31 protein-coding genes and 1 pseudogene (2 of these 32 only partly in view) are annotated in these 57,671 nt (G+C 69.3%); 11 read left to right on the forward strand and 21 right to left on the reverse strand.

What is annotated here, in order from left to right:
• On the reverse strand, positions 1–191 hold the beginning of the coding sequence (locus ABZ470_RS21410) for a hypothetical protein (protein WP_362913202.1). The gene continues 490 nt to the left of window position 1, outside the view; only the first 191 of its 681 coding nucleotides appear in the window; the start codon lies at positions 189–191; the stop codon falls past the left edge of the window.
• Positions 192–727: 536 nt separating this feature from the next.
• On the opposite strand from ABZ470_RS21410, the gene ABZ470_RS21415 reads away from it, so the two are divergent.
• From ABZ470_RS21415 to ABZ470_RS21430, 4 genes are all read left to right on the forward strand, one after another.
• Positions 728–1,432, forward strand: coding sequence for a hypothetical protein (locus ABZ470_RS21415; RefSeq protein ID WP_362913204.1), 705 nt, complete (start codon positions 728–730; stop codon positions 1,430–1,432).
• 265 nt (positions 1,433–1,697) lie between these two features.
• Positions 1,698–1,916, forward strand: a complete 219-nt coding sequence (locus ABZ470_RS21420; RefSeq protein WP_362913206.1) for a hypothetical protein — start codon at positions 1,698–1,700, stop codon at positions 1,914–1,916.
• 633 nt (positions 1,917–2,549) lie between these two features.
• Positions 2,550–10,172: an RHS repeat-associated core domain-containing protein gene (locus ABZ470_RS21425; protein ID WP_362913208.1), complete on the forward strand. Its 7,623-nt coding sequence runs from the start codon at positions 2,550–2,552 to the stop codon at positions 10,170–10,172.
• Positions 10,166–10,657, forward strand: a complete 492-nt coding sequence (locus tag ABZ470_RS21430; RefSeq protein ID WP_362913210.1) for a hypothetical protein — start codon at positions 10,166–10,168, stop codon at positions 10,655–10,657. The genes ABZ470_RS21425 and ABZ470_RS21430 overlap by 7 nt, the downstream gene beginning before the upstream one ends.
• A gap of 31 nt (positions 10,658–10,688) precedes the next feature.
• Here ABZ470_RS21430 and ABZ470_RS21435 read toward each other — a convergent pair whose 3' ends face one another.
• Complete coding sequence (locus tag ABZ470_RS21435; RefSeq protein ID WP_362913212.1) at positions 10,689–10,895, reverse strand: hypothetical protein; 207 nt, start codon at positions 10,893–10,895, stop codon at positions 10,689–10,691.
• On the opposite strand from ABZ470_RS21435, the pseudogene ABZ470_RS21440 reads away from it, so the two are divergent.
• A pseudogene (locus ABZ470_RS21440) lies at positions 10,857–10,958 on the forward strand (IS5/IS1182 family transposase); the annotation flags it as partial. The gene ABZ470_RS21435 and the pseudogene ABZ470_RS21440 sit on opposite strands and share 39 nt — an antisense overlap.
• A gap of 1,106 nt (positions 10,959–12,064) precedes the next feature.
• Positions 12,065–12,367: a hypothetical protein gene (locus ABZ470_RS21445; RefSeq protein ID WP_362913214.1), complete on the forward strand. Its 303-nt coding sequence runs from the start codon at positions 12,065–12,067 to the stop codon at positions 12,365–12,367.
• 188 nt (positions 12,368–12,555) lie between these two features.
• Here ABZ470_RS21445 and ABZ470_RS21450 read toward each other — a convergent pair whose 3' ends face one another.
• Positions 12,556–13,662: a pentapeptide repeat-containing protein gene (locus ABZ470_RS21450; protein ID WP_362913216.1), complete on the reverse strand. Its 1,107-nt coding sequence runs from the start codon at positions 13,660–13,662 to the stop codon at positions 12,556–12,558.
• A 670-nt stretch (positions 13,663–14,332) separates the two neighbouring features.
• Here ABZ470_RS21450 and ABZ470_RS21455 point away from each other — a divergent pair.
• Positions 14,333–14,554 (forward strand): hypothetical protein, encoded by a 222-nt coding sequence (locus ABZ470_RS21455; protein WP_362913218.1) that lies wholly within the window; start codon positions 14,333–14,335, stop codon positions 14,552–14,554.
• A 122-nt stretch (positions 14,555–14,676) separates the two neighbouring features.
• Here ABZ470_RS21455 and ABZ470_RS21460 read toward each other — a convergent pair whose 3' ends face one another.
• The 4 genes from ABZ470_RS21460 to ABZ470_RS21475 all read right to left on the reverse strand — a co-directional run bounded on the left by ABZ470_RS21460 (position 14,677) and on the right by ABZ470_RS21475 (position 18,341).
• Positions 14,677–15,162, reverse strand: coding sequence for a nitroreductase family deazaflavin-dependent oxidoreductase (locus tag ABZ470_RS21460; protein WP_362913220.1), 486 nt, complete (start codon positions 15,160–15,162; stop codon positions 14,677–14,679).
• A gap of 3 nt (positions 15,163–15,165) precedes the next feature.
• Entirely contained in the window at positions 15,166–16,350 is a 1,185-nt protein-coding gene (locus tag ABZ470_RS21465) for an FAD-dependent monooxygenase (protein WP_362913222.1), read from the reverse strand.
• Positions 16,347–16,940, reverse strand: a complete 594-nt coding sequence (locus tag ABZ470_RS21470; RefSeq protein ID WP_362785303.1) for a TetR/AcrR family transcriptional regulator — start codon at positions 16,938–16,940, stop codon at positions 16,347–16,349. The genes ABZ470_RS21465 and ABZ470_RS21470 overlap by 4 nt, the downstream gene beginning before the upstream one ends.
• A gap of 474 nt (positions 16,941–17,414) precedes the next feature.
• The gene (locus tag ABZ470_RS21475) at positions 17,415–18,341 is read right to left on the reverse strand and encodes an AraC family transcriptional regulator (protein WP_362913224.1); all 927 of its coding nucleotides are present in this window, start codon (positions 18,339–18,341) and stop codon (positions 17,415–17,417) included.
• A gap of 140 nt (positions 18,342–18,481) precedes the next feature.
• Between ABZ470_RS21475 and ABZ470_RS21480 the strand changes: the two genes are divergently transcribed.
• Both ABZ470_RS21480 and ABZ470_RS21485 read left to right on the forward strand, forming a co-directional pair.
• A complete protein-coding gene (locus tag ABZ470_RS21480; RefSeq protein WP_352012406.1) occupies positions 18,482–19,534 on the forward strand; it encodes a saccharopine dehydrogenase NADP-binding domain-containing protein in 1,053 nt (350 codons plus the stop codon).
• A gap of 730 nt (positions 19,535–20,264) precedes the next feature.
• Positions 20,265–20,930, forward strand: a complete 666-nt coding sequence (locus ABZ470_RS21485; RefSeq protein WP_362913226.1) for a maleylpyruvate isomerase family mycothiol-dependent enzyme — start codon at positions 20,265–20,267, stop codon at positions 20,928–20,930.
• A 354-nt stretch (positions 20,931–21,284) separates the two neighbouring features.
• Here the strand turns inward: ABZ470_RS21485 and ABZ470_RS21490 are convergent, their stop codons facing one another.
• The 4 genes from ABZ470_RS21490 to ABZ470_RS21505 form a co-directional block, all read right to left on the reverse strand.
• Complete coding sequence (locus ABZ470_RS21490) at positions 21,285–22,166, reverse strand: PhzF family phenazine biosynthesis isomerase (protein ID WP_362913228.1); 882 nt, start codon at positions 22,164–22,166, stop codon at positions 21,285–21,287.
• Between the two features lie 111 nt (positions 22,167–22,277).
• Positions 22,278–22,586 carry an EthD family reductase gene (locus tag ABZ470_RS21495; RefSeq protein WP_362913230.1) on the reverse strand — a complete coding sequence of 103 codons (309 nt, stop codon included), beginning with the start codon at positions 22,584–22,586 and terminating at the stop codon, positions 22,278–22,280.
• A 621-nt stretch (positions 22,587–23,207) separates the two neighbouring features.
• Positions 23,208–24,398: a serine hydrolase domain-containing protein gene (locus tag ABZ470_RS21500; RefSeq protein WP_362913232.1), complete on the reverse strand. Its 1,191-nt coding sequence runs from the start codon at positions 24,396–24,398 to the stop codon at positions 23,208–23,210.
• Positions 24,399–25,008: 610 nt separating this feature from the next.
• Complete coding sequence (locus ABZ470_RS21505) at positions 25,009–25,281, reverse strand: carbohydrate-binding protein (protein WP_352012412.1); 273 nt, start codon at positions 25,279–25,281, stop codon at positions 25,009–25,011.
• A gap of 319 nt (positions 25,282–25,600) precedes the next feature.
• Between ABZ470_RS21505 and ABZ470_RS21510 the strand changes: the two genes are divergently transcribed.
• On the forward strand, positions 25,601–26,518 hold the full coding sequence (locus ABZ470_RS21510) for a S1 family peptidase (RefSeq protein WP_362913234.1): 918 nt from the start codon (positions 25,601–25,603) through the stop codon (positions 26,516–26,518).
• Positions 26,519–26,903: 385 nt separating this feature from the next.
• Here the strand turns inward: ABZ470_RS21510 and ABZ470_RS21515 are convergent, their stop codons facing one another.
• Positions 26,904–27,605, reverse strand: coding sequence for a TetR/AcrR family transcriptional regulator (locus tag ABZ470_RS21515; RefSeq protein WP_352012428.1), 702 nt, complete (start codon positions 27,603–27,605; stop codon positions 26,904–26,906).
• Positions 27,606–27,706: 101 nt separating this feature from the next.
• Here ABZ470_RS21515 and ABZ470_RS21520 point away from each other — a divergent pair, with 101 nt between their 5' ends.
• The gene (locus tag ABZ470_RS21520; protein ID WP_362913236.1) at positions 27,707–28,417 is read left to right on the forward strand and encodes an NAD(P)H-binding protein; all 711 of its coding nucleotides are present in this window, start codon (positions 27,707–27,709) and stop codon (positions 28,415–28,417) included.
• Positions 28,418–28,457: 40 nt separating this feature from the next.
• Here ABZ470_RS21520 and ABZ470_RS21525 read toward each other — a convergent pair whose 3' ends face one another.
• From ABZ470_RS21525 to ABZ470_RS21565, 9 genes are all read right to left on the reverse strand, one after another.
• Positions 28,458–28,916 (reverse strand): DUF5990 family protein, encoded by a 459-nt coding sequence (locus tag ABZ470_RS21525; protein WP_362913238.1) that lies wholly within the window; start codon positions 28,914–28,916, stop codon positions 28,458–28,460.
• An 89-nt stretch (positions 28,917–29,005) separates the two neighbouring features.
• Positions 29,006–30,298, reverse strand: coding sequence for a PLP-dependent aminotransferase family protein (locus ABZ470_RS21530; protein ID WP_362913240.1), 1,293 nt, complete (start codon positions 30,296–30,298; stop codon positions 29,006–29,008).
• Positions 30,295–31,407 (reverse strand): alpha-hydroxy acid oxidase, encoded by a 1,113-nt coding sequence (locus ABZ470_RS21535; RefSeq protein ID WP_362913242.1) that lies wholly within the window; start codon positions 31,405–31,407, stop codon positions 30,295–30,297. The genes ABZ470_RS21530 and ABZ470_RS21535 overlap by 4 nt, the downstream gene beginning before the upstream one ends.
• Positions 31,404–33,497 carry a 4-hydroxyphenylpyruvate dioxygenase gene (hppD, locus tag ABZ470_RS21540; RefSeq protein WP_362913244.1) on the reverse strand — a complete coding sequence of 698 codons (2,094 nt, stop codon included), beginning with the start codon at positions 33,495–33,497 and terminating at the stop codon, positions 31,404–31,406. Before hppD ends, ABZ470_RS21535 begins: the two co-directional genes overlap by 4 nt.
• A complete protein-coding gene (locus ABZ470_RS21545) occupies positions 33,497–34,522 on the reverse strand; it encodes a hypothetical protein (RefSeq protein ID WP_362913246.1) in 1,026 nt (341 codons plus the stop codon). Before ABZ470_RS21545 ends, hppD begins: the two co-directional genes overlap by 1 nt.
• Positions 34,523–34,550: 28 nt before the next feature.
• On the reverse strand, positions 34,551–47,717 hold the full coding sequence (locus ABZ470_RS21550; protein ID WP_362913248.1) for an amino acid adenylation domain-containing protein: 13,167 nt from the start codon (positions 47,715–47,717) through the stop codon (positions 34,551–34,553).
• Between the two features lie 30 nt (positions 47,718–47,747).
• The gene (locus ABZ470_RS21555; protein ID WP_362913250.1) at positions 47,748–57,080 is read right to left on the reverse strand and encodes an amino acid adenylation domain-containing protein; all 9,333 of its coding nucleotides are present in this window, start codon (positions 57,078–57,080) and stop codon (positions 47,748–47,750) included.
• Between the two features lie 37 nt (positions 57,081–57,117).
• The gene (locus ABZ470_RS21560) at positions 57,118–57,333 is read right to left on the reverse strand and encodes an MbtH family protein (RefSeq protein ID WP_352012432.1); all 216 of its coding nucleotides are present in this window, start codon (positions 57,331–57,333) and stop codon (positions 57,118–57,120) included.
• A gap of 34 nt (positions 57,334–57,367) precedes the next feature.
• Positions 57,368–57,671 carry the end of an alpha/beta fold hydrolase gene (locus tag ABZ470_RS21565; RefSeq protein ID WP_362784786.1) on the reverse strand. Its footprint extends 503 nt past the window's final position, so the window shows 304 of its 807 coding nt (coding positions 504–807); its start codon lies beyond the right edge, outside the window; it ends in the stop codon at positions 57,368–57,370.

Here is a 57,671-nt window from a genome sequence, read left to right on the forward strand (position 1 = left end):
CAGGTGAAGGTTCCTTCCGGACTTTCCCGCAACTCGAAGTCGATGACATAGAGCGGGGCGGTGGCCAAGGTGAAGCCTCCGAAGAACAGCAAGGGAAAGCGGAAGGCGTGCCGGTCCGTGCGGGCTCGGGCGCGCAGGACGTTTACTTCGTCGAGCAGGTTGCCGGCCTCATTGGCCGCGTTTTGCGTCATGACCTGACCTCCACTATGTCGGCTTCCCAGACATGTTTGCATCGCAGACATGATTGCCGCAAGCCGACCGATGAACCGGTGTGCTTACTTCAGACGACTTGCGGTATCGGAAGCGGACCCCTCGCGACTTCCGATACTTCGACGTGGCACGTCCAGGAGCCCAATGGCCCGGAGAGGGTCCGGCCTCTGTCAAACCAGCTTGGCGCCCGACACCAACCGGGCGCATGGTTACCGCTGCCAACGATCGGGTGCTCAACACCCGCCACATGCCACCTTCAGTGAGACGCCGGGTCTCGATCGTCCTTCTCGTGCCAACTGTGTGAGACGGAACGCCAGGACACGCCAATTTCACCGAGACAGGTGCCACCTTCGCTGAGACCGGACAACGCCATGCGGGAAGACATGCCGCTGATGGGCCCCTGGAACAGTTCATGATCATCTCGGAGTAGGTTCGGACATAAGTCCGACTTACCGCCCATCGTCGCCGGTCGCGATGCATGATCACCGAAAAGGATGCACCGCGACCGGACACGGGAATGGCCGCCCGCACCGCCGGCATGTACGGCTCGCGGCGCCTCGGTGGCGCGCGGGCGTTGTTCCTGTTCCGGAGCGAGCGTGAACTCGACCACCACCACCGTGACGTGCCACGGCAGAAGGAGCTGCTGCGCGACGCGTTCAAGGGCATGCACGCCGACGTGGACCGCTGGCTGGACGAGCTTGACCACACCCCGGCGTTCTACTTCGACTCGGTCACGCAGCTCCGCATGGACACCCGGACGCGGGGGAGGGTGACGCTCGTCGGCGACGCGGGTTACAGCCCCGGCCCGGCCGTAGGCGGCAGTACCAGCCTGGCCGTCGTCGGCGCGTACGTCCTCGCCGGGGAGCTGGCGCGAGCCGGCGGCGACCACGAACGCGCCTTTCCCGCCTACGAGCGGGCGATGGCCGAGCACGTGCGCGGCAGCCGCGCGGCCGCGCTGAGCGCGGCGAGGACCCTGGTCCCCGCATCCCACCTCGGCGCGCTGGGACTGGCCCAGGGCGCCCGCCTGATCTCCGCCCTGCCCGCAGGACCCCGCCGAGCCCTCCTGCGCCTCACCATCAGAAGCGCACGCCTCTACAACTCCATGGCCGTCGACGACCACCCGCCGTCTGCCACGTCAGCAGGCCGGATCCGCCTCACGGGGAGCCTCGGGAACGGGCTCAAGTGCTCGTCCTGCTGCCGGTCCGGCCTGCGGAACCGGTGAGCAGCAGCCCGGCCGACGTTCAGCGAGCTTTTCCGTTCCGCAAGAGCTCCGCTCCGCACGCAGGTCGCTCCGTGGTCGGCTCTCCGCTCGGATCGGCACCACATTGAGCAGCAGGCGTGAAGCCCACGGGGGCACCGCGCTGATCGTCGGCGCCGTTGTGGGCCGGGCCAGCCAGGATGCTGCGACCGTGGCAGGGCCCGGTGCGCCAGCGATGACGCATCTGTACGGAAGGCGGCAGGCCCGCGCTTCGTCTACGGCCCGGCTGGTGTCTCCGGCATCAATCAGGTCGTCCTGGCCGTCGACGACGGACTTCCGGGCCCACGCCCGCGCACCGGCTCAGCCACCCCGGCTGCGCGAGGGCGGCACCGAACCCGCTCAGGTCCAGGCCCTGCTCGGGCATTCCTCTGTCGAGACCAGCGCCCGCCACTTCCGCGCTGGCGCGTCCGAGCAGACCGCCGTCGTCGACCAGGTCTTCGAACTGTAGGAAACGTCCCTGCATGGAGACTCGCGGTGATTTCCCCGGATCACCCGCCGTGTTTCAAGCGCAGAGACGTCGGTCGGGGTGTGTAAGAGCAGCACGCGTCGTTTCGCGGGGGACGACGAAGCGCCTCTGGGTACACCAGCTCAACGATAAATCAAGCAGGAAAAAAGTGGTAAATGTCACTATGGTATTGCGTTTGGCTTATTTGTTACTTATGTAGTTCTTGTTCGCTACAAAAATCCATGTGTACCTTCTGATGGTCTAACGAGACGCATGCTCCGAACCGCCAACCTTGTCCCTTATGCGAGCTTGGGGCCTGGTGGGGCGGGTTGTTGGGCTGCCTATTGATGGTCCGGAGGGTGACGGCGTATGCGCCGTACTTTGTCATGGCCGAATTCGGTTCGCTTTGTCTCTCTTGTGCTGCTTGCTTCTTTTCCCGGCTTGATGCAGTTACCTGCTCAACCCGTATACGCGGGGCAGACGGCGCCTGTTGCGCGACGGGTGAAGACGCCGAAGCAGATGCAGGGGTCGGCCGCCGGGCTTTCGCACTTCGTGGAGACGAAGGCCACTCAGTCGCAAAGCGCCGCGGGTACGGCGAAGGCTTCAGCCTCGGAGCCGAAGCTCCCCAAGGGGACGTTGCCGCTTGACACCCGCAGCGAACCGAAGGCCACGTGGACGTCGCCCAAAAGGCCCGGTTCGGGGGTTCTCCTGCCCAAGGGCCGTAACACGCTGACGCTGTACAGCCCGTGGATCGCCTCCTACTTCCCCAAGAGCAATGAGCAGGTGGACACGCTGACGCCGTACCTGCGCGCCAACGCCGCGGGGTCCAACGCAGGAGGCGGCAATGACGAGTACCGCTACAAGGTCTGCCCGGCGGGCAGCAGCACCGGCTGCGCCGACTCCGGATGGCGCAGCTGGATCGAGGCGGGATGGAGGGTGCCCGCCGGAGTGCTGCAGTGGGGCAAGGCCTACACCTGGAGCGCCTCGGTACAAGACACCGTAACCGGCGAGGCGAACACGCTCAGCAACCTAGTCTTCGTCACCGGAGTCCGGCAGCCCGTCATCGGTTCACAGCTGGCGACCCGAGGCGTCAACGGCCAGGAGTTCCACCAGCTGGCCGGGAACTACACCACCGCCTTCACCGACGCCACCGTCGCCACCCCCGGGCCGCCGCTGTCGATCGTGCGTTCCTACAACAGCCTCGACGGACGCCTCGACGGAATCTTCGGCGCCGGGTGGTCGACCCGCTACGACATGAAGATCCAACCCCAGGGCGGCACCCCGCAGACCCTCATGGTGACCTATCCCGACGGCCGCAAACTGCGCTTCGCCGCCAAGGCAGCCGCCGCGGGAAGCCCCGTCTTCTTCCAGCCCCCTCCCGGAATCCACGCCACCCTGGCCACGGTCACCGCAGGCGGCTGGAAGCTGATGGACAAGTCCTCCACCTCCTACCTCTTCGACGCCCAAGGCCGTCTGACGAAGGTGACCGACCAGCGCGGCCGTACCCAGGACCTCACCTACGACACCGGCGGCAAACTGACGCAGGTCACCGCGACGGGCGGCCGCTCCCTGTCCTTCACCTGGAGCGGCGACCACGTCGCGTCGGTGGCCACCGACCCGGTGGACGGCCAGCCGCTCACCTGGACCTACACCTACGACGGACAGCGCCTCACCCAGGTATGCTCCCCGCTGGCCGCCCCCAACTGCACGACCTACGGTTACACGACCGGCTCCCGCTACAAGGACGTCGTGCTCGACGACCTGCCCGTCGGCTACTGGCGGATGGGCAACACCCTGTCCGGATCCGGCGGAGAAGGCGGGCCGTACACCTGCTTCCCCGACGAAGCCGACATGGTCGGCTGCGCCAACCTCCCCGCAGGCGTCCAGACCGGCAAACCCGGCGCCCTGAGCGGCACCTCCAACGCCTCGGCCAGCTTCCAGGGCAGCGGCACCTCCTCCGGGATGGAACAGCCCGAACTGCTGCCCCAACTGGGCACCAGCATGTCGGTCGAATCCTGGTTCAAGACCACCGACTCGGGATTCCTGTTCTGGGCCGGATCCAACTCCTGGAACCCATTTGATTCGGGAATCAACGTTCCTGGCCTGTATGTGGGTGTGGACGGCAAGCTGCGCGGACAACTGAACGCCTGGTTCGGGGGGACGCCGATCGCCTCCACGCAGACGGTCAACGACGGCCAGTGGCACCACGCCGTCATCACCGCCGCCGACGACACCACCAAGCTGTACGTGGACGGCGCGGTCGCGGGCACGCTCAACGACGGCGTGGACACCGGGACCTGGTTTCCCACCGCGATGATCGGAAGCGGCGCCGCGGACTCCTCCCTTCCCGGCTCCCCGGCCGGACGGCCCAACCCGGCCGAATTCGGCTTCAAAGGCCTCATCGACGAGTTCGCCGTCTACGACCACGCACTGACCCCTCAGCAGGTCAGCGCGCACTACAACGCCCGCGCCGAAGAGTCCTCCAAACTGAACAAGATCACGCTGCCCTCCGGCCGGGTGTGGATGTCGACCACCTACAGCACGACCACCGACCGGGTCGCCACACACACCGACCAGAACGGCGGCACCTGGACCCTGGGCGAGGTGGACCGCATCGACGGCGACGGCCTGTCCACGATCACCGTGACCGACCCCAAGAACAACACCCTCAACTACACCCACGACGCCTGGCGCGGTGACCGTCTGGTGAGCCGGAAGGATCAGCTCGGCAAGATCACCGCCTACGAATACGACACCGGCGGCTTCCTGGCCAAGGTCACCGACCCCAACGGCAACACCGTCAAACAGGTCAACGACGCCCGGGGTAACGTCACCGCGGTCACGACCTGCCGGGCGGCGGGGAACTGCCAGACCGCCTACCGTTCCTACTACCGCAACACGAGCGACGAGTTCGACCCGCGCAACGACCAGGTGGTCGCCGGTCGGGACGCCCGCTCGGCCAGCGGCAGTGACAACACCTACGCCACCACCACCGAGTACACCACCTACGGTGAGCTGGCCAAGGTGACCACCCCGGCCACCCCAGACTTCCCCAATGGTCGCTCGGTGACCTACACCTACACCGACGGCACCGAGTCCGCGGTCGGTGGTGGTGACACACCGGCCGGGCTGGTGAAGTCGGAGAAGGACGCCAGGAACAACGAGACGACCTACCGCTACACCGCGGCCGGGGACCTGGCCGAGCAGACCGACGCCTCGGGACTGGTCGTCAAATATCAGCGTGACGCGCTGGGCCGGATCACCTCGCGAACCGAGGTCTCCACGGCGAACCCGAACGGGGTGGCGACGACCTTCACCTACGACGCGGCGGGCCGCCTGGCCACCCACACCGGTCCGGGGGTCAAGAACGAGGTCACCGATGTCACCCACACCGCGCAGACGCGGTACACCTACGACGCCGACGGCAACAGCCTCAGCGACACGGTGGTGGACCTGACCGGCGGAGACCCCGAGCGTAAGACCACCTACACCTACGACGACCACGGCCGTGCCGCGTCGGTGACCGGCCCGGAGGGCGCGGTTGTCCGTTACACCTGGGACGAGGTCGGAGCACGGACCAGTGTGACCGACGAGGTCGGCAATCTCTTCCAGTACGGCTACACCGTCCGGGGTGAGCTGGCCTCCCGTACTTTGAAGAACTGGACGGGAAGCCCGGTCAGCCCGCAGGCGCCGCAGGACAAGGTGCTGGAGTCCTATGCCTACGACCCGGCGGGACGCTTGGCGGCCACGGTGGACTCGATGGGCCGCAAGCTGACCCAGACCTATTTCACCGACGACCTGCCCGCACAGGTCATCGCCGACGACGTCAAACTCAACGGTTCCACCACCCCGCGGGACGTGGTGCTGGAGTCCAACAGCTACGACGCGGCCGGAAACCTCGTCTCGGCCTTGGACTCGGGCGGCAGGGAACGCACCGACTACGTCTACGACGCCGCGGGCCGGGTGACGTCGGAGACCTTCGACCCGAGCGGGCTGGCCCGTAAGACGGCCTACGTCTACGACGCCAACGACAACGTCGTCAAGACCACCCTCACCGGGGCGGGAAGCACTCGGCAGGAGGCGACGGAGTTCTCCTACAACTCCGACGACATCCTCACCCACCGCACGGTGAAGAACGGCGCCGACGACATCATCACGACCCGGACGGTGGACGAGCGGGGCCTGGTCACGGCCGTGGTCGACCCGCGTGGACACGTGAGCGGAGCCGATCCGGCCGACTTCACCACCACCTACCGTTACGACCTGGCCGGACAGCTCATCGAGGCCCGCTATCCGCAGGTGAGGGTGGAGAAGAACGGGACGGTCACGACCGCCAGGCCCGCCACCAGGAGCGGTTACGACAGCGCGGGCCGCCAGACCCATTCCGTGGACCCCGAGGGCGGCACGGTGGTTACCGCCTTCGACAAGGTGGGCCGGGTCACATCGGTGACCGCGCCGTCCTACACCCAGCCCGGTGGGCAGACGCTGGTACCGAAAGTCAGCTACGCCTACGACGCGGCGGGCAGGCCGACCAGCGTCACCGATGAGCGTGGCACGGTCCGCACGGCCGAATACGACGCGTTCGGCAACCCCGTCCGGTTCACCGATCCGGCCCCCGGCGGGCAGCGGACCCTGGAGTATGACCTCCTCGGTGAGCAACTGGCCGAGACCGACCCCACGGGTGCCCGTACCGAGGCGACCTACGACGATCTGGGGCGCCAGATCACCCGCACGGTGATCGAACGCAGGCCCACCCCCGTGGCGCTGACCACCCGGATGGAGTACAACGACGCCGACGACCTGACCAAGGCTGTCGCACCCGGCGACAAGATCAGTCTGTACGGGCTCAACGCCGCGGGCGAGGTGACGTCGCAGACTGACCCGCTGGGCAACGTCACCACGACGGCCTACGACCTGGGGGGCCGTACGACCAAGAGCACCGATCCGCTCGGTAATGCCAGCGCCGTCGAATACGACCTGGCAGGCCGGCAGATCGAGGCCAAGGACCTGGGCGGCAACGGTTCCACCCTGCGCTCGACCACCTTCGGCTATGACGCGGCGGGCAACCAGGTGCGCACCACCTCCGGCGAGGGTCGTGTCACGACGATGCGCTATGACGCGCTCGGTGAGCTGGTCGAGCTGGTCGAGCCGGTCGCCGCGAACACGACGATCACCACGACCTACGGCTACGACGCCACCGGCGCGCTGACCCGCACCACCGACGGGCGCGGCAACACCGTGTGGACGACCTACAACAGCTGGGGTCTGGTCGAGTCGGTGATCGAACCGTCCACCCAGGCGCACCCGGCGGCGGCGGATCGAACCTGGACCAACGTCTACGACGTGGCGGGCGAGCTCGTCTCGGTCCAGCAGCCGGGAGGAATCCGGGTCGACCGGCAGTACGACGCGCTGGGCCGGCTGACCAAGCAGACCGGTACTGGTGCGGCGGTGACGACGCCGGATCGAACCTTCGGCTACGACGCCGCCGACCGTCAGACGGCCATCGGCGACTACACGCTGGAATACAACGACCGTGGCCTGCTCACCAAGGTCAGCAAGGCGTCGAACCAGATCGCGACATTCGGCTATGACGCGGCAGGCAACCCGGTGCAGCGCGCCGACGCCTCCGGCACGGCCACGTTCGGCTGGGACAAGGGCGAACGCCTGACCACGGCCGCCGACCCGGTCTCCGCCCGGTCGTTCACCTACGGCTACGACGGGGCCGACCGGCTGACCACGCTCACCTCGGCCACCCCCACCACCACCCAGGGGTTCGGCTACGACGCCATGGACCGGCTGACCTCGCACACGCTGAAGAACTCAGCGGGCACCCAGCTGGCGAAGATCGTCTATGAGTGGAACCGAGACGACAACCTCGTCTCCAAGACCACCGAAGGTACCGCCGGAGCGGGCACGAACACCTACGGCTATGACCAGCTTGGCCGACTCACCTCGTGGAAAGCGCCCAACGGCAACACCACCTCCTACACCTGGGACGCCTCGGGTAACCGCACTTCTGCGGGTGACAAGACCTTCACCTACGACGAACGCAACCGGCTGGTCTCCGGGGGCGGAACCGACTACACCTATACCCCGCGCGGCACGCTCGCCAGCGAGACGACCGCGGGCGCCACCAAGAACCTGACGTTTGACGCCTACGATCAGCTGATCTCCGACGGGGACGTCACCTACGGCTATGACGCGCTGGGCCGGGTGGTCTCCCGTAACCAGGCGAACGACGACCAGCGGTTCGTCTACTCGGGCATGGCCAACGACATCGTGGCCATCACCGACGGCGCCGGCACGGTCAAGTCGCGATACGGCCGCGGCCCGTCGGGAGACCTGCTGGGCATCGAGGAGGGCGGCCAGCGGCTGGGAGTGATGAGCGACCTGCACGACGACGTGGTCGCCACCTTCTCCGGCACCGGCCTGGTCGACTTGGCCTCCTACAGCCCGTTCGGCGAGGTGGTCGCGAGAACCGGAACCCAGCGTGCACTCGGCTATCAGGGCGAGTACACCGACCCGGCCACCGGCAAGGTCAACATGCACGCCCGCTGGTACATGCCGGGCACAGGCGGGTTCGCCTCCCGCGACGACTGGACGCTGTCGCCGTATCCGTCGATCAATCTCAACCGCTACACCTACGGCAACGCCAACCCGCTGGCCAACACCGACCCCAGCGGACACTGCCCGATCTGCATCCCCCTGTTGATCGTCGCGGTCCGGGTGCTGGCCCCGATCGTGATCCGGGCAACGGTCCGGGTGGCGGCCCGGGCGCTCCCGCGCGTGATAGGAGCGGCCGCCAAGGTCAAGCCGAAGCTCAAACCTCCGGCGATCAAACCCGCCTCTCCCAAGGTTCCAGCGGCCAAGGCGCCGGCGAAGCCGCAACCGGCAAGGCCGCAGGTATCCAAGCCACAGCCGAGCAAACCACAGGCGTCAGCGAAGGGTGGCGGAGGAAGAAAAGGCTCGTCCGGCACAGGCAAGACCGCCCGTCCAAGCACCAGCAAAACGGCACGCCCGGGCACCAGCAAAACGGCCCGTCCCAGCACGAGCAAGACAGCACGGCCCGGTACGGGCAAGACAACCCGCCCGGGCACCAGCAAGACGACGCGGCCCAGCTCAAGCAAGTCGACCCGTCCGGGTTCGGGCAAGACAACACGAGCCGGTTCCACCAAGACAACCCGATCGGGTTCGAGCAAGACGACCCGTTCAGGCACCGGCAAGACCGCGCGTCCGGGAACAGGAAAGGGGCCGGGGTCGGGTGCCAAGGGCCCGACGCACAACACCACCAAACTGGACCTCGCCACAGAGGCCTTCGAAGAGTCCGCACGCTTCACCGGTGTCGACCTCCCCGACCTCGGCGGCTTCGACGGCTGCTCCAGCGTGCGAAGCTGCGCCAAGGACGTCGTGGAGGAATTTGTCGACAACACGATCGACGAAGTCGTCGATAACGTCCTGGACCAGGTGACTCCGGACCTGCCGATGATGGACCCGCCGGGCACCGGGGGAGCGACCTGCGGACCAGGCGATAACAGTTTCGTGCCGGGCACCCGGGTGCTGATGGCCGACGGCTCGACGAAGCCGATCGAGGACGTCAAGGTCGCAGACCAGGTCGTGGCCACCGACCCCGTCTCTGGCATCACGGCCACCAGGCCGGTCGTCACCCTGATCACCGGTGACGGTGTCAAGAACCTCGTCGACATAATGGTCGACATCGACGGCGACCGCGGCAAGGCCACCGACCTCATCACCGCCACCGACGAACACCCCTTCTGGGTCCCGTCCTTGCGTATCTGGGTGAAGGCGGCCGACCTCCAGCTCGGGATGTGGCTGCAGACCTCAGCCGGCACCCACGTCCAGATCACCGCCCTGCAGAAACGGACCGCCATCCAACGCGTCCACAACCTGACCGTTGACGGCCTCCACACCTATCATGTGGTAGCAGGCGACCAGGCAGTTCTCGTTCATAACGACGGTCCTGAGAAGAAGAAGAGAGCAGCAGACCTTCCTTGGAATGAAAACGCTTCTGGCGATCACACTGTGTTTGAGTGGGACGACGAGAATGGGCGCATAAAGAGATATCAAACTTGGATCAAAGAGCCGAGGAGTCCAATTGGCTGGCGAAAAGGGCCCAGATTCAGGGGAACTGGCATGCCGCACAGCGGAATCAATCCTCCGCTTTACTATCCAAAGGGTGGGGGGTATGGCGAGCGAGCTAGTGGGGAAAATCTCCCGCGAGGATACGAGGATTCATGCTGAATCCTCGTGAGGGTATGCTGGAAATCCTCCGTGCGGCATATCCTGAAGTAGTTTTAAATGACGAGGTCGCCTATTTCGGAGAAGTGGCTTCGCTATATTCGGCCCTCGCGTGCAGTGCCCTTTTTTGGCCGAGATTGATAGAGATTGATGGCGCAGTTTTTGTTGCCCTGCACGGCGACGATGAATTTGAATTGGCCAATCGCTTTCGAAGTTTAGTCAACAAAGAGGGCATTCATCCTCACACTTCGATCTGGAGGGAATGGATAAGCACTTTTAACAAGTTTGAGATCGTTCACTTATTTAATCATTGGAGTGGGCCGCAAAATATAATGGGGCCGGCGGCTGAGGCCCTCGGAAAGGTTTTGGTGCAGACCTGGTCGGCTCGTCTCCGAGAATGCTACCCAACGCGCACCTTCGAGGTGGAGCTCATCCTTGATGATGGGGAGGAAAGCACTCGGATAGTAGTGCGCCAGTTGTCCGAGTAGCGTTTGAGGTGAAGGTTTGATCGAGGTGTTTTCACAAAAACACCTCGATCAAACCTGGGCTTATATTGCCGATCTTTACGGATATTTCAATAAAAATGGCAGGGCGGACGCAGCTCCGGAACGATCGGGCAGCGCCGAGCGCACTTTCATGATGTGGGGCCGAAAGTGCTTGGTGGACGGATGAAGTAGAGAGCGGTGCCGCCTGCGCATCCGCTGGGAGATCCGCGACGACATCCATGAGGCCTTCCTCAGCCTTGGTTGCGCCCTGAGCTGCTGGCGCCGTCTGAGCTCATTGCGTTAAGAGTTCTTAGCGATGATGAATGCTTTGCGATCGCCGACAGGGCGAGAGACGAAGCCCGTGAGGCTATGTCGAATAAGCAACGTAGAAAACGCGTCATGATGGTTGGGGTAGTCGACTGTCTCACAGGAGCGGTGGCAGTCGGAAAGAAACGGTCGGAGAAAGGAGGATCAACGCACTGTGCTGAGGATCTCGGCCGGGATGATCTTGTCAGCCGCGGGTCACTGCCCGAGTATCTTCGATACGGGCACCCAGCCCATCCAGACTCAATGAATGAGGCGAAATTCTGTGACAGGTGTCGTACTCGGATCAGTCCGTCGCAGGTTCCACTTGATCTAAGCCGGCCAGCCCGATAATGTAAAAGAGGTATGATTGTGTGGGATTGACGAGAGCTTGAAACATTGAGTGGTGATGCATCGGGCACCCCACCAATCATGCAGAAACTTCTGTGGGAGCATAATTGAGGATTATTGCCGGGGGCGCCTTTTGGCGGAGCTTCCGATTATCGACAGGGCGGTCAGGGATCTTTCAGGTGAAGGATTTGCTTATGCGGCGTTTCTCCTGGGCGATTTGGGCGAATACAGCGAACAGGCGATCTCAATACTCAGGCATGAGGTTTCACGGTCGGTCGGTTCGCGACTTGAGTCAGCCCGTGATCAGTTAAAGGTCGCAATAGAATTGGCTCGCGAGCGGGAGCTTGGCGAATGCTAGTACTGCAGTTGTTTTTCGTTATCTATAAATGGATCTTGTTGTGGCGGAGCCAGCGTTTCCAGCAGTGACTGCTGCGTGCGCGGGCTTGATGAGCGCGCCTTCTATGCTGAGCCATTGTGAGGGCTGGTCGACTCAGTGAAACTGACGCACACGGAACTCTCCCGTTGTGGAACACGATGACGCGACCTGGCGATGTGCCGCCTTCGCTGAGCCGCACCACGTTCACCGTCTTCTGCACCACTTCTTCTACTGGGTCAGCGCCAGTTCGGCTGAGTCAGGACGCGTCTGAGCGTGTCGGTTGGTGTCAGCCCGGTTGTCTGGCTCCTGATAACGGGCCTTCTCAAGAGCTAGGGTGATCTTTGTGATCTTCCTTCTGAGTTCAGCCGGAAACGACAGTCATGAGTGAGTCGCTCTCTCCGATCACCCTGCGGGTCACCGTTGCCGGAGACAGCCTGGAGGATCTGGCCCACGAGGCGCTCAGCCGCGGCTGGGAGTTCTTCGGAGACGACGCCGAAGTCTGCATCGTCAACGGCGAGGCCACGATGATCCAACGAGACCCGCACCTCTACACCGCCTGTGTCGTTGTGCGACAGGTTGGTACCCGCCCACCCGACGACACCCCCGATGACGGTTCACACACCTACGCCAGATCCTGGGACACCCGCGGATCAACCGAGCACAGTAGGCAGGAAGACCGGTGAACACCCTGCAGTCCCAGCTGCGTCCAGCCGGTTCCGCCACCGCAGTCACCGGTTTCCCGGTCTCCCACACCGCCGTCGACCACACCCTCAGCTGGCCGCGCGTCGCCGTCGAGGCCGGAGTGCCCGCCTCGACTACTCCGCCGACTGGTAAGGACTCACCACCTGATGCGCGAACGCAGGGAGGATTGTCAAGCTTTCTCGCTCGCGTCGTCTGCGACCAGGTAACCCTTACCGTCGGACGTCATCTCCAGGTGCCATCCATCCGGCCACACATGATCATCCATAGGAACAGCCGTCGCGTCGACGAAATCAACACCTTCAATGAAGGTCACTTCATCGAACCGGGCGTTCTCAGCGAAGGTCGTCTCATGGAACCCGATTCTCTTGGTGAAGGTAGCCCCAAAGAACAAGGCGGCCTGGGTGAAGGTCACCTGATGAAAGTCGGCACCCTTGGTGAAGGCCGCCCAGTGGAACGCGGCGTTCTTGGTGAAGGTCACCCTGGTGAACTCAGCGCTCCCGGTGAAAGTTGCTCCAACGAACCAGGCGACCTCGATGAAGGTCGCTCGGAAGAATGTTGCACGCCCGGCGAAGGTTACGTTGCTGAAGTCGGCCTCCGTGACGTGGCAGTTGCGGAAGTTCAGGTTAGTGAGGGTGGCGCCGGTCAAGTCGATGCGCATGCCCTCCCAGAACTGGGGGCCGGCCGGTTCGGCGGTGCGTTTATCCGGTGTGCGGTCGTCGCGTAAGTGCTCACTCAGAATGCGCTGGGCGGTGAGGCGGACCTGGAGTTCCTCGTGCGGGTTGCGCCCAGTGGCGGGGGTGGAGGCCCCGGCGATGGCCGCGCGCGGGACAGCCGGCGCCAAGTCCTGCTGGGCATCGTCGGGTGACACCCAGGGCATGCGCAGGTAGGCGCAGATGACGTTGACGATGGTCTGCCGGTGGCCGGGGTTGTCCTGCGCCAGGCGTTCCAGTGCGTACAGGCCACCCAGCCGTACCGCGGCCGCCTCATGACCGAGCTGCTCGACCGCCTTGGTGTACAGGTCGGTCACCCGGCGTTCGGTCGCGTCGTGGGTGGTGTGCGCGGCGGTGACCTCCTGGTGGTGCTGACGGCGAAAGGCCAGCATCAGCGTGACCGCCGCCCCGACGGCGGCCCCGGCGGCCAGTGCGGTGCGTAGCACCTCTCCTCGCGCGTTCCCCGCTCCACCGGTGCTGGGGTTCGAGATGGGAACGGTCGCGGCCGGGTCGGCCAGGAGCCACCACAACGTGGCGGCGACCGCGACGGCCACCAGCACGGTCACGCAGGCAATCCACCAGAGGGCCGACCGGGGCGTGCGCAGTGGCGGGAGTGTGACGGTCTGTCGGCGGGAAGGACGACGGCGCGGAAGGAACGGCATGCCTGCCATTCCCGCCATCCGGTACCGCCGTTACGGATGCCGAAGCCACCAGGTGGCCACCGGTCAGGAGACACCGGCTTTCGCAAACTTTGCGAGCCGCGTGGGAGGCGATCTCGGGGCGGGCTGCCCCTGCCCGGTCTGGAGGACAGCCGTCGTTTGCCCACTCGCTCCGCCGTACGGGCCGGACGCCGATTCCTCGGGGACTTGCGGGCGGGCGGCGCCGACAAAAGGATGCACCGCGATCCCAGGGAGGGCACCGCGACCGGATACAGGATGGCCGCCGCCCGCAGGAGGAAGGCCGGACCGGGGACGGCGATGGCGTTGCGGCGCGGGCCGTCTCGATCAGCGCCGCGGGCACGGTGAACACCCAGCCCGTCCCCGCCAGCGAGAGGCCGAAGAGGCCGGCGCCCCGGAGGCGGGCAGTCCCGCACGGCCAGACCGAGCGCACCGAGCAGGGCGACGGCGAGGTTCGCCGCACCGGCCACGAGTACGGCGGTCGCCGGAAGCGCGTGACGGCCGACCGTCCCGGCACCGATCGGCTCGCCGGACTCCTTCTCGGCGTGGGGTGTGCCAGGTGGCGAACAGACTGGCGAGGACGGCGGCGACGCCGGTCACCCGCCAGGAGGTCAGGCCTCCGGCGGAGGACGGATCGGAGATCGGCCCGGTGAGCGCCCGCAGAGCCGGGTTGGCGCCGACGGTGAGCCCCGGCGCGAGCCTCTCCTCCAGGTTCGGGTACAGCTCGACGATCGCCGAAGCGGTGGCCGTCACGGACCGGGCACTCCGACGTTGGCGGTAGCAGCGACAAAGCGCATCGACCAGAGGCATTTCGCGGGAGTTCGCCCGTTTTCAGGAAAGGTCGGTGAAGCGTTCGATCCGGCGGTAGCGCGCTGAGCGGCCCCCGGGGCGGTCACCGGTTGGTCAGCCGTCATAGGGTTGGCGCGGGGTGAAACAGACGAAGGGGATGTGTCTGCCCACCTCGCGGTAGTCCTCCTGGCTGCCGTCAACGGCGAAGCCCATGATCTTGCAGAGCCGACGGGCCGCGGCGGGGTGGCGGGGCGCGTACCGGGCCATGATCTCGGCCCCAGCCTCGGTCTCGACGGGGGTGGCCGTCACCTGGAGGACGCGGCCGCCGACCTGGATCGTCACTTCGGGAGTGGCCATGACGTTGCGGTACCAGTCGGCTTTGACTCCGAACCCGGAGGCGGCGAAGTAGCCGTGCTCGTCGTGATGGACGACCTCGATGACGGCTTGGCGACGACGTCCTGAGACCCGTCCGGTGTGGGTGAGCAGCATGACGCGGTGGCCCATCAGCGCCCCCAGACCCGCCCGGTACAGCAGGATGGGCAGCCGCCACAGCCTGCGGCGTATCCCGGTCGGCGGGGCGGGCCTGTTGACGATCTCCATGATTCAGCCTCTCTCGAATTCGACGGTGGCCGGGGGCAGGAAACTGTCCGCGCCGAACTGCCGGCGCAGGACGGGTGCGAACAGGTGACGTGTGATGAGCCGGTTGGCCAGGCTCTGGGCCGTCAGCCCGGCTCGGGTGACGGGCAGCAGCATCCGGGCGAACAGCAGCGCGTTGCGCTGGCGACGCCGTACCTGGGGACGCATCCGCGCCTGGTAGCGGGCGAAGGCTCTTTCGTGGCCGGGCTCGGACGCCAGCGCCTCGGCCAGCACGTACGCCCCGGCCATCGCCATGGACACGCCCTGGGCCGAGACCATGGTCATGCAGCCGCACGCGTCGCCGACCAGGGCGACCCGGCCACGATGCCAGGTGGGCATCACGACCTGGGCCATCGTGTCCATGAAGATGGACTCCCCTGCGGGGGCGTCGTCCAGCAACGACGGCGTGAGCCAGCCCGCGCCGTCGAACCGCGCCCGCAGCAGGTCCAGGCGCCGCTCACGCGGAACGCTCTCGCCGTACGACGAGCGGAACAACAGCAGGGTGACCAGGCGACCGGGCTCATCATCGGGATAGACGACGACCTGACGTCCCGGCTCGGTGTAGTGGGCGCGCACCCGGCCCCAGCCGTAGCGGTCGGTCACCGGGTAGGAGGCCAGGCGGCAGCCGAGGTGACGGACGAACCGCTTCTCATGGCCGAAGACGAGTTCCCGGGTCCGCGAGTGAACGCCGTCGGCCCCCACCAGCAGATCGAACCGTTCCCTGCCACCGCCCGTGAAGCCGACCTCGACGGCCGTGCCGGTGTCGCGGACATCGGCGAGGCTCTCCCCGAAGCGGATCTCCACCTCGGCGGCGACGGCGTCGAGCAGGGCGCCCTCCAGCGTGGAGTGCATCAGCGGCAGGTGTGGCCCCCGGATGATCCGCTCCAGCAGCTCCGGCGTCAGACTGGCCTGGGAACGCCCTGAGGCGTCGACGAAATCGACCGCGTCGACCGGCAGCCGGTGCGGGGTCAGCCGGTCGAGGACGCCCATGCGGGTGGCCACGTCGTATCCGGTGCCGAAGAAGTCGATCCCGTACCCGCCCAGGCGACCGTGTGGCGCGTGTTCCACCACGACGGGTTCGATGCCGCGGTGCCGCAACCAGTACGCCAGCGTGAGTCCGGCGATCCCGCCCCCGCTGATGAGGACCCTCATCCGTCCTCCCCGGGCAGCAGTTGCTCGGCCACGGCCAGCGCCTCGCCGATGGGAAGCTCGCTGTCGATCATGTAGTGCAGCATCAGCCCGTCGATCGCGGCGACGACCAGGGTGGTGATCCCGATCGACCGGCCGGGCGGCCAGTCGGGATGCGACCGGCTCAGGCGCTCGGCGATCCGCCCCCGGGCCTGGCGTAGCTCGTCGCGCAGCACCGCGCCCAGTGTGGGGTCGCGGGTCGCTCCGACGATCAGTTCCGCGGCCAGCCGGGTGGGCCCGTCACCCGCCGTACGGGGCAGCAGGGTCGCGATCGTGGTGAGGGCGGCCCGCTCGTCGTCGGCGCCGAGCAACTCCTCGACGAGCGGGTTGATGATGAGGTCGGTGGCTCGCCGGAAGATCGCCGCGTGCAGGCCGGGCAGTCCGCCGAAGTGGTAGTGGATCAGGCCGGGGTTGGTTCCGGCGCGCTCGGCCACCGCGCGCGTGGTGACGCCGGGCCACCCCTGCTCGTCCAGGAGCGCGATGCCGGTCTCCACCAGCTGCTCGCGACGCCGGTCGCCTCGCGCCGAGTTTGGTCGATCGGCCAAATTGGTCATGTGGCCAACTTAGCACGCGTCCCGCGGAAACGGTCAGGTCGCGTCGTCGGCGAAGTGTGACAGGGCCGTCTCAGCCAGGGCGGGGCGATCGAACGACTTCCCAATCACGCTCGGCGACGCCGCAGGCGCGGCAGCCGTGCGGTGGCCCCAACGACGACGGGGTGTGGCTGTCGCGGCGCCCGCGTTCCCACCCACCGGCCAAATCGGGGTGTTACCGATTCCTGGCGGCTGGGTGGAAAAACGCCTTCGGAGGAGGACGGTCGGCGAAGCCGAGGGTTCCCGGTTTCCATATTTCGGCTGCATGACGTGCCGCCCACGGGTCGTTCCGCCGGACCCGAGGACCGGGAAGCCCGCCCGTTCTCCTGTCTGGATTCGCCACGAACAGGCTTCCAGGACTCGCGCGGCCTCTTGGACGCCGTTAACCGACTGTCATAGGCCGCCGGACCTCGAAGATCCCGACGCGGGTGTCGTGCTTCAGCCGACGTGGCGCCGGTAACCGCCGGGCGGTGACCCGTACTGGCGTTTGAAGGCATGGGTGAAGGTGTACTGCGAGCTGTAGCCGACCTGTTGGGCGATCGTGTTGACGGGGGCGTCGGAGGTGCGCAGGAGCCGGGCGGCGGTGGTCATCCGCCACCATGTCAGGTAGGTGAGCGGTGGCTGGCCAACCAGGTGGGTGAATCGCCGGGCGAAGGCGGCACGGGACAGGCGTGCCTGCGCGCCCAACTCCTCGACGGTCCATTGTCGGCTGGGGTCTCCATGGATGGCGCGGAGGGCGGCGGCGACTGCGGGGTCGTGCAGGGCCGCGGCCCAGCCGGTGGCGGAGTGGCTGGAGAGGCGCCGTTGTTCGAACCACGCGCGCAGGATGTAGAGCAGGAGAAGATCCAGCAGGGTGAGCAGGATCGTGTCGGAGCCTGGGCGGGCGTCGTTGTCCAGTTCCACGCCGAGGAGTTCGATCGCGGCGCGGAGTTCCCTGTGGCGCCCTACCCGTGTCGGCAGGTGGATGACCTCGGGCAGGTCGTTCAGGAGCGGATGTGGCCCGGAGCCGTCCAGGAGGTAGGCGCCGCAGAGCATGACCACCGTGGGCGGCCGCTCGGCTGACGTCTCGTCGGCGCGGTCATCACGGACTCCGGTGAACGTTGCGGGCGGATCGCTCGCCGGGGTGGACGGGTCGTCGGCCAGACCGTGTGCGGATCCGCGCGGCAGGAACGCCACGTCACCCGGTCCGAGCGCGATCGGCTCACCCTGCGAAGGGAGAAGCCAGCACGTTCCCTGGAGAACGATGTGGAACCCGGCGGACGGCACCGGCGCAAACCACTCGGCGAAGGGAGCGGACTTGACCACCCGACTCGAATGAGGTCGACCGGTCCGCGCCGCACTCACCACGTCAGACAGGACATCCACGCAGCCAGTGTAACCAATGACGACCTCGGCGAAGACGATGACGCAAACTCTGAAGCGTATTACGTATTCAATCGTCTCGTATCAGCGCCTTACTGTGCTGATGGCCGAACAACCGCGCAGCTCCATCGTGAGGAGACGACATGAAGATCGCCGTTTATGGCGCGAATGGATACCAGGGAAAGCTCGTGCTCACCGAACTGGCACGCCGCGACATCGAGATGGTCCTGGCCGGACGTGATCTCGCACGTCTGGGGGAGGCCGCCTCGACGGTCGGTCTCCCCGACGCGGAACAACGCGTGGCCGACACCGGTGACCATGAGGCGCTGGTGCGCGCGTTCCGCGGCTGCGACGGCGTCATCAACTGCGCCGGACCCTTCACCTCCTCAGGTGAAGCCGTGGTCCGCGCCGCGATCACCACCGGCTGCCACTACGTCGACACCTCAGGTGAGCAGCTCTACATCAAGAAGATCTTCGACACCTTCACCACGGAAGCGGAGAACGCCGGGGTCACCGTCGTGCCCGCCGCCAACGACGGCTGCGTCCCGGTAGACCTCATGGCCCACATCCTGGCCGACCATCTTGAGTCGGTCGAAGAGATCATCACCACCCACGTGATCGTCGGGGGCGGCGGCATGTCGCGCGGCTCGCTGCGCTCACTGGTCGAAACGATCGACGCCATCAAAACGGGAGGCATGACCTACGACGACGGCGACTGGCGCCTCGGCATACCCGCCCGCCACACCACGATCAGGCTGCCTGGACAGTCGGACGCAACCCCGGTGACGGCCTTCCCGGTGCCGGAGGTGGTGACCATTCCCCGTCACGTCCGCCTCCGGCATGTCCAGGGCCTGACGGAGGCGGCGTTGGGCGACCAGCTGAACACCCCGCTCACACCGGAGCTCATCGAAAGCCTGCCAGAAGGACCCGATGAGGACCGCCGCCGCACCCAGCGCTTCACCTACGTGCTCGACGCCACCGGTACCGACGGCCGCCGTGCCCGCGGCATCGTCCAGGGCCCCGACACCTACGGCACGACCGCGGTGATCGCCGTCGAAAGCGCCCGCCGTCTCATCGCCGACCCCGCCAAGCCGGGAGTACTCGCACCCGCCCAGGCCTACCACCCGAACTCGTTCCTCGACTTCCTCATCCCACATGGGGTCCACCGGATCACCGAGGACGCGCCGGCAGTCTGACAATGAGCCTTCTCCGGTACCGATCAGTCACGGTCTGCGCTCGTCTGAACGGCTCGCCGGATTGAGCGCAGGTCCCAGAACGTCGGATCGAACCCCTGGGCGTGACTTCTCGTTCCGAGCTCCCCAGTGCCCGGCAGCCTGGTCATCGGTCAGGAACCCCACTGCCACGACATCCTCCGAAGGCCGGCAAACGCGACCCGCGAAGAATTCAGCGGACTATTCACCCCTGGTCAAACCCCCAGGAAGACTCGGAACGCTTGGCGCACGCTCCGGCACGGAGGTTCCTCGACCCCTAACCGACCGCCCCGGGGACGGTGGCGACGAGGTGGTCAAGGCAGGCGTCGAACCGCGCCCGGCCGAACTCCTCAAGGGTTCCCGAGGCGTCGTCCGGTCGTAGCTGAATGAACTATCTGGTCAGCCGCTTGAAGGTCGGTAGCCACGTCAGGCAAGTAGGGTGGCCGGATCTGCTCGGCGGCCGTCTGTTGGGCAGTGGGTTCGTCCCGGTCTGCCGCTGTCACGGTTCCGTCATCGACGCCCCTCGGATCAGAGGCGGGATCGCGGGCGTTGGGATCCCGCTGGGGACAGATCCAGAAGGGCCTGAATCGGCAAGCTGGCCGAAATTGTCGCTCATGAGCGACGATTTCGTCCCCTGGCGGAAGTCTTCACCTTCGACCGTCCTAACCAACCTGACGCGAGGGCTCCTGTGACTGACGAGAAAAGGCCGTCTGACATGACCGATCCGGCACCCAAAGCACGGGGCGGTCACGTGGCCGACCTCTGGCCGCTGGTGCATGCCGAGCGAGCGGCTCTGGCGGGCGACCTGGTGGACTTGGTCGACGAGCAGTGGACGACGCCGTCGTTGTGCGCCGGATTGACGGTGCGGGAGGTGCTGGCGCACCTCACCGCAGGGGCGAGCCTCAATGGTGTGCGGTGGCTGACGGGGGTGATCCGCTACCGGTTCGACTTCGACAAGCAGGTCGCCATGCGGCTGGCCGAGCAGTTGGGCGCGACCGCGGCCGAGACGCATGACAGGTTCCGCCGCGTCATCACGAGCACCACCAAGCCGCCTCTCCCGGTCATCGCGATGCTGGGTGAGACGATCGTGCACGCCGAGGACATCCGGCGGCCGCTGGGCATTCGCCATGACTACCCGATCGAGACCCTCACCCGGGTGGCCGACTACTACCGGAGCTCGGACCTGGTCGTCGCCGCCAAGAGACGGATCGCCGGCCTGCGGCTCGTCGCCACCGACGGCCCTTTCACCACGGGCTCCGGCCCGCTGGTGTCCGGCACCACCCTGGCGCTGGTGATGGCCACGACCGGACGCTCGGTGTTCTGCGATGAACTTAACGGCGACGGCGTCGAAATCCTGCGCGATCGGCGCGACATGACATGACCCGGGGGTTCGAAGCCCGCTCAGCCGTTGTCCTGTTGCCTTGGGACCGGCGACCTCTACGGACGCGACCGACGCGCCGCAGGTCATGGAGCGGACGCAACGGGCGTGCCGCAGGGCATCGATCAGACCGGGAGGCCCAGCGTTTCGGGGTTTCCCAGGCCGACAAGCGGCAGGGGTCGGGGTCGAACGCCAAAAGGTAGGTAGGGAGACGAAAGAAGCTTCCGGCCCGCGCCTTGGCTGACCTTGTGGGCGTCCTCCTCCCGAAGCTGGTCTTCTGCTTGTCGGTGCTGACACGGACCAGGCCGATGAGTGCCATCGCGAAAGCCCCATGCGCGGATCGCAGAAGAGGACGGTCTAGTCGTCGCCTCGGTGTCCGTCGCGGACCACCGCTAACCCACCGACCCGGGTCGTGATGCCCGCCGGTCCGCGTCGGGCCGAAGCGAGCACGCTGGCCGGTCGGCCGAGGGCGTCGCCCTGCTCCACCTCGATCGTGACCGTCTGCGCCCCTGTCGTGTCGAGCAGGTGGGCGGCCAGGCAGCCGGTGCTGTTGGCGTTGGCGACGTCCTCGTCGACGCCGATCGCCGGCGCGAACATCCGTGCCGCACCCGGTCGGTCGCCCACCGGCGGTACGTACACGAAACAGCCGAGAAGCCCGTACCGCCGACACGCCGCTGTCAGCCTGCCGAGGTGTGGGTGGACCCGGAGCAGCGCCGACCGGTCGTGGACCGGTACCAGCATGCGTGGTGCGCCGGGCGCGGCGATCCGTGGCGCGTCGGTCGGATGCGCGTCGTCCGCGGTGAGCCCGAGCGCGGCGACGATCGCGGCGCTCTCGTCCGGCGCCGGGTGACGCAGCGCGACGAGGCCCTGGTCGAACCACACCTCGATGCCGACGGGGCGGCGGATCGCCACGGTGTCGAACGTGCGCCCGCCGGTGTGTTGGCGGTCGTTCAGCTCGCCCAGCGCGGTGCGAGTCAACCGGACGGCCTGCGCGGCAACGGTGCCGTGGCCGCAGCCGGACAGTTCGGCGGTGGCGGTGAAGAACCGGACCGGCCGGCCACCGTCCGGCGTCCGCTCCGGGCCGAGGAACGCCGCGTGCGAGGTGCCGGCCGCAGCAGCGACCGCACGCCGGTCCGCGTCCGTCGCCGCCGGGTCGTCGTCGGTGACGGCCGTGGGGCTGCCGCCCCGGCCGTCACGCCGCACGCACGCATCGACCACCGTGACATCCGGCCAGGACATCGGCCCCCCCTTTGACGCTCAACGAACCGGCAACCGCGAACGGCGTCGCACCGACAGCCCGACCCGGCCGCGACGGCCGACCGAACGCGCACCGGAGCGTACCGTCCTGCCTCAGCCGGTGCCGTCCTGCACCGGATAGTGGATGATGACCGCACCGCCGGTGGCGTAGTTGGCGACATCGGCGGCCAGTCGCCGGCCTTGCGGCGACTCCCGCGCCGCAGTCATGGCGGCGGCGTCAGCGAAGTCGCCTTCGAAGACCGCGAAATACGGCGCTTCTCCCGTGGCCGCCACGTCGAAGCTGTAGCGCCACGCAAGCAGGCCGGGCCAATCCATGACCAGCGGAAGGTGGTTGGTCACGTAGTAGTCGCGGAAGTGGTCAGGGTCGGCGGGCTTGGAATACAGGACCACCAACTTATGCATGACGACCTCCGTCCAGAACGCTCCGGGTGACCTGGAAGCTCCCGCTGAGAACTGCCGCCGGCCTCGCTGGGTGCGGAGCATCGGAATCTGGGTGAGGACGGAGGTGGTTTCGAGAAGCGCGTGGGAGTCGGTGGCCGGCCGCAGCGGGAGGTCGCCGACGAAGGTCACGACATCGGGGAGGACCCGGATGGGTCGGGTCGCGCCGGAATCCGTCGTCGAGCACACCGGGCTCGGTGGCCGCGGCCTTCGCGAGACCCGTGAGAGCGGACTCGAAATCGGCGGTGTGCGTGAGGGCGATGTCCGGTGCTGCGGTCAGTTGAAGCGTCATATGCGCAGGTTAGGGCTCGATGTGCAGACGAGGGAAAGACCAATACGGGATAGACCCAGAACGGATCGTTATCAATCAGCAGGAAGGGCACATGGCGCCGGATACGGTGAGCCTGCGGTACTTCCTGGTGCCGGCGCAGGAGATGACCTCACCCGCGCGGCCGCACGGATCGATATCGCACAGCCCGCGCTCAGCACCCGGACGCGCCGATCGAAGACGGAACTCAGTACTGCTGTCTTTCCTGGTCGATCAGGCGCAGAGACCTCCGGAAACGGACGCCTTCGCTTTCAGCCTCAAGAGGGACCCGGAGCCGTCGCTGATGAGGATGGGCAGAAGACGGTCTCCACAGCCTTGAACATGCCTTCGGCCGGCCCGCTGATGTCCTTGACGCTCAGGGTGGTCGACATCGAGAGCTGACGGCTGCCGTCTTTCGTGTAGAAGGTCATGGCGAGGTATCCGGCGGTGCTCCCGCCCATGAAGAAGCCGTCGAGCTCGCCGTCGCAGAAGGCGGGGCCGCCCCCACCCGGGGGTGGGTCGTTGGGCAACCGGTCCGTCAGGACTCGCTGGAGTGCCGGCGGCAGTAGCTTGCCCTGGGAGAACGCTCTTTTGAAGGCGCTCACGTCGTGCGCGGTGGAGACCACCCCTCCGGCCGCTCCGCCGAAACCGGCGTTGAACCGGTCCACGTCGCGCAGTTCGCCGTCGGCGTCGGGGTAGTAGCCATGGCCGTGTGGCCCCTTGATGCCTTCCGGCGGCCTGACGGGAAGGTAGGTCCTGGTCATCCCGAGCGGGCCGAACAGGTGCCTGTGCAGTTCGGTGGCCAGGTCGTGGCCGGTCAGCCTCTCGATGATCATGCCGAGGAGGGTGTAGTTGGTGTTGGAGTAGGAGTATTTCTCACCCGGTTCCCCGGTACGGGGCCGACCGCGGCTCCACTTCACCAGATCGAGCGGCTGATAGGGGGTCGTGAAGTCGAACACGTCGAACGAGACGTCTCCCTCGCTCCCGTCCGGGTTCGGCTCCTTGGCGTACCAGTCGGGAATGCCGGAGGTGTGCCGGAGCATCTGCCGTACCGTGATCTCATCGGCGCGCGCCACCAGGTTCTCCTTCGCCACCACCGGCAGCAGGTCGCCGAGCTTGTCGTCCACGCCCAGCCTGCCCTCCTCGACCAGTTGCAGCACCACGGTGGCCACCATCTCCTTGGTCTGCGACCCGATCCGGAAGCGGGCGTTCGTGGGTATCCTCCCGCCCCTGCCGTTCAGCAACCGGGAGCCTGCGCTGCCCAGCCCGATGGATCTCCCATCGACGTAGGCCCCGCCGACGGCCCCCACGACCCCGGGGACCCTGGCCAGTTCCTCCATCGCCCTCTGCACGTTCCCGGCCCGCGCCGGAGCGGCGGCGGCGGGCCCGGCACAGGCCATCATCAACATGACGACACCGGCGGCGCCCCATACCGGCGAACGCCAACCCCGGTTCCTGTCATCAGTCACGCCTTCTCCTTTTCGTGATCATCTTCGCCGTGGCCTTCCGCCCGAAGGACGGTCACGGCCGGCTCATCTCGCCCTGCTTGACGGGGGAGACGCCCCCGGCCCGACGCAGGCACCGGGTCATGGCCTCACATCGGGCCGGGCCCCCTGGGCAGGCGACCCGTTCGGCTTCGACCCGTCGACCGGTACGGTCACCGTGCCGCAGACCGCCTCCGACCTGGCAGGCAGGGCTTCCAGCCCACGGAGAACGGTTCAGGTCAGGAGCGGTTCGAGGCCCTGCTCTCTCGCCGTCGACCTCGTCCACTGTCGATCGGCCGCGTCCCGGCCTCGTCCGCGCCGTGTCATGGTTGTGTCACGGCTGCGCTGACGGTGGTCGCTGTCGAGAAATCACGGTGTTCGACGGGCGGCGCGTACGCATTCGGTACCACTCATGGTTCGTGTCGAACGAGCCGTACGCGATCTCGTCCGGTCCTGGGACCGGCTGTACGCTGCGGCCCTGCGCGGACCGCCTACGCCAACGGCTCGAACCCGCGCCGACGGGGGCCCGTCGACCGTCCTGCTCGCTCTCCCCGGTGGGTGACGCCGCAGAAGTCCGCCAAGGAGAGGGGACAGGTCATATGCGCTGCCACAGGGCGGGGGTGTCCTCCGGTGCCCACTCGGGCATGGAGAAGTGGTCGACAAGGCACCTGTACATAGCGGAACGGTTGGTCAGGCCGTAGACGAGGTCGCCGACTTCGTAGTTCCAGTAGGGCATCCACACGATGCTCGTGACCGCACTGGCCTGGCGGCCGGTGGACGCGATCGCGGGGGCGGGCGCGAGTGCGGCCAGGATGCCGGTGCTCAACGCCGTCGCGAGGAGGACCGCGAGTAAGCGGCGAATTCTCATGGGTGGCTCCTCATGGCCAAGTGAGAGGGCACCTTCAGGTGAGCACCGATCGGCGGGACCGGGGACCTTCCTCTTTGCCATATTTCGGCCACATGGCCCCGCTTCGTGGCTCGCCGGATCGGACCCGAATCGGCTCGGCTCAGTTGACCGGCGGTCGCTCCGCCTTCCTGTTGGGGCGTTGGAGCGGGTTGCCTGACGGCTGGGGACGCGGTCGCAGGAAGACCGCCTGCTCGACGAACGTAGATCCCGAGTTTAGTAACTTTATGTAGTTGGTAGATATCTGTGTGTTACGAAACCCTTCTGGTTACAGGAGTCCCCTGTGCGATCGCGCTCCCCCCGACTCTTCTCCCGCGCCCTCGCGACGGTCCTCACAGTGATCGTCTCCGGATACGCGCTCCCCGCCTCCGCCTCTTCGAGCACCCCGCGGACGACAGTCCCGCTTCCCGAACTGACAGAGCTGAAGGCACAGCTCGACCGGCTCGCCGAACAGGGAAAAGCCGGCAACGCGCAGTACTGGTACATCAACGCCGCCGAAGGCAAGGTCCGCATCGCGGTACTGAAAGGCCCCCTCGATGTCACGACCAGATCCTTCCTGACGGCCGGCCCCTCCGATCTCACCAGCACGTTCACCGTGGATGAGCCCGTCAGGCCCTATGTCTCCACCGCGACGGCACCGCTCCGTCCGCCGATGACCGGCTCCGCCGCCCTGGCCGAGACCGTCTACGGGGGCCAGCAGATCGTGACCCAGAGCGGCGTCTACTGCACGACCGGCTTCAACGTCACCAGGAACGGGCAGCCGGCCGTCCTCACCGCAGGACACTGCCGCAGGGCCGGGATCACCTGGGGTCTGGCCGGCCAGCTCCTGGGTAGGATCACCGATTTCCACTATCCGGGCGGCGACATCTCCTACATCACCCCCACCACCGGCTGGCAGCTTCCCTCGGCTGTCCGTCAGGCCGACGGGAGCATCCAGCCGATCACCCGGTTCGGCAGGCCGTCGATCAACCAGGAGCTGTGCAAGACCGGCGCCACGACCGGCACCACCTGCGGCACGGTCGTCAGCCTTGACGTCACCACCAACTACGGTGACGGGCCGGTCTACGGCCTGGCCCTCACCACCGTTCAGGCGGCCGAAGGAGACAGCGGCGGCTCGGTCTACGAGGGCTCCACCGGGGTCGCCCTGATCAGCGGAGGCCCCGAGGGCGGAGGGGACGCCCTCGTATACCCGCTGCCTTGACGTCACCCATCGGCTTCCGGTTCGATCAACCACGCCGGGGGCCGGTGACCCGGTGGTTCCCATCGCACGATCACCGCGAACCCGGGCTTGTCCTGGCCCGCCCTCGGCGACCCGCCGCCTCGGCTCGCCTGTACCGGCCGCCGTAGGCCGTACTCGGCGGTTCCTTGTTCCCGCGTCGACGCTGGGTGAGTGATCCGGCGGCGCTCACAGGTGCGGTCCTCATCGGTCGACGTCGGCTCGGCTTTCCGGCCCCTGATGCCGACATCCCTCTGGGCGGCGGCCAAGCCCTCGTGCCTTGTCCGTCTACGGGCTTCAGGGGCGGGCGACGAGAAGACCACGTCGCGACGCGGACGTGCTTGGGCCCGGGGCAGGCCCGCGGTCGCTGTCATGTCTCGGGCGCAACGCCCAGTGATCGGACGAGCTGGGTCAGTTCTTCTTGGAAGAGCTTGTCGGGGTTGATCGTCTGGGTGTGCAGGTGTCCGTAGATCTCCAGTGACACCAGGCCGTGCAGATGGCCCCAGATGCGCAGTGCGAGTGCCACACCGGCCGGTGGCAGGTCGGGAAACGCCGGACGAACCTTGCCGAGCAGCCCGTCGTCGAAGTCGGACCACTGGAAGTCGCTGTGCGCGTAAAGAGATTCGGCGTACGGCCAGGCGGCGTCGGCGAGGGCGGCGATGCCGGTGCAGACCCGGTGTGCGGCGTCCGGGGCGGCACCGCCCTCGGGTGCCTGGTAACCGGGCACGGGGTCGCCGTAGATGAGGCGGAATCCCTCGGGGTTGGCCAGGGCCCAGTCCCGGAAGGCCCGCGCCCATGTCTGGATCCGACCGGCCGGATGAGCGGCGGCGGCTTCGGCCCATGCGGAGTCCACGGCGTCGGCCAGTGCGGTGTACACCTCGTTGATCAGTGTGGTGACCAGGTCGTCACGGGTGGCGAAGTAGCCGTAGATCGCGTTGGCGGTCATGCCCATCTCGCGGGCGATGGCCCGCAGGGTGATCGCGTCGGGTCCGCCCGTGGCCATCAGCTTGAGCGCGACCTGCTTGATCTCCGCTGTGGTCTCGGCCCGCAGCCGTTCGCGTCGTCCTCCCATGCTTCCCACAGCGATCACTCTACAGCGTCACTTGGATGACTGGCGTACGGAAACTTCACGCCGTATAGTTCCTTCACACCACTCAGTGAACGGGGAGACCCATGCGCATCGGAATCATCGGAGCCACCGGCGGCATCGGAAGCCGTGTCGTCACCGAAGCCCTCCTGCGAGGGCATCACGTCACGGCGCTCACCCGCGACGCCACCCGGATCGGCGAAGAGCGGAAGAACCGGGAGAACATCGTCTGGAAGACCGTTGACGTCCTCGACGCCGAAAGCATCGCCGCGGTCCTGCCCGGAATGGATGTCCTGATCAGCGGATACCAGCCCGGCAACGCCGCCCGAGACTTCGACGACACCGTGTCGCGTTCGATCGCCGACCCCACGGTCTACGCCGGCGCCGCCCGGGCGCTGCTCAAGGCGCTGGAGAGCCACCCCCGGACCCGGCTGATCGTGATCGGCGGCGCGGGCAGCCTGGAAATCGAGCCCGGCCTCACCCGGGCGGACTCCGACGAACTCCTGCACCGGAGCCTCGACCAGCTGGGATTGCCCAGAGAGTACGCGGCCGCCGTGCGCGGGCACCGGGACGCCCTGAACGTCCTGCGCACCTCCAACCGGCTGTGGACCTACTTCAGCCCGGCAGAGGAGATCGCCCCCGGCCCGCGCACCGGCCGATTCAGGATCGGCGGCGACCAGCCGGTCCTCGACGCGGACGGACGCAGCCGCATCTCCTCGGAGGACGCCGCCGTCGCCCTCGTCGACGAGGCGGAACTGCCTCGATTCGTCCAGCGGCGCTTCACCATCGGCTACTGAACCGCCGTCCCCTCGGCGCCTGTCCCGCCGGCGGCGGGTTTCAGCGAGCGGGGGCCGACCACTCCACCAGCGGCGGGCGGACGGCCGCGCACAACGGGTGACCGTGGGAGTCCGTCAGCCCCAGCCGCGCCATCAGCAGCCCGCCTTCCACCGCGGTGTCCAGCACGGCCGCGGGAACTCCGTCCAGCATGAGCTTCGCGCGGCGGAACATGGAGAACACCCCGGCGTCGTCGACCGCCCCCCACGACAGGTACACGAACCGGCCGCCCGGCCTGCCCTGCACATACGGGCCCCGCAGGTCCCGCCCGGTCTCCCTGCGGCTCGTGGTCGCCTCCAGCTCCCAGACCGCAGAGGGAACGTCCGCCGGACGCGGGTCGAGCAACTCGCCGGGGTGCTCCCTTCGTTGCACTCCCACGTGAATGTTCCGGTAGCCGGGGAAACCCGGTGCCCGCTCGCACTCCCGTCCCGGCAACTCGGACGCCTCAATACGGATCAGCATCCCTGCATCATCCTCCACCGGGCTGACGGTCACCGCGTCCCGGAGGCCGTGGGCGGAAGAGCGGGGACCCCGCACGCTGGAGGTCCCGCTCAGCGCAGCCGTTCCTCGATCAGGGCGGACAGCCGGTCCAGGCCCTGACCGACCGTCTCCGGGGTGACCTGGCTGAGGGAGAGCCTGAGCTGCCGTTCCCCACCGCCGTCCGGGCAGAAGTGCGACATCGGCGTCCAGATGACGCCGTGGTGGCTCGCCGAGTGTTCGAGCAGTTCGTCGTCGACCGGGAAGGGGACGGTCACCACGAGGAAGAAGCCACCGGACGGGGTGGTCCAGGTGACCCCGCGTCCGGGCGGGAAGCGTTCGGCCAGCCCGTCGAGGACGAGCCGCAGGTTCCTGCGGTAGAGGTCGATCTGCCTGCGGTTGGCCGCGCGGAGGCTGCAGCCGTGCTTGAGCAGGGCGCCGCCGATGACGGCCTGGGCGATCGGCGAGGTGTTCACCGTCGTCATGCTCTTGATCATCGCCAGCCGGTCGGCCAGGAGCGACCCGTCGGAGATCCGCTGGTCGGCCACGACGTAGCCGATCCTGGCGCCCGGCAGCGCGGTCTTGGCGAAGGATCCCAGGTAGACGACCCTTCGCTCGGTGTCCATGGCCTTGAGGGTCGGCAGCGGCTCGCCCCCGCCGAAGAAGCCGTAGGGGTTGTCCTCAAGCAGGAGGATGTCCTCGGCCGACGCCAGGTTCAGCACCTCCTGACGCACGTGAGGGGGCAGGCTGACCCCGGTGGGGTTGGCCGCGTCCGGCACCAGGTAGAGGGCGCGGGGTCGCAGCCCCCGGGCTCTGGCGCGGTCGATCTGGGCGCGCAGGTCGGCCAGGTCCAGCCCCTCCTCCCCGCCGCGCACCGGCCAGACCGGCAACCCGGCCAGCAGGGCGGCGCCGGTCAGGCCGACGTAGGTGGGGGAGACGGCCAGCAGCACGTCCCGCGGCGTCGTGGCGAGCGCCCGCAGCACCAGGAACATCGCCTCCTGGCAGCCGACGGTCACCACGATCGACTCGGCGGGGACGTGGACGTCCTCGTCGACCCGCAGGTGTTCACGGACCAGGTCGTGGATGATTCCCTTGGTCCTGCCGTACTGGAGCAGCAGGCTCCGGGCCTCCCGCTCGGTCAGGCCCCGCTCGGTGCGCAGGTGGTCGTGGAAGACCTCCAGGTACTCGTGGACGTCGGCGACGTCGAAGAAGTCCTCGGCCGGTCGCCCGGCGGCGAAGGAGATCGCCGCCGGGTAACGCATCGATATCTCGTTGAGCAGGTTCATCGAGCTCATGGCCGGGTCGGTCAGCGAGCCGTGCAGGTCGTCCAGGCTCAGGTCGTCTCGGAGTGGAGTCCGTACGGTCATGGCGTCTTTCCCGGGAAGTAGGGCATGCGGGCGACCCGCAGGCGCGTCGCGGACCGCAGGTCCGGGCAGCCCGCGAGCCCCAGGGCGTTGCGCAGTTCGGTTTCGAGGAGGGAGAGCACCCGCGCGCAGCCGCTCTCGCCTCCGGCCGCCAGACCCCAGATCACCGGCCGGCCGAGCAGGACGCCGGAGGCGCCGAGCGCGAGGGCCGACAGGATGTCGGAGCCGCTGCGGATGCCGCTGTCGACCAGCACCTGGAAGCGTGAGTCCGGCAGCCCCGCGACCGCCTCGGCCACGGCGGGCAGCGCCATGGCCGCGGGGACGGCCTGGTCGAGCTGGCGGCCGCCGTGGTTGGAGACGACCACGCCGCGCGCCCCCTCCGCCGCCGCGCGCACGGCGTCCTCGGGGTCGAGCACCCCCTTGAGCAGCAGGGGAATCCGGGTCTGGCCGCGCAGCCAGGCGATGTCGTGCCAGGTGACGGCGGGGGAGAAGATCTCGGCGGTGTGCGAGGCGATGGCGGAGGAGCCCCGGGCCGACCGGTGAGCGCGGCCCGAGGAGCCCTCGTCCAGCAACGCGGCGCGGACCGTCGGCGGCAGGGTCATGCCGTTGGCCGCGTCCCGCAGCCGCCGCCCCATGAAGGGCACGTCGACCGTGACGACCAGCGCCTCGACGCCCGCCTCCTCGGCCCGCCGTACCAGGTCGAGGAGGCGGCCCCGGTCGCGCAGCCAGTACAGCTGGAACCACAGGACCGCGCCGGTCTCGGCGAGTTCCTCAAGGCCGACGCTGCTCAGCGTGCCGACGGTGAAGGGCACGCCCGCCGCGGCGGCGGCCCGCGCGGTGGCCAGTTCCCCCTCGGGGTGGAAGAGCCGGTGGTAGGCCACCGGCGCGATCGCCACCGGCAGGCTCGCCCCGCTGTCGACGAGCGTCGTCTTGGTGTCGCAGCCGGAGACGTCGGCCAGGACGCGGGGGACCAGGGCGACGCGGTCGAGTGCCGCCCTGTTGCCCGCGACCGTCCACTCGCGTTCGGCGCCCCCGTCGAGCCAGTCCCAGACCGAGGTGTCCAGTACGGCTCTCGCCTCGGCCGCGAAGTCCGTCACGGCGAGCCGGGTCATTCCGCGCTCCCTGGGCTCCCCAGGCTCCCCGTGCTCTCCCTGGCGCTGTTCTGCAGTTCGACCGCCTCGTACAGGGCGCGCACGTTGTTGCTGCCGAAGGTCCTGGCGCGGGCCCGTTCGATCACCTCGAAGAACAGGGTGCCGCGTGGGTGCTCGGAGCGGGTGAAGATCTGGTAGAGCTGGCCGTCATGGTCCTGGTCGGCCAGCAGGTGCAGGTCCTGGAGTTGCTGCACCGAGTGGCGCATCGGGGTGAGCCGGTCGAGCAGCCGGTCGAAGTAGACCTCGGGGGCGCGCAGGAAGGGCACGCCCCGCCGGGCCATCGTGCCGACGGTCTCGACGATGTCGTGCGAGTCGAAGGCGACGTGCTGCACCCCGGCGCCGCCGTGGTCGGCGAGGAAGGTGACGATCTGGCCGCCGGAGTTCACCGAGAGCGGCTCGATCAGGGTGAAGGTGACGGTCCGGTCGGCGTTCTGCACGACCGTCGAGTCCATGCCCAGCGCACCGATCTCGATCCGCTCGGAGAAGATGGTGGAGAAGCCGAAGACCTCGTTGTAGCGGCGGACTGTCTTGTCCAGTTCGCCCAGCGGCAGGCAGATCGCGAAGTGGTCGATGGTCCGCAGCCCGACCCCTCCCTCGCCCGGTGACCGTGGGTCGGGTAGCCCGGGAATCCGGTCGGCGGGGACGCCGGGGGCGCGTTCGAGGAGGGTGTGCGCGACGTCGCCGAAGGCGGAGACCGTGGCGACGACGCATCCGGCGCGTCCGGCGGGCCGGGACAGGCCGTCCGCGCCGCGTTCGATCAGCTCGGTGTAGACGGCGCCCGCGTCGGAGGCCCGCAGCACGATGTCGGCCACGCCGTCCCCGTGCCGTCTCAGGTAGCCCGCGGCCGGGTGCTCGGCGCACAACGGCTGGGTGAGCAGGATGCGGATGCCGCCCTGGCCGAGCAGCGCCGACAGCTGTTCCTCGTAGCCGGCGCGGCGGCTCGGCGGGATCAGCAGGTCGAAGCCGTAGCCCGTGGTGAGCCGGTCGATCTGCGAGGCGATGTCCTCGACGTAGAGTTCGATGTGGTCCAGGGTGACGTCAACAGGCATGGTGCTCTCGTTCTTGAGGGTGGACAGTGCGGTGATCACCGCGTCGTTCGCCACCTGGTCGCCGACGGCCAGCCGGATGGCCCGTCCCGGATAGGTCCGGGCGGCCACGCCGTGCCGTTCGAGGGCGGCTCGCGCGAGGTCGAGCCGGGCGGGGTCGCCCGCCGTGATCCACAGGAAGTTCGTCCTGCTCGGGGTGACCGACCAGCCGAGTTCGACCAGCTTCCCGCGCAGCCGGTCACGCTGGTAGGAGATCAGCCGGATGCGCTGCCGTACCTCGTCGTCGGCGGCGATCGCGGCCTGGACGGCGGCGAGCTGGAGCTGTCCGGGGGTGTAGGGGACCTGGTGAGGGGTGACCCGCTCGACGATCTCGGCGTTGGCCAGCGCGTAGCCGATCCGCAGCGCGGCCAGGCCGTGTGACTTGGAGAAGGTGCGCAGGACCACGAGGTTGGGCCAGTCGGCCAGGCGGCCGGCCACCTCGGGCGCCCCCAGGTCGGGGGCGAAGTCCACGTACGCCTCGTCCAGCAGGATCACCGCCGAGGGCGGGACCAGGGCGAAGAAGGCGGTCAGCTCGTCCCAGGTGTAGACCGTCCCGGTGGGGTTGTGCGGGTTGCACAGGACGATCAGCCGGGTCCGTTCGTCGATCCTCCCGGCCATGGCGGCCAGGTCGTGCCGGGCGTCGGCGCCGAGGGGCACGGCGACCGACTCGGCCTGGGCCATCGCGCAGAGCATGGGGTAGACGTCGAAGCAGGGGTCGCTGTGCAGGACCGCGTCGCCGGGGCGCAGCAGACCGCGGAACAGGTCGTGCGCGACGCCCGCGGAGCCGGTGCCCACGATCACCTCGGAGTCCTGGACACCCTGCCAGGCGGCGATCGTCCGGGTCAGCGAGGCGGGCCGGAACTCGGGGTAGCGGTTGAGGCCGTCGATCGCCCGGACCAGGGCGGCGCGGACGGAGGGCAGCGGCCCGAAGGGGTTCTCGTTCTGTGCCAGAAGGTGCTTCATCATCACACCACGTCGAGGACGTAGAGCCAGGAGTGCGGGGTGGCGAACGGCTCGACCCTGGCGATGCGCAGGCCCGCGTCGGTGAAGAGCCGGTCGTAGGTGGACCTGGTGTGCAGGGGGATGCCCATCATGGCGTGGGCCAGCTCGAACCCGACCGAGAAGATCGGCTGCATGCTCTCGTGGTCGATCCGGTCGCGGAGCATGGTGTCGCCCAGGATGAATCTGCGCGCGTTGGGGAAGGCCTCCCGCATCCGCGGCATGATGTCGGCGCGGGTCTTCGGGTCGGCGAGCAGGTCGTGCAGGAGGAAGAAGCTCATCACCGTGTCCACCTCGCCGGTGATCTCCAGCTGCCGCTGCCTGTCGAGGACGTCGAGCACGTCGGCCTGGACGGCCTGGACCCGGTTCTGCAGGCCGGCGGCGGCGATGTCGCGCCTGGCCATGAGGGTCGCGGGCTCGCTGATGTCGATGCCCATGCCGCGGGTTCCGGGCCGCTGGGCCACGACCCGGCTGACCCGGGCGCTGTTGCCGCTGCCGAGGTCGGCGATGGTGCCGAACTCGACGTCGTCGAGCACCTCGTCCAGCAGCGCGGCGAACATGGCCTGGTCGCACTGGGCGGAGCCGAGAGCGACCATCGACTCCTCGCGGTGGATGTCGCTGGGGTCGTAGTGGCGTAAGCCCCCGGTGAGCTGCCCGGCGTTGGCGAACACCTCGTTGTAGCCGCCGACCGCCCAGGTGAAGTAGCCGCGCGAGCGGGCGATCTCCTGGCCGGCTTCGGTGGGGATGTAGACGTCGTCGTCGGCCTTGAGGTAGCCGCAGCAGGTCGCGGCGCGCAGGAGGGCCACCGCCCGCCCGTTGCCCGCGTAGTCCTCGGTGTAGAGCCTGTCGCCCCTGCCGATCCGCTCCATCAGGCCGAGGCGGTCCAGGGCGAAGACCACGTTCGCGGCGATGTATCCGTTGTAGGCGTCGGCGGGGGCGATCGGGGTGGACGCCTGGCCGTGCCACTGCTCGGGAATGTCGTACTTGTTCATGATTTTTCGTCCAATCTCAGGGAGGGGTTCAGAGGTGCGAGTCGAGCACGGGACCGATGACCGACAGCGCGTCCGCGCCGGTCATCTCGCCGTGTGTGACAGGGACGGGGTGGATGTCGAGGCGGCCGGTCACGTGCGGGTGCCAGGCCGCCGGGTCGGGGGCGTCGCCGGGACGGTCCGCGGCGGCGAGGAAGAAGAGCACGTCGCCGTCGTAGGCCCGTCTCGGCCTGTCCGCGGCGAGCGCCAGGTTGGCCAGGAACACCCCGATGACGCGGGCGACGGCCTCACCGCTCAGCCCGGACAGCGGTCCCTGACCGTGCGCGACGAGTGCGGCGTGCTCCTGCGGGGTCTCCGGCCAGGCGGGGATCTCTCCCACGGGCTGCCCGAGGGAGGTGAGGATGGCGGCGAGCAGGGCGGGGTCCCGGTCGGCGGGACGTTCGTCGAGCTCCGGATAGCCGTCCAGGATCGCGAGCAGTTCGACCCGCTCACCCATGGCCTGGAGCTCGGCGGCGACCGCGTGCGCGACCACCCCGCCGAAGGACCAGCCGAGCAGGGCGTAGGGGCCCTCCGGCTGAACCTCCCTGATCTGCTCGACGTAGGTCAGGGCCAGCTTCTCCACGCTGGCCGGGTGCAGGGACAGGTCGCCCAGGCCGGGCGCCTGGAGACCGTAGATCGGGCGGTCCGCGTCGATGTGCCCCAGCAGGCCGGTGTAGACCCAGCTGATGCCCGCCGCCGGATGCACGCAGAACAGCGGGTTGCGCGTCCCGCGTGCCCTGATCGGCAGCAGCACGGGGAAGGCCTCCCGGTTCGGCGAACCGCCGAGCACGGCCAGTTCGGCGACGGTCGGCGCCTGGAACAGGTCACGGACGCCCACGTCGAGCCCCGCCCTGAGCCGGACCTCCGCCACCAGCCTGGCCGCGAGCAGCGAGTGCCCGCCCAGGTCGAAGAAGTTGTCGTCGACGCCCACCCTGTCCAGGCCGAGGACGTCGGCGAACAGCTCGCAGAGCACCTCCTCCCGCGCGTCGCGGGGTCCTCGACCGTCCTGGGCGGCGGCGTACTCGGGGGCGGGCAGCGCCCGGTGGTCGAGTTTGCCGTTCGGGGTCAGCGGCAGCGCGTCGACGACGACCAGCGCGGCGGGCACCATGTGCTCGGGCAGCGTCGCGGCCAGTACGGCCCGCAGCGCGGCCACGTCGATCCCGGCCCCGATCCCGGCACCGCCTCTGGGGACGACGTAACCGACGAGCCGGTCGTCCCGGACGACGACCGCGCTGTGCGCGACGCCCGGCTGGGCGCCGAGGACCGCGTTGACCTCGCCGAGCTCGATGCGGAAGCCCCGGATCTTGACCTGGTCGTCGATCCTGCCGAGGTACTCCAGCTCCCCGTCGCGGGTCCGGCGGGCCAGGTCCCCGGTGCGGTACATCCGGGTGCCGGGCGGGCCGTAGGGGTCGGCCACGAACCGTTCCGCGGTCAGCGCGGGCCGGTCGTGGTAACCCCGGGCCAGGCCCTCCCCGGCGACGAACAGCTCCCCGGCGACCCCCACCGGGGCGGGCCGCAGCGCGGAGTCCAGAACGTAGGCGCGCAGGCTGGGGATGGCGGTCCCGATGAGCGAGCGGCTCTGCCCTTCCGCGGTCGCGGCGTCCAGGGCCCGGTAGGAGACGTGCACCGTGGTCTCGGTGATGCCGTACATGTTGACCAGGACCGGCGCGTCGTCGGGGTGCCTGCCGTACCAGTCGGCGAGCCTGCTCAGGTCGAGTGCCTCACCGCCGAAGACGACGCTGCGCAGCGCCAGCTTCGAACCGGTCTCCTGGTCCTCCGCCTCGGCCTGGACGAGCTGGTAGAAGGCCGAGGGGGTCTGGTTGAGCACGGTGACCCGCTCCCTGGCCAGCAGGCCGAGGAACTCCCTCGGAGAACGGCTGACCTCGAAGGGCACGACCACCAGGCGTCCGCCGTACAGCAGGGGGCCCCACAGCTCCCAGACGGAGAAGTCGAAGGCGCAGGAGTGGAACAGGGTCCACACGTCGTCGGGACCGAAGGAGAAGTGACGTTCGGTCGCGGCCATCAGCTGGACCACGTTGCCGTGCGGGACGACCACGCCCTTGGGCCTGCCGGTCGAGCCGGAGGTGTAGATGACGTAGGCGGGGTTCTCCGGCGCCGGGCCGGTCACCGGGCCGGTCACCGTATGGTCGCCGAGGTCCAGCTCGTCCAGCAGCACGTACGGCAGCGCGGTCGCGGGCAGCCCGGCCACGGTCGGGGCCGTGCTGACCAGCAGGACCGGGGCCGCGTCGTCGAGGGTGTAGGCGATGCGGTCGGCCGGGTAGCCGGGGTCGATCGGCACATAGGCGCCACCCGCCTTGATGACCGCGACGATCGCCACGACCAGGTCCGCGGAGCGCGGCAGCGCCAGGGCGACCAGGCCCTCAGGACCGACCCCGCGTTCGACCAGCAGGTTCGCCAGCCGGTTGGCCCTGGCGTCCAGCTCCGCGTAGGTCAGCTCCTCCTCACCGAAGGCCAGCGCGACCCGTTCCGGGGTGCGGGCCGCCTGCGCCTCGAAGAGGTCCTTCAGCGTGCCCGGCGCCGGGGTGAACTCCGTACCGCGCAGCAGGCGCTCACGTTCGGCGGGGGTCAGCACGTCCACCTGACCGGCCCGCAGGCCGGGATCGGCCGCCACCGCTTCGAGCACCCGGACGAACCGTCCCGCGATCTCCTCGGCCGTGATCCGGTCGAACAAGTCGGTCGCGTATTCGAGCACCCCGGTCAGGCCGTCTCCGGTGCGTGTCTCGCACAGGCCGAAGGACAGGTCGAACTTGGCGACGTCGGTCTCAAGCTCCATGACCTCCGCACGCAGGCCGGGCAGCTCAGGAGGCTCTCCCGTGGTGTCGTGCAGCGTCAGCATCACCTGGAAGAGCGGGTGCCTGGCCATCGAACGGGCCGGGTTGAGCACCTCGACCAGCCGCTCGAACGGCACGTCCTGGTGACCGTAGGCGTCCAGGTCCAGCGTCCGCACCCGGCCGAGCAGCTCGGTGAAGGTGGGGTCGCCCGACAGGTCGGTCCGCAGGACGAGCGTGTTGACGAAGAAGCCGACCAGGTCGTCCAGCGCGTCGTCGGTGCGCCCGGCGATCACGGTGCCGACCGGCAGGTCGGTGCCCGCGCCGAGCCCGCCGAGCAGTACGGCCAGCGCCGCCTGGACCACCATGAACAGGCTGGCGTTCTCCCTCCTGGCCAGGGCGGTGAGGGCGGCGTGCGTCTCCGGACCGATCCGCAGTTCGACCGAGTCGCCCCGGTTCGTCGGGATCACCGGCCGGGGCCGGTCGTACGGCAGCGCCAGCTCCTCGGGCGCCCCCTCCAGCGTCCGCCGCCAGTGGGCGAGCTGCTCGTCCTGGACGGTTTCGAGGAGGTCGCGCTGCCAGAGGGCGTAGTCGGCGTACTGCACCGGCAACGGCGCCCAGCCGGGTGCCTCCCCGGCCAGCCGCGCCGCGTAGGCCTCTCCCAGGTCGCGCAGCAGCGCCCCGATGGACCAGCCGTCCCCGGCGATGTGGTGCATGACCAGCGCGAGCACGTGCTCCCCGCGACCCAGGACGAACAGCGAGGCCCGCAGCGGAGGCTCGACCGCCAGGTCGAAGACGTGCCCCTGGGCCAGACCGAGGCACTCACGCAGGTGCCGTTCGTCCCTGACGTCCCGCACGTGCAGCTCGGGACGCACCCCGGCCAGCACCTCCTGGTACGGCAGGCCGCCCTCGACCGGGAACACCGTGCGCAGCACCTCGTGCCGTTCCACCACGTCGCCGAGCGCCTCCCGCAGGGCGGCCAGGTCGAGCGGGCCGGAAAGGCGCAGTGCCAGCGGCGAGTTGTAGAGGCCGCCGGTGCCCTTCATCTGCTCGATGAACCACAGCCGCGACTGGGCGGGGGAGAGCGGCACCCGTTCCGGACGGACGACCGGCAGCAGCAGCGGGCGGACGTCGTCCCGTCCCGCCTGCTCCAGGTGACGGCTGAGCCCGGCGACGTCGGGGTGCTGGAAGAGGGTCCTGACGGACACCTCGACGCCCAGGGCCGTGCGGATGCGGCTGACGAGCCTGGTGGCGAGCAGCGAGTGTCCGCCCAGGTCGAAGAAGCCGTCGTCGACGCCCACCCGCTCCACGCCGAGGACCTCGGCGAACAGGCCACACAGGATCTCCTCCCGCGGGGTGCGCGGTCCCCGTCCCTCTCCGGCCGTGCCGAAGTCCGGCTCAGGCAGCGCGCGCCGGTCGACCTTGCCGTTGGCCGTGACCGGCAGCGCGTCCAGCACCATGACCGCAGCGGGCACCATGTAGTCCGGCAGCCTGCCGGCGGCGTAGGCGCGCACCTGCTCGGGATCGCCCTCCCCGGTGACGTAGGCGACCAGCCGGTTGTCCCTGGCCACCACCAGGGCGCGCCGTACCGAGGAGTGGGCGGCCAGGACCGCCTCAACCTCGGCGAGCTCGACCCGGAAGCCACGGATCTTCACCTGGTCGTCGACACGGCCGACGAACTCCAGTTCACCGGAGGCGTTCCAGCGGACCAGGTCCCCGGTGCGGTACATCCGCTCGCCGGGCGGGCCGTACGGGCAGGCGACGAACCGCTCTGCGGTGAGGCCGGGCTTGCCGACGTAGCCCCGGGACAGGCCGGTGCCCGCGATGTACAGCTCACCCGCGACCCCTTCCGGGGTCGGTCGCAGCCCGGCGTCCAGGACGTAGACCCTGGTGTTGCGCATCGGACGGCCGATGGGGACCGTCGCGGGGACGCCGGTCTCGGCGGTCATGACGTGGCAGGTCTTGATGGCAGTGGTCTCCGTCGGGGCATAGACCGCGACAACCGTTATTTCAGGACATGTCGCCATCAAGTCGCGGACGGCGGCGGGCGAGACCACGTCCCCGCCCGTCCACACCTGCCGCACCTCGCGGAAGCTCTCCGGCGACTCCGCGGCCAGCACACTGAGCAGCCCCGAGGGGGCCTGGACCAGCGTCACCCGGTGCTCTGCGACGGTCCTGGCCAGGGTGTGCGCGTCCAGCGCGCCCGGCGGGGCCAGCACGATCCGGCCTCCCGTCACCAGCGGAACCCAGACCTCCGTCGTCGAGGCGTCGAACGCGGTCGGCGAGTGCAGCAGCGTCCGCTCGTGCGCGCCGGTCAGGAACTGCGGGTTGGCCAGCAGGTCGACGACGTTGCGGTGGGTGACCCCGACCCCCTTGGGCAGGCCGGTCGAACCCGAGGTGTGCATCACGTAGAGAAGCCGGTCGGGGTGGATCCTCAGCCCGGGGTTCTCCGCCACGGCTCCGGAGCCGGTGATCTCCAGGACGCTCCTGAGCGGGTCCTGCGCGATCGGGTGCCCGGTGTGCTCGGTGTCGACCAGGACGAAACGGGCGTCCGTCGCGTCCAGCACGTGCCGCAGCCGGGGTAGCGGATAACGCGGGTCGAGCGGCGCGTAGGTGCCGCCCGCCTTCGCCACGGCCAGGATCGCGGCGACCAGCTCGACGCTCCGCTCCATCAGCACCGCGACCGGCTCCTCGGGAACCAGCCCCCGGTCGAGCAGGGTGCGCGCGATGTGGTTGGCGCGGGCGTTGAGCTCGGCGTAGGTGACACCGGTCTCGCCGAGGACCACGGCGACCGTGCCGGGGTGGGCGGCGGCCTCGGCCTCGAACAGCTCGTGGACGCAACGGCCGAAGTCGGTCTCCACCGCGGTGTCGTTCCGGGTGACCAGCAGCAGTTCCCGCTCCTGGTCGGAGAGCACGTCGACGGTGCCGACCGCCAGCTCGGGGTCGTCGGCCACCGCCCGCAGCACCCGGACCAGCCGCTCGGCCAGAGCCGTCACGGTGCCGTGGTCGAACAGGTCGCAGGCGTACCCGATCGCACCGGTCAGGCCGTCAGGGGTCTCGGTGAAGGTGACATTGAGATCGAACTGGGCGTGCGCCTCACCGACCGGCTCCATGGTCCCGCGCAGCCCGGCGAAGTCCAGCTCGGCGCGGGTCTGGTTGTCGAAGGTGACGACGGTCTGGAAGAGCGGGTGTCTGGCGGGCGTACGGGGCGGGTTGAGGTGCTCGACGAGCCGTTCGAAGGGCACGTCCTGGTGGGTGTAGGCGTCCAGGTTGGTCGTACGGACCCGGTCGAGCAGTTCGGTGAAGGTCGGGTTTCCCGACAGGTCGGTCCGCAGGACGAGGGTGTTGACGAAGAAGCCCACCAGGTCGTCGAGTGCCTCGTCGGTACGTCCGGCCGTCGGCGTCCCGAGCGGAATGTCCGTCCCGGCCCCGAGGCGGCTGTAGAGGGTCGCGACGGCGGCCTGGAGCAGCATGAACAGGCTGACCTGCCGCTCGGCCGCCACCCGGACCAGCCGCCCGTGCAGTTCCGCGTCCACCCTGAACTCGGCGAGGTCGCCCCGGTGGCTGGGGACAGCCGGCCTGGCCCGGTCGTACGGCAGCGCCAACTCCTCGGGCATCCCCTCCAGTGCGTTGCGCCAGTGGGCGAGTTGTTCGTCCTGGACGGTTTCGAGGAGGTCGCGTTGCCAGAGGGCGTAGTCGGCGTACTGCACCGGCAGCGGCGCCCAGTCAGGGGAGTCCCCGGCCAGTCGGGCCTGGTAGGCGGCGGCCAGGTCGTCGAACAGCGGCCTCAGCGACCAGCCGTCCCCGGCGATGTGGTGCAGCAGCAGGACCAGCACGTGCTCGTCCGCGCCGTACGACAACAACCAGGCCCGCAGCGGCGGCTCAGCCGCCAGGTCGAAGGCACGGCCGACGACCTCGGAAAGCTCACCCGTCAGGTGCAGCACCGGCCGGACGTCCTCAAGCACCTTCTGGTACGGCACGCCGTCCACCGAGGGGAAGACCGTCCGCAACGCCTCGTGCCGGTCGGCCAGGTCCCCGAGGGCCTCCTCCAACGCCCGGGTGTCGACGGAACCGTGGAGCCGTACGGCGAAGGGCGTGTTGTAGAGGGCGCTGGGTCCTTCCAGCTGTTCGATGAACCACAGGCGTTGCTGGGCGAAGGACAGCGGGACGTGCTGGGGCCGGGTCATGGCGGTCAGGGCGGGCCGTACGGCGCCGGCCTGCTCGGTGGCCAGGTACCGTTCCAGGCGGGCAACGTCCGGGTTCTGGAAGAGCGCTCTGATCGGCAGCTCGACTCCGAGGACGGTGCGGATCCGGCTGACCAGCTTGGTCGCGAGCAGCGAGTGCCCACCCAGGTCGAAGAAGCCGTCATCCAGGCTGACCCGTTCGACCCCGAGGACCTCGGCGAACAGGCCACACAGGACTTCCTCCCGGGGAGTGCGCGGCTCACGCCCCTCCGTGACGCCGACCTCGGGCTCGGGCAGGGCGCGGCGGTCGATCTTGCCGTTGGCCGTGACCGGCAGGGCCCCAAGCGTCACGACCACCGGCACCATGTACCCCGGCAACCTGGCGGCGACATACTCACGCACCTGCTCGGAAGTGGCCTCCCCGGTGACGTAGGCCACCAGCCGCTTGTCACCCGGACGATCCTCCCGGACCACCACCACGACCTGACCGACCGAGGAAAGCCCCCCGACCACCGCCTCGACCTCACCCGGCTCGATCCGGAAACCACGGATCTTCACCTGGTCATCACTACGACCGACGAACTCGATCTCTCCCGAGTCGTTCCAGCGGACGACGTCCCCGGTGCGGTACATCCGCCCGCCATACGGACAGGCCACGAACCGCTCAGCCGTCAGACCAGGCCTGCCGGCATACCCACGAGCCAGGCCCGAACCGGCGATGTACAGCTCGCCCGCGACCCCGTCCGGGACCGGCCGCAGGGCCTCGTCCAGCACGTAGAGGCGCATGTTGTCCAGCGGACGGCCGATGGGCACCGAAGCCTGGGGAGCCGAGGACTCGTCCATGCGATGGCAGGTGGCGAAGGTCGTGGTCTCGGTCGGGCCGTACCCGTCGACCACCGTCAACCCGGGACACCGCTCCAGCACCCGCCGAACCGAAGCCGGGGAGACCACGTCGCCGCCGGTCCACACCTGCCGAACCGCCGCGAAACACTCCGGCGCCTCCTGCGCCACCAGGTTGAACAACCCCGCCGTCAACCACAGCGCGTCCACCCCACCACCGGACAACAACCGGGCGAAATCAGCCGTGGCGAGCTGCCCCGGCGGCGCCACGACCACCCGGCCGCCCGACAGCAACGGCACCCACAACTCGTAGGTCGAGGCGTCGAACGCGGTCGGCGAGTGCAGCAGCACACTCCTGGAGGTGATCCCGTCGAAGCAGCGGCTGTGGGCCAGGTCGATCACGTTCTGGTGGGTGATCGTGATGCCCTTGGGCGTCCCGGTCGATCCTGAGGTGAACATGACGTAGGCGGCGTGCTCTGGCCGGGTCGTGTCCGGCGGGGCCGTGACGGGCACCGGGGTCGTGGGTGGGGTGACGGTCAGGGTGGTGATGTGGAGATCGTGGGTGGTGTCGGTGAGCAGGAGGGTGGCGCCCGCGTCGGTCAGGATCCGCTGGAGGCGTTCGGTGGGTTGCCGGGGGTCGAGGGGGAGGTAGGCGGCTCCTGCCTTGAGGATGCCGAGGATCGCGACGACCAGGGCGGGCGAGCGGTCCATGAGCAACGCGACCGGCATGTCCTGCCGGGCGCCCGCCTCGATGATCCGATGGGCCAGGTGGTTGGCGTTCGCGTCGAGGTCGGCGTAGGTGAGGTGGGTGTCGCCGGAGACGACGGCCACGGCGTCGGGGATCCTGGCGGCCTGTTCGGAGAACAGCCGGTGCAGGGTGGAGACGACCTGCGGGGCGGCGGTGTCGTTCCGGGTGACCAGCAGCAGTTCCCGCTCCTGGTCGCAGAGCACGTCGATGGCGCCGACCGCCAGTTCGGGGTCGTCGGCCACCGCCCGCAGCACCCGGACCAGCCGCTCCGTCAGGGTGGTGGCGGTGTGGTGGTCGAACAGGTCGGTGGCGTACTCCAGCAGACCGGTCAGCCCATCGGGAGTCTCGGTGAAGGAGAAGGACAGGTCGAACTTGGCGATGTCCAGGTCGAAGGGATACTCCCGGCACTCCAGCCCGGCGAACTCCTCGGGCAGCGGGGTCTGGCTGTCCAGGGTGACGGCGGTCTGGAACAACGGATGCCTGGCCGGGACCCGCTCCGGATTGAGATGCTCAACCAGCCGCTCGAACGGCACGTCCTGATGGGTGTAGGCGTCCAGATTCGCCGTACGAACCCGGCCCAGCAACTCGGCGAAGGTCGGGTTTCCCGACAGATCCGTCCGCAGGACGAGGGTGTTGACGAAGAAGCCCACCAGGTCGTTGAGCGCCTCATCGGTACGTCCGGCCGTCGGCGTCCCGAGCGGAATGTCCGTCCCCGCTCCGAGGCGGCTGTAGAGGGTCGCGACGGCGGCCTGCAACAGCATGAACAGGCTGACCTGCCGCTCGGCCGCCACCCGGACCAACCGCCCATGCAACTCCGCGTCCAGCCCGAACCCGGCCACCCCACCCCGATGACTCGGCACGGCAGGCCTGGCCCGGTCATACGGCAACGCCAACTCCTCCGGCACCCCGTCCAACGCACCCTGCCAGTAGGCGAGCTGCTCATCCTGAACGGTTTCGAGAAGGTCGCGCTGCCAGAGGGCGTAGTCGGCGTACTGCACCGGCAACGGCGCCCAGTCGGGGGCGTCCCCGGCTAATCGTGCCTGGTAGGCGGCGGCCAGGTCGTCGAACAGCGGCCGTAGTGACCAGCCGTCCCCGGCGATGTGGTGCAGCAGCAGGACCAGCACGTGCTCGTCCGCGCCGTACGACAACAACCAGGCCCGCACCGGCAACTCGGCCGAGATGTCGAAGACCCCGACTGCCAGGTCCTCCACGACCGCCCGCGCCTGTTCGTCGTCGGCGCAGTCCCGAACGTTCAGCGTCAGCCGGGCGTCCTCAAGCACCTTCTGGTATGGCACGCCGTCCACCGAGGGGAAGGTCGTCCGCAGTGCCTCGTGCCTGGTCACCACGTCGGCCAGCGCCGCGTCGAGCGCCGAGGTGTCCACGGGGCCGCGTAGCCGTACGGCCAGAGGGGTGTTGTAGAGGGCACTCGGCCCTTCGAGTTGTTCGATGAACCACAGGCGTTGCTGGGCGAAGGACAGCGGGACGTGCTGGGGCCGGGTCATGGCGGCCAGGGCGGGCCGTACGGTACCGGCCTGCTCGGTGGCCAGGTACCGCTCCAACCTGGCCACGTCCGGGTTCTGGAAGAGCGCTCTGATCGGCAGCTCGACTCCGAGGACGGTGCGGATCCGGCTGACCAGCTTGGTCGCGAGCAGCGAGTGCCCACCCAGATCGAAGAAGCCGTCGTCGACCCCGACCCGCTCAACGTCGAGGATCTCGGCGAACAGGCCGCAGAGGATCTCCTCCCGGGGAGTGCGCGGCTCGCGACCCTCGGACGTGCTGAGATCGGGGGCGGGCAGCGCGCGGCGGTCGATCTTGCCGTTGGCCGTGACCGGCAGGGCGTCGAGAACCACCACGAACGGCACCATGTAGGCCGGCAGCCGGGCGCCCACGTACTCGCGCACTCCCTCTGGGACGGTGTCCCCGGTGACGTAGGCCACCAGCCGCTTGTCGCCGGGACGGTCCTCCCTGACGATCACCAGGGCCTGCCGTACCGAGGGATGCTCTGCGACGACGACCTCGATCTCACCCGGTTCGATGCGGAAGCCACGGATCTTCACCTGGTCGTCGGTACGGCCGACGAACTCGATCTGTCCGGAGGTGTTCCAGCGGACCAGGTCCCCGGTGCGGTACATCCGCCCGCCGTACGGGCAGGCGACGAAGCGTTCGGCGGTCAGGTCCGGCCTGCCGACGTAGCCTCGGGCCAGGCCTTCGCCCGCGAGGTAGAGTTCGCCCGCGATCCCGGCCGGGACCGGTTGCAGCGCCTCGTCCAGGATGTAGGCCCGCATGTTGTCCATGGGGCCGCCGATCGGCGGAACCGCCTGGTAGGCGAACGGGCGCCGCACCGGGTGGCAGGTGGCGAAGGTCGTGGTCTCGGTGGGACCGTACACGTGGACGAAGGCCAGGTCCGGGCAGCGTTCGACGGCCCGGCGCATCGCGGTGACCGATCCGGCCTCGCCGCCGCTCCACACCTCCCGCACCCCCGCCAGGGGACGCGACCCGTGCTCGGCCAGCAGATTGAACAACGCCGTGGTGAAGAACGCCGCCGTCGGCCGCCGTTCGATCAGCAGCGTGGACATGGCGTCCAGGTCGAGCTCGCCCGGCGGTGCCACGACCACCTGACCGCCGGAGAGCAGCGGCACCCACAGCTCGTAGGTCGAGGCGTCGAAGGCCAGGGGAGAGTGGACCAGCACCCGGCGGTGTTCCTCCTTGCGGAACCGGCCGTCGGCGGCCAGCGCCACCACGTTCCCGTGGGTGACGGCCACGCCCTTCGGCACCCCCGTGGACCCCGAGGTGAACATGACGTACGCCAGCTGATCCTGATAAATGGGCATATTTTGCCCGGCGGGTTCTACGTCCGGTTCGTTGAGCAGGGTGGCGACGTCGAGCACCGTCATGTCGCCCGGGAACGTCACCCGCCGGGCGGTCTCGTCACCCAGGACCAGGTGAGCCCCGCTCTGCCGCAGGATCACCTCGATGCGCGAGGCCGGATAGCGAGGATCGAGCGGAACGTACACGCCACCCGCCTTGAGCACCCCCAGGACGGCGATCACCGCCTCGAAGGAACGCTCCAGGAAGAGCACCACCGGGGTCTCCCTGGTCACCCCCTCGGTCGTCAGGCGCCGCGCCAGCCGCTCGGCACGAGCGTCGAGTTCCGCGTAGGTCAGCGTCCGCTCGTCCTGGTTGAGCGCGACCGCGTCCGGGGTGCGTGCGACCTGCTCGGCGAACAGTTCGGGAATGCTTCCCCCGGCCACCGGACCGGCGGTCTCGTTCCACTCGTCCAGGATCTCGGCCCGCTCCTCGGGGGCGAGCACGTCGATGGCGGCGATCGGCAGGTCCGGGTCGTGGGCGACGGCCAGCAGTACCCGCAGGAGTCGTTCGGTCAGGGTGGTGGCGGTGTGGTGGTCGAACAGGTCGGTGGCGTACTCCAGCAGACCGGTCAGCCCATCGGGAGTCTCGGTGAAGGAGAAGGACAGGTCGAACTTGGCGATGTCCAGGTCGAAGGGATACTCCCGGCAGGCCAGTCCGGCGAACTCCTCAGGAAGCGGGGTCTGGCTGTCCAGGGTGACGGCGGTCTGGAACAACGGATGCCTGGCCGGAACCCGCTCCGGGTTGAGATGCTCCACCAGCCGCTCGAACGGCACATCCTGATGGGTGTAGGCGTCCAGATTCGCCGTACGAACCCGGCCCAGCAACTCGGCGAAGGTCGGGTTCCCCGACAGATCCGTCCGCAGCACCAACGTGTTGACGAAGAAACCCACCAGGTCGTTGAGCGCCTCATCGGTACGTCCGGCCGTCGGCGTCCCGAGCGGAATGTCCGTCCCGGCCCCCAGGCGGCTGTAGAGGGTCGCGACGGCGGCCTGCAACAGCATGAACAGGCTGACCTGCCGCTCGGCCGCCACCCGGACCAACCGCCCATGCAACTCCGCGTCCAGCCCGAACCCGGCCACCCCACCCCGATGACTCGGCACGGCAGGCCTGGCCCGGTCATACGGCAACGCCAACTCCTCCGGCACCCCGTCCAACGCACCCTGCCAGTAGGCGAGCTGCTCATCCTGAACGGTTTCGAGAAGGTCGCGCTGCCACAGCACGTAGTCGGCGTACTGCACCGGCAACGGCTCCTGGATCGGAAGCCGCCCGGCCAGCCGCGCCTCGTAGGCCGTCTCCAGATCGACGAAGAGCGGGCCCACCGACCAGCCGTCGCTGACGATGTGGTGCAGCAGCAGGACCAGCACGTGCTCATCGGCGCCACGCGACAGCAACCAGGCCCGCACCGGCAACTCGGCCGAGATGTCGAAGACGTACCCGGCCGCCCGCTCGACCGCCCGCCGTACCTCGGCGTCGTCCGCGCAGGTCAGCACCTCAAGCACCGGCCGGGCCCCGGCCTCCCGGATCTCCTGGTACGGCCCGGCGTCAGAGGAGACGAAGACCGTGCGGAGCACCTCGTGCCTGGTCAGCAGGTCCCCGAGGGCGGCCTCCAGGGCTCCGGCGTCGATCCGGCCGCCGAGCCGCAGCACGAGCGGCGTGTTGTACAGGGCGCTCGGCCCCTCAAGCTGTTCGATGAACCACAGGCGCTGCTGCGCGTAGGAAAGCGGAATCATGGTCTTCCTCCGACGGAGATCACGGGCTGCTCAGCGCCTGGGCCGCAACGCGGGCCTGGCCGGGCCGGACTTGGGGAGTTCGTCGACGACACCGGCGACGGTGGGGGCGTTGAACAGGGAGCGGATCGGCAACTCGGCGCCGAGAACGGTGCGGATGCGGCTGACCAGCTTGGTGGCGAGCAGCGAGTGTCCGCCCAGGTCGAAGAAGCCGTCGTCGATGCCCACCCGTTCGAGGCCGAGGACCTCGGCGAACAGGCCGCACAGGATCTCCTCCCGCGGGGTGCGCGGGCCACGACCACCGGCCGTGCCGAAGTCGGGTGCGGGCAGCGCGCGCCGGTCGATCTTGCCGTTGGCCGTGACGGGCAGGGCGTCCAGGACCATCACCGTCGGCACCATGTAGGCGGGTAACCGGGCGGCGACGTGCTCACGCACCTGTTCGGGGACGGCCTCCCCGGTGACGTAGGCGACCAGGCGTTTGTCTCCCGGCCGGTCCTCACGGGCGACCACGACCGCCTGCCGTACCGAGGGGTGCTCACCGGTCACGGCCTCGATCTCGGCGAGTTCGACCCGGAAGCCACGGATCTTCACCTGGTCGTCGGTACGGCCGACGAACTCGATCTCTCCCGAGGCGTTCCAGCGGACGACGTCCCCGGTGCGGTACATCCGCCCGCCGTACGGACAGGCCACGAACCGCTCAGCGGTCAGACCAGGCCTGCCCACGTAACCGCGGGCCAGGCCGGTGCCCGCGATGTACAGCTCGCCCGCGACCCCGGCCGGGACCGGCCGCAGTCCCTCATCCAGCACGTAGACGCGGGTGTTGTCCATCGGGCGACCGATGGACAGCCGCCCCGGCCCGGCATCGAGCTGGGTCACGCAGAGCGTCGTCTCGGTCGGGCCGTACAGGATCCGGATCGTGACGCCGGGGTTCGCCTCGCGCACCTGGCGCACCGCGGCGGGCGAGACCACGTCGCCTCCGGTCAGCACCTCCCGCACCCCCGCGAAGGCGTCGGGGTCCTCCTCGGCGATCACCCGGAACAGACCGGCCGTGACGTGGACGTGGGTGAGGTCGTGCCGTCCGACCAGGGCACGGATCCCGGCCGCGTCCACGTTGCCCGCCGGCGCGACGACCACCTGGCCGCCGGAGAGCAACGGCACCCACAGCTCGTAGGTGGAGGCGTCGAAGGCGTGCGGCGCGTGGAACAGGATCCGCTGTTCGTACGGCTGCCGCCAGCACCTGTCCATCACCAGGTCGATCACGTTCTGGTGGGTGACCGTGATGCCCTTGGGCGTCCCGGTCGATCCTGAGGTGAACATGACGTAGGCCGTGTGTTCTGGCCGGGTCGTGTCCGGTGGGGTCGTGACGGGCACCGGGGTTGTGGGTGGGGTGATGGTCAGGGTGGTGATGTGGAGATCGTGGGTGGTGTCGGTGAGCAGGAGGGTGGCGCCCGCGTCGGTCAGGATCCGCTGGAGGCGTTCGGTGGGTTGCCGGGGGTCGAGGGGGAGGTAGGCGGCTCCGGCCTTGAGGATGCCGAGGATCGTGACGACCAGGGCGGGCGAGCGGTCCATGAGCAACGCGACCGGGGTGTCCGGTGCCAGGTCTTGGCCGAGCAGGGTGTGGGCGAGGTGGTTGGCGTGGGTGTCGAGGTCGGCGTAGGTGAGGTGGGTGTCGCCGGAGACGACGGCCACGGCGTCGGGGGTCCTGGCGGCCTGTTCGGCGAACAGGCGGTGCAGGGTGGAGACGACCTGCGGGACGGCGGTGTCGTTCCACCCGGTCACCAGTAGCTCCCGCTCCTGCGGAGCCAGGATCTCCAGGGTGGCGACGTGCTGTCCGGGGTCGTCGGCCACCGCCCGCAGCACCCGGACCAGCCGCTCGGCCAGAGCCGTCACGGTGCCGTGGTCGAACAGGTCGCAGGAGTACTCGATCATGCCGGTCAGGCCGTCGCCGGTCTCGGCGAAGTTGAAGGCCAGGTCGAACTTGGCGACGTCCAGGTCGAAGGGATACTCCCCGCACTCCAGCCCGGCGAACTCCTCCGGCAGCGGGGTCTGGCTGTTCATCGCGATGAGGGTCTGGAAGAGCGGGTGCCTGGCTGGGACCCGCTCGGGGTTGAGGTGCTCGACGAGCCGTTCGAAGGGCACGTCCTGGTGGGTGTAGGCGTCCAGGTTGGTCGTACGGACCCGGTCGAGCAGTTCGGTGAAGGTCGGGTTTCCCGACAGGTCGGTGCGCAGCACCAACGTGTTGACGAAGAAGCCCACCAGGTCGTTGAGCGCCTCGTCGGTGCGTCCGGCCGTCGGGGTGCCGAGCGGGATGTCCGTTCCGGCTCCGAGGCGGCTGTAGAGGGTCGCGACGGCGGCCTGCAACAGCATGAACAGGCTGACATGGTGCCCTGCGGCCAGCCGGACGAGCCTGGCGTGCAACTCGGCGTCCACCTGGAACGGGGCGTTCCCACCCCGGTGGCTCGCCCGGTCCGGCCTGGGCCGGTCGTACGGCAGCGCCAGTTCCTCCGGCGTCCCGTCCAGTGCGTTGCGCCAGTGGGTGAGCTGCCCGTCGAGGAGGGTGTCGAGGAGGTCGCGTTGCCAGAGGGCGTAGTCGGCGTACTGCACCGGCAGCGGCGCCCAGTCAGGGGCGTCCCCGGCCAGTCGTGCCTGGTAGGCGGCGGCCAGGTCGTCGAACAGCGGCCTCAGCGACCAGCCGTCCCCGGCGATGTGGTGCAGCAGCAGGACCAGCACGTGCTCGTCCGCACCGTGCGACAGCAACCAGGCCCGCACCGGGATGTCCACGGCGATGTCGAAGACGTGCTCGACGGAGATGCGTTCGACCGCCGCGCGGACGTCGGCGTCGTCCGCGCACACGCGCGTCTCCAGTACCGGGCGGGCGTTCTCGGCGAGCCGCAGGCGGGGCAGTCCTCCGACCGAGGGGAAGGTCGTCCGCAGTGCCTCGTGCCTGGTCACCACGTCGGCCAGCGCCGCGTCGAGCGCCGAGGTGTCCACGGGGCCGCGTAGCCGTACGGCCAGAGGGGTGTTGTAGAGGGCGCTGGGTCCTTCGAGTTGTTCGATGAACCACAGGCGTTGCTGGGCGAAGGACAGCGGGACGTGCTGGGGCCGGGTCATGGCGGCCAGGGCGGGCCGTACGGCACCGGCCTGCTCGGTGGCCAGGTACCGCTCCAACCTGGCCACGTCCGGGTTCTCGAAGAGCGCCCTGATCGGCAGCTCGACCCCCAGGACCGTGCGGATCCGGCTGACCAGCTTCATCACCAGGAGTGAGTGTCCGCCCAGGTCGAAGAAGCCGTCATCCAGGCTGACCCGTTCGACCCCGAGGACCTCGGCGAACAGGCCACACAGGACTTCCTCCCTCGGCGTGCGCGGCTCACGCCCCTCGTTCGCACCGACCTCGGGCTCGGGCAGGGCGCGGCGGTCGATCTTGCCGTTGGCCGTGACCGGCAGGGCGTCGAGAACCACCACGAACGGCACCATGTACCCCGGCAACCTGGCGGCGACATACTCACGCACCTGCTCGGAAGTGGCCTCCCCGGTGACGTAGGCCACCAGCCGCTTGTCGCCCGGACGATCCTCCCGGACCACCACCACGACCTGACCGACCGAGGAAAGCCCCCCGACCACCGCCTCGACCTCACCCGGCTCGATCCGGAAACCACGGATCTTCACCTGGTCATCACTACGGCCGACGAACTCGATCTCCCCCGAGGCGTTCCACCGCACCAGGTCCCCGGTGCGGTACATCCGCCCGCCGTACGGACAGGCCACGAACCGCTCAGCCGTCAGACCGGGCCTGCCCGCGTATCCACGGGCCAGGCCCTCGCCCGCGAGGTAGAGCTCGCCGGCCACTCCGGCCGGGACCGGTTGCAGCGCCTCGTCCAGGACGTAGGCCCGCATGTTGTCCATCGGCCCGCCGATGGGCACCGAGGCAGGGACGGAACCGGCCGAGCGCATCGGGTGGCAGGTGGCGAAGGTCGTGGTCTCGGTCGGGCCGTACCCGTCGACCACCGTCAACCCGGGACAACTCTCCAGCACCCGCCGAACCGAAGCCGGGGAGACCACGTCGCCGCCGGTCCACACCTGCCGAACCGCCGCGAAACACTCCGGCGCCTCCTGCGCCACCAGGTTGAACAACCCCGCCGTCAACCACAGCGCGTCCACCCCACCACCGGACAACAACCGGGCGAAATCAGCCGTGGCGAGCTGCCCCGGCGGCGCCACGACCACCTGACCGCCCGACAGCAACGGCACCCACAGCTCGTAGGTCGAGGCGTCGAAGGCCAGCGGGGAGTGGACCAGCACCCGGCGGTGCTCCTCTCCACCGAACCGGCCGTCGGCGGCCAGCGCCACCACGTTCCCGTGGGTGACGGCCACGCCCTTCGGCACCCCCGTGGACCCCGAGGTGAACATCAGGTAGGCCCGGTTGTCCGGCAGGACGCGGACGGCGGGACGTTCCCCGGCCTGCTCCGCCGCGTGCACCCGGATGGTCCGCAGCCGGTCAGAGCCGGTCAGCGGGTGTCCCTGGTGCGCCTCGTCCACCAGCAGCAGCCCGGCGCCGCTGTCGGCCAGCACGCGGCTGAGCCGTTCCAGCGGGTGGCGGTCGTCGAGCGGCACGTACAGGCCGCCGCCCTTGAGGATCGCGAGCAGCGCGGCCACCTGGTCGGCGGAGCGGTCCATCAGCAACGCGACCGGCGTCTCCAGGCCCATGCCCGCCGCGGCCAGCCGGTCGGCCAGCCGTTCCGCCCGCAGGTCGAGGTCCCGGTAGGTCAGCTCCTCATCGCCGCAGCGCAGAGCCACCGCGTCCGGGACGCGCGCCACCTGTTCGGCGAACAGCTCAGGGAGGCTCCGCTCGGGGACCGGCCCCGCGGTGTCGTTCCATCCGCCGAGGATCTCGGCCCGCTCCCCGGGCGTCAGGACTCCGGCCTGGCCGACCGGTGCCCCGGGGTCGTCCAGCAGGTGGCCGAGCAGTCGTTCGAACCGGCCGAGCAGGGTCGTGGCCGCCTCGCCGGTGATGACGGAGGGCTGGTGGTCGAGATGCAGGCCGAGCCGTTCGCCGGGGGTGACCGCGAGCAGCAGCGGGTAGTGGGCGCTGTCGGCGTCCTCGACGAGTGCGACGTCCAGGACGCCTTCGACGCCGAGAGGCGCGTTGTCCGGGTAGTTGCCGTAGACGACGACGGTGTCGAACAGGCCGCCGAGCCCGGCGCACCGCTGGATCTCGGCCAGCCCCAGGTGCTGGTGGTCCAGGAGTTCGGCCTGTTCGGCCTGTACCCGGGTGAGCAGCGCCGCCCAGCTCTCCGCGGGGCGGACCCCGATCCGGACGGGGACGGTGTCGATCAGCAGGCCGACCATCCGCTCCACGCCGGGGATCTCGTGCGGGCGGCCGGAGACCGTCATGCCGAAGGCGACGTCGCCCCGGCCGGTCAGCCGGGTCAGCAGCACCCCCCAGACCGCCTGGATCACGGTGTTGACGGTCACGCCGTGCCGCCGGGCGAGCCGTACGAGCCGGTCGGTGGTCTCGGCGGGCAGCTCCCTGCGCAGCCGCAGGGGCGGTTCCGGCGCCCTCTGGCCGGGCGCGACCAGCGTGGGCTCCTCGAATCCGGTCAGCGCCGCGGTCCACGCCCGCCTGGCGGCCTCCCGGTCCTGCCGGCCGACCCAGGCCAGATAGTCCCGGTACGGCACGCGGCGCGGCAGCGCGGAGTCGTCGCCGGAACTCGCGTACAGGGCCCACAGCTCCTCGGCGAAGATCGGCATGGACCAGCCGTCGAGCAGGATGTGGTGGATGGAGGCGACGAGCCGGTGACGTTCCGGTGCGGCGCGCAGCAGCAGCCAGCGCACCAGCGGTGGGCGGGACAGGTCGAAGCGGCGGGCGCGTTCCTCCTCGACGATCCTCGCGGCGTGTTCCTCGAAGTCGTCCACGCCGGACAGGTCGATCTCGGTGAAGGGCGCCCGCGCGCCGTCCACGACGACCTGGAGCGTCGAGCCGTCCTCGCCCCGGTGGAAGGCGGCGCGCAGGTTGGGGTGGCGTTCCAGCAGCGCCGTGGCGGCGGCGCGCAGCCTGGGCACCTCAAGCTCCCCGGTCAGGTCGAAGCTGCACGCGGCGGTGTAGACGTCGGCGGCCCCCAGGTCGTACTGGGAGTGGAAGGCCATGCCGCTCTGCGTCGCGGACGCGGGCCAAACGTCGCCGATCTCGGCGGGCCGGTGCGCGGCCACCAGGGCGTCCAGTCCGGCCTGGTCGATCTCGACGAGGGGGAAGTCGGAGGGGGTGTAGGTGTTCACGGTGCTTCGCCGTACGTGGGCGGCGATACCGCGCAGCGCGGTGAACCAGGCCTCGGCGAGTTCGGCGGTCTCCCGCTCGGTGAGCAGTTCGCCCGCCCAGGTCCACTCGGCCAGCAGCGCCGGGCCCTTCGGGGTGTCGAGGGTGAGGGCGTCGAGGCCGAGGGCGTGCGGCAGCGACATGCCGGGTTCGCCGCCCTCGCCCACCAGGTCGGCTCCGGCCAGCCAGTCCTCGCCGGTGACGTCGTCCATCGGGAAGCGGCCCAGGTAGTTGAACTCGATCCTCGGTTCGGGGTGTTCGCCCAGGACGGCCCCGGTCTCGGGGTTGAGGTATCTGAGCAGGCCGTAGCCGATGCCGTGGTCGGGGATGGCGCGCAGTTGTTCCTTGACCCGTTTGAGCGCGGCGCCGACTCCCGCGCCTCCGGCGGTCACCTCCGGCCAGGGAACCGTGCCCGGGTCGAGCCGTACGGGGAAGACCGAGGTGAACCAGCCGACCGTCCTGGACAGGTCGACCCCGTCGACGATCTCCTCCCGGCCGTGTCCCTCGACGGCCACGAGCACGGGCGTCCCAGAACCGGGAGTGCGGCGTGCGCGCCAGTGCCCGAGAGCGAGGGAGAAGGCGGTCAGCAGCACGTCGTTGACCTGCGCGTGGAAGGCGGCGGGGGCCTGGGTGAGCAGTGGTTCGGCGATCTCGGGCGGCAGCGCGAGGCGGAGTGAGCCGACGGTGGCGTAGGTGTCGCGGGCCGGGTCGAAGGCACGTCCGCCGAGCGGTGTCTCCGGTGTCCTCAGGGTCTCGGCCCAGAACGGCAGTTCGGCCACGCGGGCGGGGGACAGGGCCGCCTCGCCGAGCCGCCGCGCCCAGTGGCGGAAGGAGGTCGGCACCGGTTCGAGCGGCGTTCCCGGTTCGCGCAGCGCCGCCAGCAGGTCCGCCTGGAGGGTCCGCCAGGACACCCCGTCGACGACCACGTGGTGGACGACGAGCAGCAGGCGCGCGCCGTACCTGACCGCCTGGAGCATCACCCCGGCCTCGGGCCGCAGCCGGGCCGGTGCCGTGCGCGCCGCCGCCGCGAAGTCCGCCTCACCGGTCACGAACTCGACCACGTCCCCGGCGCGCACGGCGCCCTCGGGCCGGGTCCAGAGCCGCCACGGCCGTACGGCGGGCGCCGAGGTCCGCATCCGCAGCACGTCGTGCCGGTCCAGTACGGCCTGCAGCGCGGCGGTCAGCCGTTCGTCGGTCGTCTCCGCGGGGATCGACAGGCTCATCGACTGGTGGTAGCCGTCCAGCGGGCCCCGCTGCGCGGCCAGCCAGGCGATGACGGGGGTCTGCGGGACCTCGCCGAGATTGGCGCCCGCCTCCTCCGTCACGGTGGGCCGTTCCTCGACCGTCCCGGCGATCCTGGCCAGGGCCGCCACGCTGCCCGCGGTGAAGACGTCACGCGGGCTGATCCGCAGCCCGGCCCTGCGTGCCTCGGAGACCAGCTGGATCGCGGTGATCGAGTCGCCGCCGAGTTCGAAGAAGGACTCCTCGACCCCCACGTCCGCCAGGCCGAGGACCTTCCGGTAGAGCTCGTGGAGGGTCCGCTCCAGCTCGTCGGCCGGGGCGGGCGTCCCCACGTCGGCCTGGCCGAAGACCGGGGCGGGCAGGGCCTTCCTGTCGACCTTTCCCGCCGCGTTGAGCGGGAACGTCTCAAGCACGACGACGGCGGCGGGCACCATGTAGTGCGGCAGCCTGCCCGCGCAGTGCTCACGCAGTTCGGCCGGGTCGGCCTGGCCGGTGACGTAGCCGACGAGGAGCCTGCGGCCGGGCTCGTCCTGCCTGGCCAGCACCACGGCCTGCCGTACGGCGGGGTGCCCGGCCAGGACCGCCTCGACCTCGCCCGGTTCGATGCGGAAGCCGCGGATCTTCACCTGGTCGTCGGCTCGGCCGACGAAGTCGAGCTGCCCGTCGGGGCGCAGCCGTACCCTGTCGCCGGTGCGGTACATCCGCTCGCCCGGCTCGCCGAAGGGGCAGGCCACGAAGCGTTCCGCGGTCAGGCCCGGCCTGCCCACGTAGCCCCGGGCCAGTCCGGGTCCCGCGACGTACAGCTCGCCCTCGGCGGCCGGGCGCAGGGAGTCGTCCAGGACATGGACGTGGGTGTCGCGGCAGGGCAGGCCGATCGGCGGTTCCTCGTCACCGGTCAGGGGGCCGCTCATGGTGGCGGTGACCGTGGTCTCGGTGGGGCCGTAGCCGTTGAAGACGGCGTGCCCGGCGCTCCATCGGGAGACCAGTTCGCGGGGGACCGCCTCCCCTCCGACGACGATGGCGCGCAGGGTCGGCAGCGGCACGTCGGGCAGCGTGGCCAGCATCGCCGGCGACAGGTCGGCGTGGGTGATCCCGTACTCGTCGATCAGGCCGGCGAGCTCCTCGCCGACCATCTGGCTCTGTTCGCGCGGCAGCACGAGGGTGGCGCCGTTGGCGAGGGTGTTGACGATGTCCGAGACGGAGACGTCGAAGCTGAGGGAGGCGCCCTGCAGTACGCGGCTGGTGCCGTCGATGCCGGTCAGGCCCGTGTGGGTGGCGACCAGGGCGGCGAGCCCCGCGTGGGTCACGGCCACGCCCTTGGGGGTGCCGGTCGAGCCGGAGGTGTAGATGACGTAGGCGGTGTTGGCCGGGGAGAGGGTCCGCAGCGGGCCCTCCCCGGTCCCGGTGTCGGTGGGGGAGTCGGCCAGGAGGAGGGGGACGCCGCAGTCGGGCAGGCCCGGAGCCGTCTCCGCCGAGGTGAGGACCAGCTTCGCCCCGGAGTCGGCGACCATGCGCGTGATCCGGTCCGCGGGCAGGGAGGGGTCGACCGGCAGCCAGGCCGCCCCTGACTTGGCGATCGCGTAGACGGCCGTGATCGCCGTGACGGACCTCGGCAGCGCCAGGGCGACGACGTCCTCCGTGCCGACTCCCCGCCCGGCCAGCAGCCGGGCCAGCCGACCGGCCCGAAGGTCCAGCTCGGCGTAGGTGAGCCGGGTCTTCCCGGCCACCAGGGCGACGGCGTCCGGTGTCCTGGCCACCTGTGCCCCGATCAGTTCCGGCAGCGTCGCCGGGGGCACCCCACCAACCGCGGACATGCGGTTCCCTCCTTCGGCTTTCCCGTACGCGTCGTCGTCAGCTGTTGTCTTCCATGGCGGCGATCAGGCTCTTCGGCCGCATGTCGGTCCACGACCGCTCGATGTGGTCGAGGCACTCCTGACGGGCGGCCTCCCCGAACACCACCTCCCATCCGGCCGGGACCGGGCTGAAGGTCGGCCAGAGCGAGTGCTGGCCCTCGTCGTTGACGAGCACGAGGTAACGGGCGTCCGGGTCCTCGAAGGGGTTGGCCATGACGGTGTTTCCTTTCTCAGCGGTTCTGGGTCTTTCACCCGAGGACGAACAGGAGGTTGGAGCGGGAGGGGCGGCCGGCCGGCGGGGTCTCCAGGCGGGCGAAGAGGTCGCGGGCCAGCTCGGGAAGGTGTTCCGCGAGGTAGAAGTGGCCGCCGGGGAAGGCCCGTGTGGAGAAGGCGCGGGCGGTCGCCCTGGACCACGCGGCGACCGTTTCCGCCCCGACGCCCGGGTCGTCCGTGCCGTGGTAGACGTGGACGGGACAGTCCAGCGCGGTCGTGGCCGGTTCGGTGTAACGGTCCAGCAGGCGGTAGTCGGCCCGGATCGCCGGCATGATCAGC

It is taken from the genome of Streptosporangium sp. NPDC020072 (assembly GCF_040631445.1).
Taxonomy (GTDB): Bacteria; Actinomycetota; Actinomycetes; order Streptosporangiales; family Streptosporangiaceae; genus Streptosporangium.

Coding starts and splice junctions, on each gene's coding strand:
- ABZ470_RS21415 (WP_362913204.1), top strand. CDS start 728: ATGGCCGCCCGCACCGCCGGCATGTACGGCTCGCGGCGCCTCGGTGGC.
- ABZ470_RS21430 (WP_362913210.1), top strand. CDS start 10,166: ATGCTGAATCCTCGTGAGGGTATGCTGGAAATCCTCCGTGCGGCATAT.
- ABZ470_RS21435 (WP_362913212.1), bottom strand. CDS start 10,895: ATGGATGTCGTCGCGGATCTCCCAGCGGATGCGCAGGCGGCACCGCTC.
- ABZ470_RS21445 (WP_362913214.1), top strand. CDS start 12,065: ATGAGTGAGTCGCTCTCTCCGATCACCCTGCGGGTCACCGTTGCCGGA.
- ABZ470_RS21460 (WP_362913220.1), bottom strand. CDS start 15,162: ATGGAGATCGTCAACAGGCCCGCCCCGCCGACCGGGATACGCCGCAGG.
- ABZ470_RS21465 (WP_362913222.1), bottom strand. CDS start 16,350: ATGAGGGTCCTCATCAGCGGGGGCGGGATCGCCGGACTCACGCTGGCG.
- ABZ470_RS21470 (WP_362785303.1), bottom strand. CDS start 16,940: ATGACCAATTTGGCCGATCGACCAAACTCGGCGCGAGGCGACCGGCGT.
- ABZ470_RS21480 (WP_352012406.1), top strand. CDS start 18,482: ATGAAGATCGCCGTTTATGGCGCGAATGGATACCAGGGAAAGCTCGTG.
- ABZ470_RS21485 (WP_362913226.1), top strand. CDS start 20,265: ATGACCGATCCGGCACCCAAAGCACGGGGCGGTCACGTGGCCGACCTC.
- ABZ470_RS21490 (WP_362913228.1), bottom strand. CDS start 22,166: ATGTCCTGGCCGGATGTCACGGTGGTCGATGCGTGCGTGCGGCGTGAC.
- ABZ470_RS21495 (WP_362913230.1), bottom strand. CDS start 22,586: ATGCATAAGTTGGTGGTCCTGTATTCCAAGCCCGCCGACCCTGACCAC.
- ABZ470_RS21505 (WP_352012412.1), bottom strand. CDS start 25,281: ATGAGAATTCGCCGCTTACTCGCGGTCCTCCTCGCGACGGCGTTGAGC.
- ABZ470_RS21515 (WP_352012428.1), bottom strand. CDS start 27,605: ATGGGAGGACGACGCGAACGGCTGCGGGCCGAGACCACAGCGGAGATC.
- ABZ470_RS21520 (WP_362913236.1), top strand. CDS start 27,707: ATGCGCATCGGAATCATCGGAGCCACCGGCGGCATCGGAAGCCGTGTC.
- ABZ470_RS21525 (WP_362913238.1), bottom strand. CDS start 28,916: ATGCTGATCCGTATTGAGGCGTCCGAGTTGCCGGGACGGGAGTGCGAG.
- ABZ470_RS21530 (WP_362913240.1), bottom strand. CDS start 30,298: ATGACCGTACGGACTCCACTCCGAGACGACCTGAGCCTGGACGACCTG.
- ABZ470_RS21535 (WP_362913242.1), bottom strand. CDS start 31,407: ATGACCCGGCTCGCCGTGACGGACTTCGCGGCCGAGGCGAGAGCCGTA.
- hppD (WP_362913244.1), bottom strand. CDS start 33,497: ATGATGAAGCACCTTCTGGCACAGAACGAGAACCCCTTCGGGCCGCTG.
- ABZ470_RS21545 (WP_362913246.1), bottom strand. CDS start 34,522: ATGAACAAGTACGACATTCCCGAGCAGTGGCACGGCCAGGCGTCCACC.
- ABZ470_RS21550 (WP_362913248.1), bottom strand. CDS start 47,717: ATGATTCCGCTTTCCTACGCGCAGCAGCGCCTGTGGTTCATCGAACAG.
- ABZ470_RS21555 (WP_362913250.1), bottom strand. CDS start 57,080: ATGTCCGCGGTTGGTGGGGTGCCCCCGGCGACGCTGCCGGAACTGATC.
- ABZ470_RS21560 (WP_352012432.1), bottom strand. CDS start 57,333: ATGGCCAACCCCTTCGAGGACCCGGACGCCCGTTACCTCGTGCTCGTC.